This is a genomic window from Psychrobacter sp. APC 3279 (genome assembly GCF_030407795.1).
Lineage (GTDB): Bacteria > Pseudomonadota > Gammaproteobacteria > Pseudomonadales > Moraxellaceae > Psychrobacter.
Window position 1 is genome coordinate 57,672 of sequence record NZ_JASDCR010000012.1, and the last position, 57,671, is coordinate 115,342.

The window sequence follows — 57,671 nt, forward strand, 5'->3', positions numbered from 1 at the left end:
AGTTTAAAATCGGGCGGTTATCTGATTTATACCAACCAACCGTGGCACCCTGAACAGGAATTTATCAGTAAAACACTAAACAATCACCGTGGCAGTAGTTGGGTGATGCGTTGTCGCTCGCAAGCGGAAATGGATCAATTGGTTGAGCGTGCAGGCTTTAGGAAAATCACGATGCGTATCGATCGCTTTGGTATCTTTACTGTTTCGTTAGCGATTAAAACTGTATCAGCTGATGATGAGTAATAGATGAACAATCAGTTGGTTAAACCTTACGAGCGTGTTCAGCTGTTTTCAGGCGGCGGTTCACGTTTTGGTTATTATTTGGGTAGCTATGCAGCCTTAGCGTCTCATGACTTAGCGCCAGATATTATCGTTGGTACTTGCGGTGGGAGTTTGTCTGCTTACTTAGTACAATTTGCGCCTGACCCCAAGGATTTGCAAGCGTTGATATGTAGTCGTGAGTTATATCGCGTCATCACAGCCATCAGACATGTCGCGCCAGATGAAGCCAATAAACGTCTAAAGCTGCGTTATATGACCCATGCACTTAAGCGTTGGCGGTTATCAAAGCAAAAGGATAATGGACAAAGACAACGTCAAGCAGACAGCTACGAGCGACTGTTAAGTGAGTTGCAGCAGTTAGCGATGTTTCGTATCGATAACGAGCAGTACTGGCTAGATGAGCTGTCGCAGTTTGCTACTAGTAATAATGATATTAGCAATACTGATAAAGCAACGCCAGAGATAGCCATCATTGCCAGTCGATTGTATCAATCACCTACTGATGGTTTGTATAGTGAAAAACTCGCACTGCAAGAGTTGTTATTTGCGCCGCCGCGCTTAGCAAATTTGCCAAATTTTGTATCAGGTCTGGCCGACGGGCAAATGACATCGCCTGCGCACACATTTGCAAACGGGCGCATACACCCTTCTGTAAAGGTTCAAACACAATGGGATTTTGCCCCAGTGATCCGCGCTTCTATGGCTGACATGTACTATCTGCCGCCCACACATATCACAGAGCTTGGCTGGTGTTTAGGAGGTGTGATTAATCTGACACCAATTGAGCTAGCCTGTCAGTTGGGTAACAGCGTATTTGCAGAGACTAAGGCAGGTTATGACCCATGGCTGGCTGCTCCCGCGATTCAGCGTGTTTTTGGTTTTGATCCTAATAGGCGATTGGCAGCAGTACACGGTTATCAACCAATGAGAAAGCCATCTTATGCTACTAGCAATCACCATCAGCTACACTGGTTACCATTTGCAGATAACGAGCAGCAACTGAGAGGGCGAAATGTGCAAAAGCGTTTTAACCTAAAACAAATGATCGTCGAGCTAATACATAGCGACTATGACGGTTTTGTGCAGCAAATGCAGGCGCAATGGCAATATGGCTATCAGCGTACGGTCGACTATATACAGCAGCATAAATTATGAAAAACCTCGCAAAAGGTATCACTAAAAACCATGCGCCGCATATTATTATCGTTGGTGGTACGAGTGGCCTTGGCTTGGCATTAGCGCTGAATCATCAGATGCTTGGCTGGCAAGTCAGCGTTGTCGGAAGTAGCGCAGCAAAGATAGCCGATATCAACAGACAGCATCCTGCTATTGTGACTTATGTATGCGACTTAACTGACCCAAATCAAACGCAAACGTTATTAGACAATTTGTCAGGTATTTCATTTCAAAAACTGATATATAGTGCTGGTAGCTATACCAATGAGCGTATCCATCACTTAAATCAAGCAGATAGCGACCAAATGCTAGCGATTAATTTACAGGCGTTTGAGCAAGTTTTTAGATGGGCAAGCAGTCAGTTAAAGCAGCAGTTAAAACAGTCATGTCAGGCATTAGATATGACTAAAGGTGATAGACCTAGCCTCATCTGTATTGCCTCTATCGCAGGCACGATAGATTATCCTTATGCCAGTCTATATGCAAAAAGCAAGCGTGCAATGATTGCTACGGCTAGCGCTTATCGAGCAGCACTTATACCTTATAACATCCAAGTAAACTGTATTGCCTCAGGCTATATCAATACTCAAGCACTACGTGATTTAAACGATGGCGATGCTAGCCATAAGCCATTTATCATGAGCACGCAAGCAGCGGTTGATCATATTATGCAAGCGATTGACGATAATATAGAACTAGCGATATTTCCACGCTCAATGCGCTATATCACGAGTGCCTTAAATTATTTACCTAAGCCTGTGCTCAATTGGATATTGGGCAGTAAACTGGATAAAGCCAAATGACTCTGCTATCTGTGCTTTGATTGTATTTAACCAAATAACCAGTAGAGTAGAGTAAATGCTGGCACTCCAATCAGTAAACTGTCTATCCGATCTAACACCCCACCATGACCAGCGAGCATCGTTCCAGTGTCTTTTACCCCATGTTGACGCTTAAAGGCTGATTCTAATAAATCTCCAAAGATACCGCTCACAGCCAAACTATACGCAGCTAATAGACAGACCCACCAAGTAAAAGGAGTGAGCCAAAGACCTAATACTGTTGCCAACATTGCCGCAACTAAACTGCCAAAGATAGCACCTTCAATGCTTTTATTCGGGCTAATAGTCGGCGCTAGACCTCGTTTAAACAGCTTGCGTCCAAGCAGCCTTCCACATAGATATTGGGCAATATCGTTGAACTGACTGGCAAATAATACGAAGAGTAAGACGCCATGTTGTTCGCGTTGCCAGGTCAATTGCTGCAAGACAATAAGGCTAATGATGAGTGAGATGAATGCAACACTCAGTAGCAGATCTAAGGAGTTGAGCCGCGTATAGTGTTGAGTCAGATTGAGAGAGGTTTTCGGTAGCAGGAGCGTACTTGGCTGTAAGCCTTGCACTTGGAGTTTGTGAATGAGTACGGCTTTACTGCGTAAACACCATAGGCGTTTAATCTCGTAGCTGCCGCGTAGACCAATTAATATAAAAAATAAAATGAGCAGCCATTGATAGGGATATACTTGCAAATGAGAACCTTGCGTATCGTTCGTCATTTTTGCAATCACATAGCAAGTGCAGAGCGCGGCTAGCATTAACCACCACGAGCGGGATATCAGGTAGATTTTTGGCAATCGTTTGCGCAGACGAGGTACGGCAAGTACACTCCAAGCCAAGCTGACGATTATCATCAGGGCAATCACAAACACAATATCAGAAGCCATACCGTGGACACTCAAAGAAGAGGTAATATTTTAAGCCTGTCCATAATGATAGCTTAAATGCTTCTTTAACTATAGTGTTAGATATCACCCTTGATGGGTTTGGCTATTATCTGCCGTACGCTTAAATATGGTTAGTAACAGGTATCGAATAACGGTCGTCTTCTATAACGTGAGAAAATGAGTCAAGCGTAGCGTTTCTTGATGGCAAAATGATACTGGTCAAAGGCGTTTCAGCTAAGTTAGGATAATCCTCACGATAATGCCCACCGCGACTTTCAAAACGTTGATAAGCGGATTGGACAATTATCGTTGCTAACGCTAATTGCCTCGCTAATTGAAAAATTGCCAGCTCATCGAAAGTAGTGGGGAGGTTGTTATTTATATTGGATTTACCAAAATATATGAGTGACTCCTGCCACTGCTCAATTTTTTGCAATGCTTGCTCTAATTGTTCGGCACTACGTGTAATGCCCATATTGGCTGTCAAAAGAGCTTTCAATGCTATCGTTATCTCTGCAATATCTACGTCAGAATGAAATGCTTTATCAGCATTATAAGTTGGATACGATGATTGCTTAGAAGATGGCAAAACAACAAATTGTGTGTTTTGTAGTGTCGGATATTGCCAAATATCGGCAGCCAACTGATGCAGTTCATAATAGGCAGTCGTATGTGGCTGCGGCATTTTTTCTAAAGCTTCAGCCGTTTTCTCTAAAGCTTCTAAGTTTTTTAAGCGTTCCAATTTTGTTAAGTAAGAAGGCAGATTAGCGGCGATGTTGCGACCAACCACCACACACTCTAACAATGAATTGCTTGCTAAACGGTTGGCTCCATGTAGCCCTGTATAAGCAACTTCGCCTGCTGCATATAGTCCTGCGACGTCGGTCAAACCATTGGCGCAAGTCACCACGCCGCCACAACTATAGTGGGCAGTCGGAGCGACTGGAATAGGCTCTGTGGTCATATCGACGCCGAATGCTAGCAGCGTCTGATAAATCTGCGGGAAATGCGCTTGTATAAATGCAGCTGGCAAGTGACTGACATCAAGGTGTACGTAGCCAAGTCCGTTACTACTAATCTGATTGGCTATTGCCCGAGCGACGATATCGCGTGGCGCCAATTCAGCACGCTCATCAATATCTAACATAAAGCGCGTCCCAGTCTGTGGACAATAGAGTCGTCCACCTTCACCGCGTAACGCTTCAGATATCAAAAAACTGCTGTCATCTAATGCTAGACCCGTCGGGTGAAATTGAATAAATTCTAAATTTGCCAAACGACAGCCTGCCTGCCATGCCATCATGACGCCATCACCAACACAGACGTTAGGCGCGCTGGCACGCTTAAATAACTGACCTAAGCCACCACTAGCCAGTACAACAGCCGCACTATGAATGGTGAGTTGGCGCTCATTGACATGATCAAAGACCAGTGCCCCCTGGCAATGTCTAATATCGCTATCGTTCATGCTAAAAGAGTAGCTGCTAATCATAGGTGAAGTCAGTAATTCCAATGCTTCATGATAAGGCAAGATAGTGATATTGGTTGCAGCTTGTACTTTGACGGTTAATGCATCCATCACGTGTCGACCCGTTGCATCATCCGCATGAGCCACGCGTCTACAGCCATGACCACCTTCTTTGGTCAAGTGTAAGTCACTGGTTTTTAAGACTGCAAAATCAGGTGTATTATCATTCTCTTTAGTTAAGTTAGATTGAGTAAATGGCACACCTTGCTCGCATAGCCACTGCACCGCTTGCTGTCCAGCACCCAAGATACGAGCAGTATTGTCCGTCGCACACAACCCTGCACCAGCAATTAAGGTATCAGCGATATGATCAGTCACAGAGTCTGCCTTGTCTAAGCTGGCTGCGATACCACCTTGAGCGTAGTGACTTGAACACACCTCAAGCGCGGCTTTGCTTAAAACAGTGATATTCAGCGATTTTGGCAGAGATAGCGCGGTGCTCAAACCTGCCAGACCAGCCCCAATAATAAGAACATCAGTTTTTATAATATTACTCATATCACTGCTGCTCCTACTATTTTTATAGCGAGTGGTGTTGGAACAATCAACTGAATGCGACTGACTCATGCTAGGCTGCCCCAACGTTAGCGAACAGCGCACGGTCTTTTACAATGTCGCCACTGGCGGCTACGCGTTGCTTTTGTGCTTCAGCAAAATCGAGCATCCGTTGTAATGGTTTTTTTGCTGCAGTCGCTAACTCAGGTGTCATTAGTACTTCACCGCTTTGATTGGTTAAGCACTGCTCAATCCCTTTTAGACCGTTCATTGCCATCCAAGGACAAAACGCACAGCTCTTACAGCTTGCACTCTCACCAGCAGTTGGTGCGGCCAAAAAGCGCTTGTTTGGCGAGCGTTTTTGCATCTCGTGCAATATGCCCAAATCAGTAGCGACGATAAAGGTATCAGCATCCATCTCATACGTTGATTGCAAAAGCTTGCTAGTCGAGCCGACCACATCAGCGAGTGCTACCACGCTATCAGGTGACTCAGGATGCACCAAGACTTTGGCCTCTGGATGTTTCTCTTTTAATTGCATTAACTCAGTAGCTTTAAATTCGTTATGCACGAGGCAAGACCCTTGCCACAGCAGCATATCGGCGCCAGTCTCACGAGCGATGTATTTGCCCAAATGGCGATCAGGCCCCCAAATAATAGGCTCGCCTTGGGCATGTAAGTGACGAACGATGTCGATACCGACAGATGAGGTGACCACCCAATCAGCTCTCGCTTTTACCGCGGCGCTGGTATTGGCGTAGACGACGACAGTACGTTCAGGATGAGCATCACAAAATGCTGAAAACTCATCAGCAGGACAGCCCAAATCAAGCGAACATTCGGCTTCCAAATCTGGCATGAGGACAGTCTTTTCCATGCTTAATATTTTTGCTGATTCACCCATAAAGCGCACACCAGCGACAACCAATGTTTGGGCGCTATGAGCTTGTCCAAACCGAGCCATTTCAAGTGAGTCACCGACGCAGCCACCGGTTGCAAATGCCAAGTCTTGGATAAAAGGGTCGACATAGTAGTGTGCTACCAGTACGGCATTATTCTCTTTCAGTAGCTTCTTGATATTTTCTTCAATCACGATGCGTTCAGCGTGAGGCAAGTCTGCTGGCATTTTAGCCTTGGCATATTCAATGTTCATCTGAGTGGCGATGCGATTGTCCGTACTCATGATAGGTGCGTCGTAAGGATATTTTTTCATAATGGCAGCCTTTGTTGGTGCGATAACGATAAATGTGTGTGCTAAAAAATGGGTAATTGGACATAACAAATTTATAAGTTGTCTTAATTATGCTCATTTTGAGCATAATTACAAGTGGTTTTTTATACTCAATAAGTCAAAAGATTGGTTTTTAGTGCCCGAAATGACGTGCAGTTAAGCCGTACTAAGCTTAGAAATGATGCTAATTCATGCCTCTTATGACTATTTATCGCCATTGATTTTTCATACTTACAACCACAGACTATGATAGTTTTAGATTCGAGCTATACTAAGTCATACCATAGCTATTAACCCCAGTAGCCTTTCACATTTCAGAGAAAAAGGATAATTCCCAAAGCCATGACGTTGTCTTATTCACATGCGCACCAGCAAGGTAGCGGCACGACAGAAGTGGTCGCCGTATTGGTCGCTATCACCGATCATATCGCGCGCGTTCTAACCGTTGACCAAGGCAAGCTGTTGCCAAATGGGCCGCTTATGCCGCTACATCGCTCGTTGCAAGCGGGCGTACGTCAGTGGGTAGAGGAGCAAACACAACAACCGCTCGGATACTTGGAGCAGTTATATACCTTTGTCGATACTAACAGGCGTAACATCGACGGTCATGCGTTGGTGTATGTGAGTTATTTAGGTTTGGTACAAGAGACGCAAACGCAGGCACTCCAAAGCAAAGCACTCTGGCGAGATTGGTACGACTATTTCCCATGGGAAAATCATTTGGACGGTATGCCTAGTATTATTATGGACTTTATCGTGCCTGCGCTACTCGAATGGGCCAATACTGCCAACGACTCGATTGTCCAACAGCGCAGGCGTCAGCGTATTGGCTTATGTTGGGGACTAAACGAAGCGTTTTTAGCAAGTGGTAAACTCACTAACAGTCAATCCGTCAACGAACACGATAATGAAAGTAGAGAATGGATTGCAGAGCATGTACTACTACGTTATGAAATGCTTTATGAAGCAGGTTTAATCCCTGAAGCCCCTAATTATCCGCCTAACTATCAAGCTGTTACCTTGCCAGAGGACTGGTCACAACGCATAGGTGTACCCATGTATTATGATCACCGTCGCGTGATTGCTACTGCTATCTCAAGACTGCGCGCGAAAATTGAATATAGACCGCTTATTTTTGGGCTGATGCCAGACGTCTTTACCTTATCGCAGTTGCAGCAGAGTGTTGAGGCGTTATCAGGAGTGCGTTTGCACAAGCAAAACTTTCGTCGATTGCTTGATTCACAAAACTTGGTAATGGAGACAGGAGAGAGTAGTACTGCTCAGCGCGGTCGTCCTGCCAAGTTATATCGCTTCCGCCATGATATTGAATTACAGAGTTTATTGATGGACAGCAAACTTCCTAAGCGCAAATAGTCATTTCAAGCCAGTCCGTTGTATCTCTAAATCAGTTTGTATCACGAAAAATTTGTCACCTTTCCTTGCAGGGTCGCTAACTTTACGCTATATTTATGCTCATTTTGAGTTTAAATGACGAGCAGTTTCTATAAATATCATGCCTAGATAAGGGTCAAAGATGACAATTGAACAAGAGCCAGCATTGGATGACGTATTGCTTAAACCATTGGTTGAGAATGCACTAACTGAAGACTTGGGTAGGCGTGGTGATGTAACGTCACAAGCTACTATCCCAGCCGATATGCAAGCGCAGCTACAGATCAAGGCGCGGCAAGCAGGTGTGATATGCGGTATAGACTTAGCACGTTTGTCTTTTGCCTTAGTCGATGCACAAATTGAGTTTATTGCACAAGTACAGGATGGCGAAACAGTAGAGGCTGGTGCAGTGTTAGCGACCGTAAAAGGTAACGCGCGTCACTTATTGACAGCAGAACGCACGGCACTGAACTTTATGACCCATCTCAGTGGTATTGCGACAGCGACCCGTCAGATTGTCGATAGTGTGGCGCAATATCCTGCGCAAATTACTTGTACACGCAAGACCATTCCAGGCTTACGTATTGTACAAAAATACGCCGTACGCTGCGGCGGCGGACGCAATCATCGCTTGGGATTGGATGATGCGATTTTAATCAAAGACAATCATATCGCGATTGCGGGTGACATCAAAACGGCCATTCAGCAAGCCCAGAAATTTGCTGGGCATCTGATTCCTATTGAGGTCGAAGTCGATACACTAGAGCAATTAGAGCAAGCGCTCGATGCAGGTGTGAGTTTAGTGCTATTAGACAACATGTCGCCTGAAACATTATCGCAAGCGGTTACTATGTGTCAGGGTCGAGCAAAGACTGAAGCCTCAGGTGGTATTACGCCTGAAACGGTACAAGCGGCGGCAAGTACAGGGGTTGATTTTATCGCGATGGGCTATTTGACGCACAGTACGACAGCCTTGGATATTGGGCTAGATTTTAGTGCATAAGTGCAGGCGTAATAAAGGCTAACAGCGTTATATACGCTCGATTTTATGACAAGGGCTATCACCGAGTTAATAGAATGGCAATTTATACTGATAGCTTGTACTAATAATCTGTTAAATGCTTGTTTTTACACTGAAGCTTTACTAAGGTGACATGTAGGCGTAACGGCGCAAAGTTAATGATTTTATTAGCTTATCTGCCTATGTTAGAATATAAGCTACAATGCCGTTTTTAACTGCCTATTGGGTCATCGTTGCACTTGCACGATGGCCTTATCTTTTTGCACCAGTGGTATCAATAGACAAGTGAGCGCTCAGTGAATACTGAAATTATCAAGATAATCCTAGCCTTTATGGTATTGATCAATCCATTTAGCGCATTGACGTTATTTTTAGATTTGACTCGTGGCTATTCGATGAACAATCGACGTAAGGTCGCGCGCGTTGCTTGTCTGACCATTTTTATCACCATCAGCTTTTTTACGATTGCAGGTGAAACGCTACTAAAAACCCTTGGTATTTCTATCGGCTCGTTCCAGTTGGCAGGCGGTATATTGGTGTTTTTAATTGCCCTAAATATGATGAATGGAGAGGGTAACCCTGTTAAACCTGATCAAGAGAACTTCGATGTTGATCATGTGAAAGACGCGCCAGTCTCGATGGCAGCTGCCGTGGTTCCCCTCGCGATTCCAATGATGATTGGGCCTGGTGGTATCTCCACGGTTATCATTTACTCTTCACAAGTATCAGGTATTTTGCAGGTATCCGCTATCTTGATTGCTGGCTTATTCATCAGTCTGTTTTGCTATTTGGCATTGATGGCGGCAGGTCGTATCAGTCGCTTACTAGGCGATACTGGCTTGAACATCATGAGCCGGATCATGGGTATGCTATTGGCAGCCGTTTCTATCGAAATTATCGTTAATGGACTGCGTACGCTCTTTCCTAGCTTGATGTAAATGATCAATACAATATTGCTAACCATATATATTTATACAGTGGTTAGCGGATATCGGATATCGACGTAATTTAGTTTATCCAATACGTCGTTTACTTAATATTCAGTTTATTCAACACTCAGCTTATCTATCATTTCCTAGTTATACTTCTATCAGCTTTGATACAAATGCCAAGCTAGATAGAGCATCAGTAACCCTACCAAAGCATCCAGGATGTTCCATGCTTTAGGCTTCTCAAATAGAGGCCTGAGTAATCGCGCACCATACCCAAGCGCAAAGAAGAAAAAGAACGAAGCGCTAATTGCACCTGCGGCAAACGTCAATTTACTGCTTGCACCCGTAGAGACCATGCCGACGAGTACCAATGTGTCTAGATAGACGTGCGGGTTTAGCCAAGTAAAACCAAAGCATAGTAACAAGGCTTTTTTTAAGCTAGTCACGACTTGTCCTTCGACAGTCAAAGCATGTGACACACGTACGCTGGCATACAAACTCTGTAAACCATATCCTAATAAAAATATAACACCTGCTATTTTTGCGATATCTATAACGTGAGGATAGCGGGCCGTAACTGCACCAAAACCACCAATGCCTGCTGAAATTAAAAACGCATCGCTCACCGCACAAAACAAGCAAACAAAAAATATGTGCTCGCGTTTGAGACCTTGTTTGAGTACAAAGGCGTTTTGGGAACCAATAGCAATGATGAGAGATAACCCAAGTAGGAAACCAGAAATATAATCGGGAGCATTCATAATACGGTGCTTAACGGTTGGCGTGTAGGAATGGTGACATTTTGCTTACTGGCAGGCCAGCAAAAACCTGCTAAGATACGCTATTGAATGAATGTATGCAATATGCGCACAATGTGAGTGTAATAGACGAGGGGCAGAGCAAGTCATGGTAGTCAGTTTGACAAGAATGCTACAGTCATTTGGGCAAGCTCAAGATGACCTACCGACATTGGCAGCAAAGAATGCTCAGGAGATGAGCGTCAATCATGAACAAGATGCTACTGCCAATAGTGATAGCAATCACGCAGTACAAGAGCGTTCTACACTGACTCCGCCTGAACGTGTAAACCGCATATGTGATGCGTTGGCACAAGTGAGTGATAGCCAATCATCCACGCCTTTGACCGATCGCTATCTGAGTAATCGTGCTCAAATGCGCCCAACCAATAGACCGCCTTTTGACCCAGATACCTTGTGGTATCTCAAACATGGACGTTGTCCGATTATGACTGAGCTTGTTGATGTGGTTGATGAGGCCACCCTAAATGCCATGCCTATTGAAGCCGTTGCGATATTAGATCGTATCAATGGTAAGCTAAAGCGTTATCGTGAGTGGAGTAGTGAGCTGAACGAACAGCAACAGCAGCAACATAATGAGCGTCAGTTTGTTATCGATAAGCTGGTGTCCGAAAGTATCCCTGAAGCATTACATCATTATGAGCAGCTACAACGCTTTAGTCCGCATCGCACCAAAAACAATATGGTGCAGGGCAAGATGACAGCCGGTGATATGCTGACAGATTTGTTTTTAGAGATTGATTATGAGCTTGACGAATTATTGGATGAATTGCACCAAACAGTCTTAAACCGCCTTGCCTCAACCCATCGCTATGTTAAGAGCCGTACGCAAAGTTAAATGTTCTTTGATGATGTTTTTTTGAACACTGGCAAAGGTTAAGTATTATCAAAAAACACAATCGACGCAGTGCATAACAATATAGGGCTTTAATAGAGCCTTATTTTTTTGTTTAATAATAACAATCATAAGAAATCAGCCACGACATTCTGATAAGTAATAAGGACAATATAATGACCCAAATGACTGCGATGTTCGTAATGTTTGTTTTGTATGGGCTGTTGCCAGCGGCTGGGTTATATCTAGGTTATCGTGGCATTAAAAAAGTCACAGCACCCAAAATGCTCGAATATAAGGCGATGCCGCAACTGGGTTATATACCTGAAAAAAGCCTACCTGACGACGTTAAAACCGCTCTGGAGCAAATTAATACAAAGGGTGAAAAGCTGCGTGTCATGTATGGCGATACCAATAATGATGGCAAAATTGATGATAAAGATACTGTCAACGAAACTTATATTATGATTCAAAACCTAATGGATAGGCATGTGCCGCAAGCCGTCGCTGACTATCGCCGCTTGCATGATTTAGATGTGACGGATAGTGCGCTTGCTGACACTACCAAAATTAAACATTCTAATGTCACTGGCAAAGAAGCCTTGTTAGACGTGCTTAAGACAATTAACACACAGTTCGATGACCTGCTCAACGCGTCATATCATCAAGACGGTCAAAAGCTACTCGCAACCAATCGCTATCTCCAAAAACGTTTTGACAATCCTGCTAGCAATACAGAGTTTCGAAAGCCCGATATCAATGCCAGTAGTAATGCCAATAATAATGCTAGCAGTGATGTCAATATCCAAGCGATTGAAAGCCCAACTGGTGAAAATGTGAGTGCTAAAGACATTAAGCTATAAATACAAAGTTGAATGGTGAAAGGGTAAAGAGCAAGCGTATATGAGTATCTTAATAGGCATCGGCATTGTAACGACCGTCACTACCTTTTATCTAGGTAGAAAAGGCTGGCAGGCTTTTCATAAAGCCGTCGGTATCTCACCTGGCGTACTCACTTATCAAGATTATGATGCGCCCTTGTCATTAGCCACATTAAGCTTGCAGCAGTTAACGTTAAATAAACAGCACTTAAAAAACTTGTCTGAGCAGCAACTACGCCAGTTAAAACGTATTGATGAGAAAGTAAGCAGTTATCACGCTTATCAAGCAGCCCTACAAACTCAGAATAAGACACCAGCGATAACAGAAGCGCAGTTTGTATTGAATAAAATGCTGCAAACACGGTTACCGGAAATGCTAGCCACTCACTATCAGTTAACAAATATAAATGCCAATAATGGGAATAACGACAAGAGATTGGAAGCTAATGAGTTATTGCAGAGTGTTTTAGATAATATCGAGCAGCGTTTGGATAGATTACTGGCACAAATGGACGAGGAGCAGCTAAAAGAGCTGCGAGTCATGAAACACTATATTAATAGCCATGATAGCTGAGCCGTTATATCTATACTGAGCGACTGTGACGCCTGTAAACTTTGAAGCCTATAAAAAGAAACAAAAAAAGCGATCAATGACTATCCATCATTGACCGCTTTTTTATGTTTATCCCAAATCTATTTAAGACTTAGAATAATGTTAAACCAATTTAACTAGCGCTTATCATTGCGATCACGGGTATTACGTGTACCGCGACTGGCAGGGCTAGCGCTACTTTTAGGTTTTGCGCTGCTGTTGCGGTTATCGCTACGAGTGTCAGTGCGACGCGCTTTAAGCGGCTTGTTTCTGATACGTTCTTGCTTTTCTTTAGCTGCGCCATGTAGACCCGTGCCATAACGTGGGCGTAAGCTGACCAAATCCGTCAACGTGTTGATTTCTTTTTTATCAAGCTCTAAGAAACGGCCAGTACGTAGCTCTTTTGGTAGAACAATCGTGCCATAGCGTGTACGTAATAGACGACTAACTTTTAGACCTTGTGATTCAAATAAACGACGTACTTCGCGGTTTCGGCCTTCTTTTAGCTGGACGTGATACCACTTGTTGACGCCTTCGCCGCCGCCTTCTTTGATGTCTTCAAATTTGGCAAGGCCATCTTCTAGCATGACGCCAGCAGTCAATGCACGGGCGATATCAGGCGTTACTTCACCCAATACACGTACCGCATATTCACGCGTGACTTCACCAGATGGATGCATCAAGCGATGCGCCATTTCACCATCATTAGTAAATAACAATAGGCCAGTTGAGTTGATGTCCAAGCGTCCAACCATTACCCAGCGGTCATGCGTTAGCTTTGGCAAGCGTTCAAAAACAGTTGGGCGACCTTCTGGATCTTTAGCCGAACAAACTTCGCCTTCAGGCTTGTAGTAAGCGATAACACGGCGACGCTTCTCATTTTCAGAAGTGTATTTGATTTGACGGCCATCAACACGAATCTCATCACCTTGCGAGACGCGATCACCGATGGTCGCAGGACCGTTATTAACCGTTACGCGGCCAGATTTGATGACTTCTTCCATTTGGCGGCGTGAACCAAGTCCCATACGGGCGAGTGCTTTCTGTAATTTTTCGTCTTTCATCATAATATCCTTGAGTCGGTGGGTTTACATTTCTCAATGTAAAAAATCGGATTGACTATTCTACGCTATTTTAACAAATTTAGCACGTAAACCAATACCTTACTGGTTATTAATGCATAAACAAACATGATGCTAATCAATAAAAGTTTATTAGTCGTATACGAAATATAGACTCGGAGACTCTCAATGACTAACTATATAAGTTAATACATAGATACAAACACTTACACTACTTCGGCATTAAAAGGATAGTTCCAATCATAAATGCAATCGAAACAAGCCTTCATTAAGTTAGATTTCTTCAAATTAAAAATAAAAATTTTATTTATGATGAAGCTGTTTTCACTTGCATTTTTTTATCGCTAAATAATCTAAAAGTTGATATCAATTTTCGTAATTAGCCGCAAATAAAGGGCTTGATAAGCAATTGCAAAATAGTCACTTAATTATTTTATGACAGATTATATTTATTGCACTGAATATAGTTTAGGTGTATATTTATTAAATATATTCTTTTTTACGAATATAAATGCTGTGGTGAGGTTTCTTGGTTTGATTCACAAATATAAATATGAGTAACTGTTATGGTTAATAAATATTTCATTTTTGTACACAAACGCTTCTTGGTAATGAGCATATTTTGCTTATTTCTAATGGGGTTGTTTAGTGGCTGTACGATCAACTCAGGACTTCAGTCAGGAAATCTTCCTGAATCTGGCACCTTTACTGCAGAAAACGGTCTTCAATTTCATATTCAGCCTTTAAGTTTGGCAACTTTACCGCGTACAGCGCCGCCTACTGTGACTCAAGATCTCTCTCATTTGATCAAAACCTCTGGACGAGTCAATTACGGCATTGCGAAAGGGGATGTGCTGAATATCATCCTTACCAATTATCCAGATATTAATGCGTCAACTGCTAGCTTAACGGTAGATCAACAAGGGTATATACAGTTTCCATTAATAGGTAGAGTTCAAGCCAGTGGGCTGAGCGTGCCGCAGTTCACCGCTACGTTGCAAAGCAAGTTACAACGTTATCTCAAGTACTCAGATCCTCAAGTCAAAATCATCAATTACCGTGGCAGCAAGTTCTTCGTAGATGGTGCGGTGAAGCAGTCTGGTGAGTTTGCTATAGCTGATGTGCCAGTGTCGGTACATGGGGCTATCTCTATGGCAGGTGGTACCACTGAGACAGGCGACTCAAATAACATTGTGCTAAATCGTCAGGGAAATAGCTATCGCTTAGGAGTGCAGTCACTACATAAAATGGGACTGTCTGCAAATCAAATCTATCTGCGAGATGGTGACTCTATCCACGTCAATAGTCAAAGCCGCAATAAGGTCTACGTATTGGGTGAATTTGGCAAAATTGAGCCAGTTGCGATTCCAGAACAAGGGCTGAGCTTAGCGCATGTATTGGGCGAGTCAAATGGGCTAAATTCCAATACGGCTAATGCAGCCAAAGTATATATCGTGCGCGACAACCCTCAGTACCAGTACACCAATATTTATTACGTCGATATGCAGAGCATTACAAGCTTGGCATTAGCCAGTCGCTTTAACATGCAAGCCAATGACATTCTCTATGTAGATCCAACAGGCTTGGCCCGCTGGAATCGTGTGATTAGCGCGATACTACCATCAACCTCTGCCATCAATGTGATATCAGGGTTATAAATAATAGCTAGTGAAAATACTGAATATGCTTTGAATTTTAATACTGAAATTGAGAAATAAGAATAGGAAGTAGAGTAACAGGTTTTATAAGGTGCGATGAGGCAGGGGGCAATCTAACTGCAGTCAAGGGCAGTTAGGGTCTTGAAGCTAAGCGAAAGCTATTAAGCGATTAACATTGAATAATGGGTATATGGTTATGAATAATATAGATTCAAAAGACCTATCGACACCTAAGGGTGACAACGACAATGACAACATCGACTTAACGGCGCTGGTTTTGGTTTTGTTGCGTGGCTGGAAAGTTATAGCGCTCATGGCAGCAGTCGGACTCTTAATAGGATTTTTCTATACACGTTATATTAATCCAACCTTCAAGTCTGATGCGCTGATCCAAATTGAAGAAAACTCCCAAGGAGTCGATGCGCTTGGGGCAAATATCTCAGAGTTGGTCGGAGAAGAAGCGAGCAAAGCTGAGGCAGAAGCTGAGCTCATACGGTCTCGAATGATACTAGAGCCAGTCGTCGATATGCTACATCTAGACATCAAACTTACCGATCCTAATATTGGCTATCTCGATAAAATAACAAACGACCGCATTAATACTCAGTTGAACACGAATGATGGTGTGTCTTTGAGCACAAAAAACGGGATCGTACAAATCAATCATTTCGATGTGTCACCAGCGTATTTAAACCAGTCTTTTACGCTATCACAGTCTGACACAGGATTTGTCTTGAGTAATGGACTAGATGATTTCAAAGGACAATTGGGGCAGCCGCATCAGTTCAATGGGGTAAACGGTGAGATTAATATTACGGTGACTGAGCTACCTACAGATGGTTATCCTATTGGCATCACTAAGCAGACCTTAAAGACCACAACAGATGCGATTAACAGCGCATTGTCTGTGGAAGAAAAAGGCGATAAAACCAATATTATTCAGCTGTCGATGACAGGCACAAACCAACAGCAAATCACGACCACACTTGATCAGATAGTCCAGTCTTATATCGATCAAAACCAATCTCGGGGTACAGAAGAAACCACCAAAACATTGGCTTTCATGGAAACGCAGATTCCAGCATTAAAAGAAAAATTAGACACCTCTGAAGCTCAGTTCAATGAGTTTCGTAAAAAGCACGGCACCATCGATGTAGGTAAAGAAGCTGAGCTATTACTAAATGAAAAGTCTCGAATCGATGAGCAGCTCAATGATCTCAAATTAAAGAGAGCAGATTTAACGACTTACTATACCAATGAACACCCACTCGTCATCCAAATCAATGAGCAACTAAAAGTCCTCAACAGTCGAATAGGAGCGATAGGTAGTACCGTTGCAGGACTGCCTGAAATCCAGCGAGAGTTCTTAAAGTTATCAGAAGATACAGCCATTAATAGAGAGATTTACCTCACGCTGCTCAAAAATTATGAACAACTAAAAATCGTTAGAGCAGGTCAGGTTGGTTATGCGCGTATTTTAGATAGACCGACCAGTACCTTCGATGCCATTGCACCAAACAAATTCCAAATTATGTTGCTGGCGCTACTCGTAGGTACTGTACTTGGGGTAATGCTGGTTCTAATCAGAAACTTAATTAGAAATGTCGTAAAAGACCCAGAACATCTAGAGTCTAAAACGGGGATTCCTGTCATTGCAACGATTCCACGTTCGACCTCGATATCTAAGCTAGGTAGGAACAAAAAAAATACTGGTCGAATGCTTGCGCACGTTGATCACAATGGCTTGAGCTATGAAGCAATTAAAAATTTACGGACAAACCTTTTATTTGGTAAGACGACGAAAACAGCAGATAAAAAATCCGCTCAGACCATATTAATCACTGGAGAAAGCCCAGGTGTCGGTAAGTCTTTTATTACGGCCAATTTATCTGAGGTATTTGCACAGCTTGATAAGAAAGTACTGATTATCGATGGAGATATGCGTTTAGGTGAGCTGCACAAAATGTTTGGTATGAATCCAGACAGTGGTCTCACAGACTATTTACTGCAAGATAAAGATAGCTCTCTATCAGATAATGAGCCTCGATTAGATATTGACATGGCTAAGTTAAACCTTGAGAGCTTTATCCAGCCGACTGGTATGGAGCATATCGACCTTATATCGCGGGGACGACCGTCGCATAATCCGACTTCGTTATTGATAGGAGAGAGGTTTAATCATTTGATGGCAGCGCTCAAAACGAAGTACGACTATATCGTTATCGATGCGCCACCTATTTTGGCTGCATCAGATGCCATGGTGTTGGCACAGCACGCAGACAAAGTACTGATCGTCACCAAATTTGATCATTCAGTAGAAGGTCAGTTGGTCTATGCCATCAAACAGATGAGTAAAGCAAACGTACAAGTCGATGGCATCATCTTAAATGACATACAGCAAAGTATTTTGAATCGGTATAGCTATCACTACCATTATGCTTATGGACACAATTCATAGTCAGCTACTGTCCATAGCAAACGAGCGACATAACTTAAGTAGGTGGATCTTATGTTTATAAAAACAGAGTCTAACAATGCTTATCGAACGCCAAGTGATCTCAATCGATGGTCGAAGCGTATGACGCTGTTTTTATTAGCCTTACCACGCTTTGCGAAATGCTCTATCTTATTTGGCATCGATTTTTCAGTTGCTATCCTTTGCTTGATAGCGGCATTGGCACTGCGTCAGGGTTATGTCGATGATCAAATTGGCCTTACGGTATTAGCTTTTTATGCATTGATACCTGTCGTCAGCTTGTATCTGATTGGCTTTTATAGAGGCGCCTCTAGAGGGTTTTTCGATGCGGCGATGGGTCGAGTACTACAGTTGTTTTTATTACTTATTATCGTTTATCAGTTCATCATTTATGTAAATCCAGTATCAATGATGCCGCGCTCAGCGCCAATCATATTTTTGTTCTTATTTTTTATTTGGTTGTGGAACAGTCGGCTAATGATTCGCGGGTTGCTGAATCGACTGCAGAAACAAGACAATCAAGATCGCCTAGATAGTTGCTGCGATAACGTGATTATTTATGGTGCAGGATCGGCTGGTAGAGAGCTATTAGAGAGCTTGAGACATTCCCATAAATACAATGTAGTGGCATATATCGATGATGATCCGCAGCTGATAGGGGCTTATTTACATGGTAAAAAAATATATGCCGCTCATGCGTTACCTTGGTTAATAGAAAAATTAAATGTCGCGCAAGTGATTTTGGCAATGCCTTCTATGAGCCGTGGTCGTAAAAAACAGATTATGGATAACCTATCAGGCGTTTCTGTCAAGTTAAAGGATTTACCGAGCTTACGAGAGCTTGCTGATGAGATCGTAACAGTCAGCCATATACGTCCGGTTGATATACTAGATGTGCTTGAAAGAGAGACTGTAGAGCCAGTTGCTGAGCTCCTCCAAAAAAACATTACGGGTAAAAACGTACTCGTAACAGGGGCAGGGGGGTCTATTGGGAGTGAGCTGTGTAGACAAATCATGAAAAATAAACCTGCATGCTTGGTGTTATACGAGCAGTCTGAATATGCTTTGTACACAATCGATCAGGAACTTAGAAGCCTCGTCGCTAGTAATGTCATTAGTAATATTGAATATCAAAATATCGAGATTGTTAGCATCATTGGAAGCGTAGGTAACGAAAAAAAATTAATCAATATATTCGAAAAATACCATATAAAAACGATTTATCACGCTGCAGCATACAAACATGTACCGATTGTCGAATCCAATCCATTTGAAGGCACGATTAATAATACCAAAGGTACCTATCATTGTGCCTGTGCTGCGATAAAGGCTCACGTTGATACATTTGTATTGATCTCTACTGACAAAGCAGTGCGACCGACCAATGTCATGGGTGCATCTAAACGCTTGGCTGAGCTTGTCTGCCAAGGATTGAGCCAAAGCAACAGTCATACGTGTTTTAGTATGGTGCGTTTCGGCAACGTTTTGGGTTCATCGGGCTCTGTAGTACCACTATTCACCAAGCAAATTGAGCAGGGTGGTCCGATTACCATCACCCATCCAGACATCACACGCTACTTTATGACCATACCGGAAGCAGCCAGTTTGGTTATCCAAGCAGGGGCTATGGCGTTCGGTGGTGAAGTATTTGTACTTGATATGGGTGCACCCGTCAAAATTGTGGATCTTGCCAAACGTATGATTCGTCTGACAGGGTGCGAGCTAAAAGATGCGAGCAATCCTAATGGTGATATCGAAATCGTGTTTACTGGGTTGAGACCAGGTGAAAAGCTCTATGAAGAGTTAATCATTGGTGCCGACAACATAGAGACCACGTTTCATCCACTCATTATGCAAGCAATGGAGCATAGTTTTCCATTGGAAGATATCGAAGCTATCTTATTTGAGTTTATCGAAAGATCAAAGCGGCACGATACTGAATGGTTGAAAGCACAGTTTAGGACCTTCGTTGAAGGCTACCGAGAAGGCGATGATGTCAGGATCGAGGTCGAAAAACTGACATCATCGTTGATGGATGAGGTTGGTTAATACAGTAGGTAGATAATCACAAGATTACTGGTTCTTTATAAGTTATATGAAACATAAAATTGGATGATGAGTAATGGCCTCTGAAGTGTTTTTATCGATACAAAGCGTAATCAGTCGATTGAAAACCAGTCACTTTGTACGGGATGTGGCCATGGTTGGAGGCGGTATTGCTGCTGGTCAGGCAATCGCTATGGTCTTTATGCCGTTTCTCACCAGATTATATAGTCCTGAAGATTTTGGTATCGCTGCCGCATTTGCCGCAGTCATCAGTATTATTACTCCGATTGCGACCATGGGTTATGCCAATGCCATTGTGATGCCTAATAGTGACGAGGATGCCGCTGCCATTATCAGATTGTCTGTATTGCTCAGTTTGTTTATAGCAGCTATAGCGTTTATCGCTGTCTATTTCGGCAATGTTTATTTGGCACGATGGACGGGTATGGAAAGTGCACCATACATGTTGTATCTCATACCGTTGACGCTATTGGCCGGCGCGTTTCTATCTGTTGCTGATCAGTCTGCTATCAGAGTAGGTTTGTTTAAAGCCAAGGCTCGTGCTTATGTGGAGAGCAAGCTTGTGACAGATACCAGTAAGTTGATAGGTGGTGTATTGGCCCCCTCTGGTATGTTACTTATTTTGTTAACGATAGCAGGACAGCTTACGAATTTTATGATGCAGATGCTTCGGGTACCTAGGATTGGTGTATTAAATATCCGAGACTGGTTTGGCACGGTTGGTATTCGTAATGCTGCTATATCGCAGCGTGACTTTGCCATATACCGCATGCCGCAAAGTATGCTCAATGCTGCTTCAGTAGGGCTACCAACCATATTGTTAGCATCACTATTTAGTGCTTCTTCTGCTGGGCAGTATTCGTTGGCTGTTCTTGTGCTCGGTGCACCAGCGATGTTGTTAGGCCAAGCTGTTGGAGAGGTTTTTTATCCTAAGATTACGCGTGCGATCACAGCAAAGTCACCAGAGGCTTATCAGTTTTTATTAAAAGTGACGGTAATTCTATTGGTGGTTGGTATTGTACCATTCGGTACGGTGTTCGTTTTTGGCGATTATCTTTTTTCTTTAGTATTTGGCGCAGAGTGGGCATTAGCAGGTAGTTATTCGCAGTGGCTTTCTATTTGGCTTTTGACCAGCTTGGTATCAGGTGCGAGCACTGCGGCATTGCCAGCATTAAGTTTGCAGCGTTTTCTTTTGATTAGAGAGATTTTTGCAGTGATATTTCGTGCTGCAGCGCTGTATATGGGTTTTTACGTTTTTGAGTCAGATATGGTAGCCATTGCCCTGTTCTCATTCGTTGGGGTCTTGCTTAGTTTATCTATCATTTATGTCGCTTTTCGGCGTCTTGTTCATATTCATAAAGTGCCGCAGTAGGTAAATATGTTGACTGCGTTGGATGGCACAAAGGATATGCATTAGAAGTCTCAACTCAAGAGGCTCACTATGATTTCAGTTATTATCGCCGCATTTAATGCCGCTGCCACTATTGATCGTTGTATTAGTAGTATTGACGTTGCGAAAAAAAGCCATGAGATTGAATTGATCGTTATTGACGATGGTTCTGATGATGAAACTGCTAGGTTATTGCACAAGTGGGAAAGTGATAGGGCATGGATTACGGTGCAATATCAAAAAAATGGGGGCGTGGCAGATGCGCGTAATACTGGGCTTGATATCGCTATCGGCGACTACATCGTTTTTATAGATGCGGACGACACTATCGACGATTGGTATTTTGACTTTGTCATTGCACAAACGGTTGATCGAGATATTGAGCTGTTGGCGTTTGGTCATAAGCGCATCATGTTAGATGGCTCTGTTACCGAGCGCCGTAACATTACAGCAGAATATTCACGGCAAGACATTAAAATGCTACAGCTGAGAGTGACAGAGAATAGAAATATATATTGGTATGTAACTACCAAGGTTTATAGCAAAAGACTGATAGCGGATTTGCGGTTTAATTGTGACATAAAACTTGGTGAAGACAGTATTTTTAATATTGAGTGCTTGGGGAAAGCGAACCATTTATCTGTCGTACCCGACTGTCCATATAACTACTATGAAAATGCCACTTCGATGACGAGTTTGCAATATAAGCCAGGGCTACTAGAGTCTATTGAAGCAGACTACAACGCCAGAGTCAGGATACATGACTGGTCTATCAGTGCTACTGAGAGGCAAGTACTGCTATCAGATTTTGCCCGTAGTTATATCGAGCATATGCTGCCATATTTACTCAATAATTTGGCTCATATTCAGATGAGAAAACGCCATGCAGAGTTGATAAAAATACGCCAGTCTTTCGTTTATCAGAACTGTTTGCCACATTACCATCAACGGCATCCAGCACGCGGTATTCGTATCTTGATTTCATATTTTTCACGACGTTGGTATGTGATGACATTGGCTTTTTTGCAGCTGTCTTGGTCTAAAGCGAAGGTAAAAAGACATGTTTAATATTGATTTGTTTCCCCAGGCTTTAAAAAGTGACGAAAATGGACAGACTCGTTCTTGTTTGCTGAAACAAACAACCATGGGTGAAAGTGTCACTGAGCAAGAGTTGTGGTTTGCATATCCTATCAATCTACCAATGCCAGAAGACGATGATTGCGACTCTTACTTGTTAGCCACATTGTTGCCTGCGATGCAGCTAGGCGCGGCTATTCGGGTTCATGGCAGTGTGTCCCACGAGCTATTAGCCAATCTGACAGAGCTGCAGTATGTTTGGAATAAATGGTTACCAGAGCGTTATTTTGCGATTGATATACAAGTTGATCGTATTAGAGCGCGCGACGTACAAGTAGAGGGTGCGATTGCTGCATTTTCTGGTGGCGTTGATGCTCAATTTACCGCTTATCGTCATGCGACAGGCAGAGCAGGATATGCCACGCGAGATATTAAGGCAGGGGTTTTTGTGCATGGCTTTGATATACCTTTAGATGATACAGAAGGTTTTGATAGTGCTGTGGAGATAGCAACCAAAGTACTTTCTGATATTAACGTTGATCTACTGCCAGTTAAGACGAATGTTCGAGCATTGTGGTCTATCGATTGGGAAGAATATCACGCGGCTGCCATTGCTTCCGTTCTATGTGGATTGAAACGATATGCAGGAGTTGGACTCATCGGTAGTGGCGATTCTTATGATGTATTACTTACTCCATGGGGTTCACATCCCATAACAGATCCATTATTGAGCTGTGGTAACTTTAGAATTATTCATGATGGTGCAGGGTTTCGTCGATCTGAGAAGTTAGTCATTCTTTCAAATTGGTCTATAGGAATACAGCATTTACGTGTTTGCTGGGTTGGCAATAAGCATGATAGAAACTGCGGTCACTGTGAAAAATGTGTACGAACGAGACTGAATCTCTTACTTGCAGGTGTTGATAATGCTGCTTGTTTTGACACCCCGATAGATTCGTCACTTTTCAGGTTTATGGTTCTGAAAAGTGACGCTGTACGCATAGACTGGTCTCTAATTCGTCAAGAAATGATTGAAACGGGCAGAGGTCTTGAGTGGCTTCCGTATATTGAAAAAGTACTCAAACGTAAATCATCTCCAAAATTAAGTGGGTTATTTCCTTTTGGGTCAAAGCGTCGCATGTGGGTAAAAAAGATGTTAATGAGAAATAAATAAGGGAGTGTCAAAAATGAATACTACAGCCATAAAAAAGCTCATACCAATTAAACTGAAACAACACTTAGTTACTTATATGGGCGCGCGAGATTTGTCTTTACCTAGTAGTAATCGATGCTTCATTTTTCTGGCGGCTGACTACGGCAATATTGGTGATATCGCTATCTCTTACGCTCAAAAGCAATATTTGCAACATGTGATGACTGATTATGAAGTTGTCAGTGTTCCTATTAGTCAAACCAGATTGGTGCTTAATTCGATTAAACAACAAATACAACAGAGGGATATTGTCACTATTATTGGGGGAGGCAATATGGGTAGCTCGTATCCTGATATTGAAGAGCTGCGCCAATTAGTTATCAATACATTTCCTACGAATCGCGTTGTGTGTTTTCCCCAGACCTTGGATTGGAGTGATTCTGCTAAGTCTAAGCAAGCATTGCATCGTATCGTAAACGTCTACGCCAAGCATCCAGATATACACATTTTCGCTAGAGAGTCGATGACAGCGGCCAAACTCATCAAGCTTTTTACCGAGTATAGCAATGTCCATGTTGGTCTTGTGCCAGATATCGTTATGAGTGCAAACGCAGCAGTACTTGGGACGACAAATGACGTAGAGTCTTCAACTATTCTGCGATGCTTACGAGATGACAAAGAAGCTGCGCTATCAGGTGAGCAGTATGCAATGATAGACAAAGCCTTAGCAGATACTGGCTATCATATTGAAAAGACAGATACCCATGCTGGCGGTTCTCAATTGGGCGAAGTGCATTGCAAAAAATTACTGACCGACAAGCTTAGCCAGTTTCGTGCTGCAAAATTGGTCGTGACTGACCGCCTACATGGCATGATTTTATGTTTACTATCGGGTACACCTTGCTTGGTATTGCCGAACTCCAATCATAAGATAAGGCAAACGCAGTTAGACTGGTTACGTAATCATCCAAGACTTGTATTTTTAGAATTAGATGAGGTTTCTGAGATTTCGAAACATATCGACAAACTGCTATCCCTGTCTCATGGCACCATGACTGAGTCACCCGTTCATATCAATGAATACCATGATTTAGAAAAATCGGTGGTGATTACATGACTAGCCTAGCAGAGCCATTGGTGAGCATTATCGTGCCAGTATACAACGTCGCGTTATATATCGACGCGTGCTTAGAATCTATCAAGCAGCAAACGTATAAGAATATTGAAATTATTGTCGTTGAAGATTGCTCTACTGATAATTCAAAACAAGCGCTTGCCTTACATCTTACAGATAAGCGTATAAGAGTCATTCAACATAATGAAAACAGCGGTCTTTCTGCTGCTCGTAATACTGGTATTAAGTCTGCGATAGGCGACTATATGATGTTCGTTGATTCTGATGACATTGTAGATGCTCGCTTAGTAGCAGCTTGTGTAGATTGCGCTCTTACTACCAATGCAGAAGTAGTGACATATGGTTTTGCACCGTTCAAAGAAGGGGTAGCAGACACAGAGTTACCGTATCCAGCTGCCAGCTTAGCATTCGAGGCAACCAAGATAGACGATTCGTATTTTAGCCTACCGCATTTTGCATGGCTAAAATTTATTAAATCCAGTGTCGTGCAAGCAGCTGCTCTAAATTTTCCAGTGGGTTTGTATTACGAGGATTGGCCTTTCCATTGGCATCTTGGCTTATCTACTAAGGTTAGATATCAGTTGCCTATTAATTTTTACCTGTATAGACAGCGAGGTACGTCGATTACGGGTTCAACAGATAAAAAGCTATTAGATCTATTTATCATTCATTCAGAAGTCATGAGTCTAGTAGAAGACTATCAAGCGGATGACGTTAAAAAAATACTTGCCAATAAAATCAGACAAAGTCATTGGAGCATTCTCACCCGTATAGACAATGAGTATTTAGTAAGGGCACTGGTACAAGCTAAAAAAGCAGATAAAGCGCTACGATTAAATGGTTATCAGAATAAACGGACGTTAAGAAATATAGTAATCAGTAATATAGTACGTATGCCAAGCCAAATCGCGCTGCTTATAATACAGGTGCTTCGTCAAGCACTAGAGAAAGAAACAAGTTTAAAAGGAAGCAAATTGGAAATAGTTACGAGAAGCAAAGTTGGCTTTATGTTTCTTAAAAGGTAAATGATATGACTATCCGCAGAGTACTGCACATAGTGGGAAAAATGGATCGCGCTGGGGCAGAGACCATGCTTATGAATTTATATCGTCATATAGATCATAGCCAGATTCAGTTTGATTTTGTCACTTTTACCGACGAGATCGGCGACTATGACGCTGAGATAACAGCGTTGGGAGGTAGGGTTATACCGATTTTAGCTGGTCATTCATTCACGCGCATGCTCAAACTTAAAAAATTCCTTAAACAGCAGCCTGATTATCAAATCGTTCATGCTCATATGCTATTAAACAATGCTTTTCATCTGTTGGCTGCTAAAGGCGCTGGCGTGCCGCATCGCATTTCGCACTCTCATAGCACCAGTAATGGTAAAACCAATATTATTAAAAAAATATATGAACAATGGGCATTAATTACCAATCGTACCTTGGCTACTAAGACAATCAGTTGCGGTGACCATGCTGCAAATTACCTGTTTGGTACTACGAAAGATGTGTGGCTACTGCCTAATGCTGTTGATATACAGAAGATGATATCAGTCGCTAACCAATCACGGCATTATATCGATCAGGAGTTTGGTGCTAAAAAATTTGGAGATAAAGAGTTAAAAATCATCCAAGTCGGTCGTCTCAATGAGGTTAAAAACCATCAGTTTTCTTTAGAAGTCGCTGAGCAGTTAAAAAAACGTCATGTTGACTTTACCTTATATATTATTGGACAAGGTCCATTGGAAGATAAATTAAGACGACAAGTGAAAGAGCAAGCCTTAGGGGATAACATTAAGTTTTTGGGTATGCGTACTGATATTACTGAGTTAATGGCCAGCGCTGACTGTATGATTATGCCATCCCTGCATGAAGGTTTCCCAGTGGTCTTAGTAGAAAGCCAGACAGTAGGACTTATGGCATTGGTTTCTGATCAAGTATCACCTGAAGTAGATTTAGGACTTGGACTTGTATGTTTTTTACCTATACAGTCAGCCAATGTTTGGGTGGATAGTTTGCTGAGTTTTCAGTCCCCAATATCCAATGAAGCAGAGATAATAAAGGCGCTAAATCTACATGGCTTTAGCGCCGCGACCAATTCGCAGAAGTTAACGCAAATGTATTTGAATATGCGATAAGGCTTTTACTTAATATTCAGCTACTTTATAGAGGGTTAAATGCTTCCTTATCTGTTGGTTCTTAGCCTTGTTGTTTTCTGGATAGTACTGGAGAAAAAATCTCTCAATCGTACGTCTTTTTGGCTGCCTTTAATTACTCTAGCCTTGTTCGCAGGCAGTCGTAGCTATTGGGTCGGTACAGATACTGCAAACTATACTAGAAATTTTAATAATAAATTGAGTCCTGAGTCCTTTAGATTTAATGAAGATGTTGAGTACGGTTACCAGCTATTTGAGTATTCATTACTGCATGTGACAAATAACTATTTTTGGCTGCTGATTATCACCAGCTTAGTTGTTGTCTATTGCTATTTGAAAATCATTAAAAGATACAGTGTAAATTATTGGCTCTCTGTATTTCTATTTATTACGCTAGGCGTCTATACCTTTTCATTCAATGGATTGCGTCAAGGAATCGCGATGGCTTTGTTTACTTTAGCTATTCCTTATCTGCTAGAGAAACGGCTTTTTCCTTATCTATTAATATGTGCCATTGCATCATTTTTTCATATCACGGCTTTATTTATCATTCCATTTTATTTCATTGTAAATTTGAGAGTGAAGCCAGCTTATAAAATACTGGCGACATTTTTTGGGTCTTTATTCGTTAGTAGGTTACTCGTATCTTATATTTCATCTACTAATGATCGATATGAAGACTATGCAAAAGTCTCTGAAGAATCAGGCGGGTTTTTGACACTAGGGTTTTACACAGTGCTCATGCTTCTCATTATTATTGCGAGCTATGTATATAAAATCAGAGACAAGAGCTTTCAACAGTTGTTGATGTTTTATGCATCAGGCGTGGTTTTTGTTATACCACTAGCGCTGTTGGGTACTAGTGCCTCAGGCCCGCAAAGAATCATTTCGTATTTTACATGGACTTTGGTTTTGTTACTGCCTGTGGTTTTGAAAAAGATAAATAACATTTATGTCTATATCATTAGTGTGTTTATCTTCCTAATGTATTTCATATTGACGACATCAAAGTTTAGCGATCTGAGTCCTTATATTATCAATCCTATGTTTGAGGTGTTCTGATGAAAAGTCACGCTTATATCTCAATTGGCATTCCTATCTATAACGCTGAAGCTTATTTGGCAACAGCCATAAAGTCGATATGGGCGCAGACACATGAGCGGTGGGAGCTTATCTTGATAGATGATGGTTCTACAGACAACTCGCTAGCAATAGCCAAACAGTTTGAGAAGATTGATAGCAGAATAAGAGTGATCTCTGATGGTTCCAACAAGAAACTGCCTGCTCGTCTGAACCAGCTTATTGATGAATCAAAATATGATTACATTGCCCGTATGGATGCTGATGACCTTATTCACCCAGATAGATTGACTATTCAAATAAGCTTTCTGGAGAATAATCCCAGTTATGACTTGGTATCGACTGGCGTAGTATCTATTGATGCTCAAAACAAGGTGTATGGTTGTCGTCATGTAGACCGTTTATATGCAGGATTTGAGAGTGTGGAGACTGCATATCCCATTGTCCATGCGTCTATTTTGGCAAAAAAAAGTTGGTATGAGCGTAATAGATACAATGAGAATTATCCAAGGTCTGAAGATTATGACCTGTGGTGTAGAGCCATATCCAAACAGGATTTGCGCTTAGCCGTGCTCCCAGACTTGCTCTATTACTATAGAGAAGAGGGCAATCTGTCATTAGCAAAAATCGTTCGATCTTACAAAGATAGTCTTACGACATATAGTGAATATAAAAAAACCAATATCGTCGACAGTGCTAAGTTAGAAGTAAAAGTAGGCGCGGTAAGGTTATTAGACTCGCTAGGGCTCTTGCAAAAGATAGCCAATAAGAGAAACAAAATAACGATGTCCGAGCAGCTACAAGAAAACCATCAAGCGGTTGTTAATGGTTTGGTTGCTGAATAAATTTATCAATGAAGTAATAATGAGGTGCTTAAATGAAACCAAAAATATGCTTTATTATGACGGACGCCGTTTCTTTTAATGTGTTGTATCGCAATCAGCTTGAATATATTAGAGACTCTTCAAACTTTGAGATTACATTAATCTGTGGCGGTAGTAGGGAACAGTTAGATATTTTACGAGCTCGTAATCTAGGAGAAGTGGTTGATTTAAATTTTCAGCGCAAGCCTTCTGTACTACAAGATACCAAGTCGTTAGTGCTATTGACTCGTTACCTGTTCATTAGGCGATTTGATATTGTGGTTTATTTAACACCAAAGGCTTTATTGTTAGGAAGCATAGCCAGCACACTCACTATGCAAAAGAGAAGAGTTGCCTTTAGTGTGGGACGAGCCTATGAGAACTTTTCAGGCCTAAAGAAACGCGCTTTTCAGGGTCTTGATCAACTTAGCTTTGGTCTTTCTCATGAGGTTCTATTCGTTTCTGATTCCTTAGTAAATGTGTGCTTATCAGAAAATCTTCTTAAAGAAAATAAGGCGCGTGTCATCGATAATGGTTCATTTAACGGTATTGATATTGATGTACTCAGACCGGTAGAGCAAATGGCAAAACAAAAATTAAGACGACAGTATAGAGTGCCTGTAGACGCTTTTGTAATTTGTGTTGTCGGTAGAATTTGTGAAGATAAAGGCCTAAAAGATATTGGTGAGATATCTGAAAGCTTTAAATCAGAGAATATTCACTTTATGTTCATCGGAGACTTCGAAGATGACATCGGAAAGGCGGTCGTTGATAGAATAGTAAAAGAAGGTAAGGGCGTATATATACCAGCTAACCCAAAAGTAGAAGAAGTAATTCAATGTGCTGATTTGCATCTATTTTTAAGCTACCGAGAGGGTTTTGGGAATGTTGCTATCGAAGCGGCTAGTTGCGGTGTGCCAACGTTTGCCTATGATGTGGTTGGTGTAAAAGATAGTGTAAAACAAGATATCAGCGGTCAAAAGTTCCAGTTAAAAGACACTGTGTCCGTGACAAAAGCCATCAAACAAGCAATCACTGATATCAATTTTAAAGATAAGTATCCTAAAGCAAGAGCTTGGGCGATTCAGAACTTCGAACAAAAAGAACTATGGCAGAGTTATTTGGATTTTTATCTACACCATACAAATAAGGCCTAACGGATGATAAAACGACTATTTGATATTGTAGGTGCAACGACAGCGTTAGTAGTGCTATCTCCTGTCTATGCTGCAACTGCCTACAAGGTGAGTAAAAATCTTGGCGCGCCTGTTCTATTTCGTCAGATTCGTCCAGGTCTGTATGGCAAGCCATTTGAGATGATAAAGTTTCGTTCCATGAAGGATGATATAGATGCAGATGGCAATCCTTTAGAAGATGGCGCGCGATTGACATCGTTTGGTAAAGCGCTGCGTAACACTAGCCTTGATGAGTTGCCAGAGCTTTGGAATGTCATAAAAGGCGATATGAGTCTAGTGGGCCCGCGACCATTATTAATGGAATATCTGCCCTTATATAATGATGAACAAGCGCGCCGACACAATGTCCGCCCAGGTATTACAGGATATGCTCAAGTCAATGGTCGCAACGCTATTGGGTGGGATGAGAGGTTTGCATTGGATACATGGTATGTGGACAATCAGTCGCTGTGGTTGGATATTAAGATTTTATTTAAAACAGTGAAAAAGGTCATTATCAAAGATGGCATTAGTGCTGAGGGCGAAGCAACTATGAGTAAATTCATGGGCAATAGTATTAATGAAGAAATGCTTTAAAAATACTCTTTGCTGACAACAATACAGTTAATCAAAAGACATTAGGCATCAAAAAAGTCATGATAGATAGTAAGATTAATAACAGAGTGAGCAGTTTATCGTAGAGCGTGACACAACATTAGACATAAGTACCATAGAGGAACATATGCTAAATACCCCTTTTTCACCTTGGCCAAAATTTACGCAACATGAGGCTGATGCTGTCAGTCGAGTGCTACTATCTAACAAAGTCAATTATTGGACAGGCGAAGAATGTCGTCAGTTTGAGCGAGAGTTTGCTGACTGGACAGGTAGTAAATATGCAATAGCGTTGGGTAATGGCACCTTAGCATTGGATGTCGCGTTACAAGCACTCGATATAGGTGCAGGTGATGAGGTCATCGTCACACCGCGTACCTTTATTGCTAGTATCTCATCAATCGTTAATGCAGGTGCGACGCCTATTTTTGCAGATGTCGATGAAGCAACTGGTAATATCACTGTCGAAACCATCACCGCTGTACTGAGTGATAAAACCAAAGGTATCGTGTGCGTCCATTTAGCTGGCTGGCCATGCGACATGGACAGCATTATGGCACTGGTAGATGAGCATGACCTATATGTCATTGAAGATTGCGCACAAGCTCATGGCGCACGATATAAAGGGCGAAGCGTGGGTAGTATTGGTCATGTTGGGGCATGGAGTTTTTGCCAAGATAAGATTATGACCACAGGAGGTGAGGGTGGTATGGTCACCACTGATAGCGAACTGCTATGGCGAAAAATGTGGGCGTATAAGGATCATGGTAAGAGCTATGCTGCAGTCTATGAAACGGAGCAATCACCTGGCTACAACTGGCTCCATGAGAGCTTTGGCACCAATTGGCGTATGACTGAGATGCAAGGCGTTCTAGGACGTATTCAACTGAATAAAATGAGTGAGTGGACAGCCAAACGGACTACTAATGCGGAAGCCATACTAGAGGCCTGTAGCAAGTGGGAGTCCAAAGGCTACCTTTGTGTGCCGAGACTAGAGCATTTAGCGCAGTTCTCCAATACGAACCATGCTTACTATAAATTATATGTCTATATGCAGTCTGATAATCTACCTACTGGTTGGACACGTGACCGTATTATTGAAGCAATTAACAATCAAGGTGTGCCTTGCTTCTCTGGATCTGCGTCAGAAGTCTATTTGGAGAAGGCTTTTGATAATACAGGGTTGCGTCCAAGTGTTAGATTGCCAATGGCAAAGCAGCTAGGAGAGAGTAGTCTCATGTTTTTGGTGCATCCTACGCTTACGGCGGCTGAAATTGAACTGACAATACAGGCGATCGATAGTGTGTTTGGTTCGATGGACGAATAAGACGATAATTAATGATTATTTTTAAAAATGCATCCCTCAGTCGACGCTATTTTTATTGAAAGCATAAGGTACATTTGCCTATATATAAGCAATACTGTTTAATTGACTTATTATGAAAATTTATCAGTGCGCAGGCTTTATCTTACGCTAGGATTTTGTAGCGTACACAGGTACAATATTACTCTTAGTCAAAGATTGACGAACCAAAGGACAGGCATGCAAAGTATTTGCGCGCGCTGTCTTTATTTTTTTATATCGTACCCTCTATTGGAGTTACTATGTCTACTGCCCAAGAATCCGCCACCGTTTTGGACGGCAAAGCACTTGCCAAACAAATAGAACAGGATCTGCGCACGCGCGTAGATACGATTAAGGAAAAGACTGGCCGCACCCCAAGCTTAGCGACGATATTGGTTGGTGACGATCCAGCCTCTGCCACTTATGTTCGTATGAAAGGCAACGCCTGTAAGCGTGTTGGCATGGACTCTATACGCGTTGAGATGCCGAGTGCCACGACCACTGAGCAGCTCATGGCAAAAATAGATGAGTTAAATAGCAATCCAGATGTACACGGCATTTTGCTACAGCATCCTGTTCCTGAGCATATTGATGAGCGTGCTTGTTTTGAGCAGATTGACTTAGCAAAAGACGTCGATGGTGTGACTTGTCTTGGTTTTGGTCGTATGGCGATGCAGCAGTCAGCTTATGGCTCATGTACACCGCAGGGCATCATGCATTTGTTAGAGCATCATAATATCGAGCTATCAGGTAAAGAAGCAGTAGTCGTAGGGCGTAGCGCTATCCTAGGTAAGCCAATGGCGATGATGCTATTGAATGCCAACTGTACAGTGACGATCTGTCATTCAAGAACTCAAGATTTGGCAGCACATATTAAGCGTGCAGATATCGTGGTTGGTGCCGTAGGTGTACCTGAGCTGATTAAAGCGGAATGGATCAAAGCAGGAGCGGTTGTCGTTGATGCAGGTTTCCATCCAACGGATGATGGCGGTGTTGGTGATATCGAAATGACAGGCATGGAAAATATTGCCAACGCTTATACGCCAGTACCAGGCGGCGTTGGCCCAATGACTATTAACACGCTTATTCGCCAAACGGTCGATGCTGCTGAAAAATCAGCGGGTTTGAATAACGGCTAAAAAGATAGTCATACGAATACTGATTGCCGATATATAAGGGGCCTGAGGCAACATAAACTCAGGCTAAATCAACCACATTTCAGTTGATAGGACCTAAACATGGCTAAAAAAAACGTAGGTGTCCATGAGCGACTACAAAGTATTGGTAGAGAGTTTGTTGATGTTTGTCATTACGTTATTTTATTTCTAATCAGTGTAGTGGTAGTCTGGACCGCAGGTAAAGAGTTTATTTATATCGTCCAAAAGGGTTCAGCGGATCTAAAAGACATATTAATGTTATTTATTTACCTTGAGCTACTGGCTATGATAGGTATCTACTTTAAAACCCACCGACTGCCAGTACAGTTTTTGATATTTATTGCCATAACGGCCTTGTCACGACATTTGGTGGTTGATGTGCAGGCTGTTTCAGACTATTTCCATTTATGGCTGCTAGCGACAATTTCCGTGGCCATCATGCTATTAAGCGGCTCTATTGTAATCCTGACTTGGACAGCAAAAACGTTTGGTCGCCCAGAAGACAATCTTGATAAGCAGCATGCAAACCTAACGGTTAAAGCACTATTGCCTGATAATGCTCAAGCGCCTGATAGCCATACTAAGCATCGCCGTGAATAATTAGATAGCAATACAAAAAGATAGCAACATAAAAAAAGAGCGACCAGTGGTTGCTCTTTTTTATGCCTAACGTTTGGCATTACAACCATTTCAATCTTTTAAAGTTATAGTACAGATAGCTACATAAGGCGATAATAATGGCCATAATGATAAGGTAAGAGTACTTCCAATGCAGCTCAGGCATAAAGTCAAAGTTCATGCCATAGATACCAGCGATAGCTGTCGGTACTGCTAAAATACCTGCCCATGCAGCGAGCTTACGCACCACTTCATTCTGACCCATATTGACCATCGCCATATAGGTATTCATCACCACGCTTAGCATTTCATTGAGACCATTAATAGCATCTAGTGAGTGCAACAGGTGATCGTTAACATCGCGAAAGTAAGGCTTAGCGGCTTGAGAAAACCCAGAGACAATCTCACTTTTTTTATGATTGATAAAAAAGCTACAGATGTCTTGCACAGGTAAGATAATGGCACGCATATGTACCAGTTGCGATTTAAGCTCGTAGAGGTTTTTTAGCGTACCTTTATCAAACTCAGAAGTAAATACGTAGCGTTCTTGCTCGCGCAAGTAACGGCCCAATCGATCGGTAATCGGCATATAGTTATCAACGATAAAATCGAGGATAGCATGCAGTACAAAGATAGGGCCCATGCGTAACTTTTCAGGGCGACGATGGCAGTGCTCACGGACAGGTGCATAAGAGTTTGACGGGCCATTGCGAATTGTAATGAGGTAGTTTTTACCCATAAATATCGCAGTAGTACCATAACGAATGACATTGTCTTCTAGCTTAGCCGTACGTAGCACCACAAAGACCATGTCATTATCGTAGTTTTCGACCTTGGCACGTTGATGATCAGCAAAGGCATCTTCAATTGCTAGCTCATGCAGGTCAAAGGCTTCTTTTACTTTAACCATGGTTTCTAAGCTTGGATCATATAGCCCAAGCCAAATAAATTGACCGTTGTTCCCTAGAGTACGACTTACATCATTGAGCGCCACTCTATTAAGGTTCTCACCTGTTTTACGTGAGTAAGCGTAGCAATTGACCACTTCACCTGCACTTGATGAATCAATATCTTCATAGCGTTCAGAGTCAGGATCGTAGACCGTCATGGTCTCAATAGTATCTTCAGTAGTGGCGTCCACATCACCATAAATATAGCTATCATCATCGTCCAAATAGAGATGCTTGTCATTCATATTGGCATAGATATGATTCATATTGGAATCAGGGGCAATATGAGCCGTTTTTTTAATCAATTGATTATTATCATTTTCCATATACTTTCCTGTCATATAATAAAAAACTTCAATAATCCAAATATACTGTGAACGCTGCTAAGGTTTTATCGTGTGCCAATACTATCTATAGGGCATAGCTTTTTAGCGTATCGATATCTACCAATGCCAATAGGCTCTCGTGACACGCTTCTAACTTGATTTGCGGTGCAATATCGAAGTCCAATGCTTCAACCCAACGTAGCGCGCAGATGCACCAGTAGTCACCAGGTTTGAGACCAGGAAAGTTGTATTCAGGTAGTGGGGTAATTAGGTCGTTACCGCGACTGGCAGAGAAGTTTAAAAATTCGCTGGTCATCTTGGCGCAGACGGTATGTTGACCGACATCATGGTTGCCAGTATGACAAAAACCATTGCGATAATAGCCAGTAATGGGATCGAAACAACAGCTGGCAAGTGCGGTGCCTAAGACATTGGTTTGGTTGATGGCAGGGTTTGGGTGGTAATCAGATGACATAAGGCTTCCGAGATAAAAATATGTGTTAGTGTATCATGAGTCTGTGCCGAAGACGCTGCCGTAATCACGCTCATTATCTTATGGTTAACAAAAAATAAACCTCTTGGCTATTCGCCCAATATTGAGCCAAATATATCAATGATGACTGTTACATCTGCTAAGCTCATAAGCGGCAATTGAACTGTAATTAGATAGTGATTGTGGCTAATTGTCACTAGGCGAACCTTGAGTGCTATGCTAAACTAAAGCATAAAGTGCCTTGATTATTTGTCGCAATTTTTTAGCGCATAAAGATACTCGTCTTATCATTCTAAATTATACTTATTATTCACCCTTTTGCGGTTACCTGGTTTGTTTATAAATAATTGGGTCAATGATGTTGCGCGTTAAAAATAAACACACACAGCGTCAATACCCGGCAAATCACCCTTTAAGTACCGCATCAGTACCGCGTTTTTGGTAAGCGATACGCCAAACAAGGATTTATTGTGTCTGTTAGTTCTGATTCTGCAAAACCTGACCAGCCAAACTCTACCAATGAAACAGTGTCTCAGCCTGCCGAAAACAGTGCTGCACCCAATCGTATGCCATATTTGAGTAACTTTGGCAGTGATGTTGCCAATAGTTGGCTATTGCCTGATGGGGTGGTTGATGTCCTGTTTGAAGATGCGCATAAGCAAGAAGTGCTTAGACATCAGTTAATCGAGCAGCTTATTACTCATGGTTATCAGCTGGTTTGTCCACCGATGATCGAGTTTACTGAGTCTTTGCTAAGTGATGCATCAGAAGATCTAAAACGTCAAACTTTTAAGATTATCGATCAGTTGACTGGTCGCCTAATGGGCGTACGCGCTGACATTACCCCGCAGATTTTGCGTATAGATGCGCATCATGGCGGTACAGGTATTGCGCGTTATTGCTATGTGGGTGATGTGATCCATACCTTGCCATCAGGTCTGTTTGGCTCACGTACACCGTTACAGTTAGGTGCTGAGATATTTGGCTGTGCGTCATTAGCGGCAGATATCGAGCTGATAGACGTGCTATTTACGATGGTGAATAAACTCAATATGAGTGCAGCGCTTCATATCGATTTGGGTCATGTAGCGATATTCAAACGTTTGGCTGAGTTGGCTGAGTTATCAGACAATGATACTGAGCAATTGATGTACTTATATGCCAATAAAAACCTACCAGAGCTCAAGCGTGTTTGTCGCGCTTTGCCAATGGGTGATGATTTTTATGTGTTGGCACGCTTTGGTCATGATATTGCAAACCTATTAGCCAAATTATCAGATGCAGCGCAGCAAGACAGCCAAATCGCAACGGCAATTGATGAGCTACAGCGTTTGAAAAACTATCTACAAGACCAATGGCAGTGCCCAGTCAGTATTGATGTGACTGAGCTATCAGGTTATCACTATCATACTGGCATCGTCTTTAATGGTTATATCAATAGCGAAACGCAGCCACTCGTACGTGGTGGCCGTTTTGATGGTATGCAAAGCCAGACGCAAGCGTTACGTGCGGCCACAGGCTTTAGTATGGATGTTAGCCGCTTGCTGGCTCATACACAGTTAGATGCGCCAACCGTTGTCTTGGTTGATTTTGCCGCTTTGTCTAATGCCAATACAGATGAGATACAGACGCTACTGCAACAAGTAGAGAGTCTACGTCAGCAAGGCTATCGCGTCACTATGCCATTAGATGCACAGGACAGTCCAAGTGATATTACGCATCGTTTGAGCATGTCCGACGACAGTCAGTGGCAGCTACAGACTATTTAACTGTCTGATAGTAGGCTATTGAATGGCGCACGCAGCCAAAATTATTCAGTACAGATTACGAGAACGTAAAATTATTTGTTAGATATCTCAGTGTTTCTATTTCATAAATCACTGAGATAAAAAGATATAGCTAAGAAAATCATTTTAATTTTCAGCTTTTATTGCACACACCTCAATACATAAAGGTAAGGATTGATCATGGGTAAGAATGTTGTAGTTTTGGGTAGCCAATGGGGCGACGAAGGTAAGGGTAAAATCGTTGATTTACTTACCGAAAAAGCCTCAGCAGTAGCCCGCTTCCAAGGCGGTCATAATGCTGGTCACACGTTGGTTGTCGATGGCAAAACCACTGTCTTGCATTTGATTCCATCAGGTATCTTGCGTGAAGGCGTCACTTGCTTTATCGGTAATGGCGTGGTGTTAGCACCTGACGCATTACTAAAGGAAATGAAAGAGCTAGAAGACAACAACGTACCAGTACGTGAGCGTTTACGTATCTCTCCTAATTGCCCACTTATCATGCCTTATCATGTGGCACTTGACCAAGCTCGTGAAGCCAAGCGTGGATCTGGTAAAATCGGTACAACAGGTCGCGGTATCGGCCCTGCATACGAAGATAAAGTAGCGCGCCGTGCGATTAAACTTGCTGATTTGTTCCGTGAAGATCTAGAAGAAAAACTACGTAACCTAATCGAATATCACAACTTCCAACTGACTGAGTACTATAAAGTTGAAGCGATTGATTTTGATGAGACACTTAAGCTTTGTAAAGAGTGGAAAGAAGAGATTAAAGGTATGGTTACTGATGTAACTGAAGACCTAAATCAATTACGTCTAGCTGGCAAAAACCTAATGTTTGAAGGTGCTCAAGGTACGCTACTTGATATCGACCATGGTACTTATCCGTTTGTAACTAGCTCAAGTGTAACTGCTGGCGGTGTATCAACGGGTACAGGTATCGGTCCATTGTATTTAGACTATGTACTTGGTATCACCAAAGCATACACTACGCGCGTTGGTAGTGGTCCATTCCCAACTGAATTGTTCGATGATGTTGGTGCTCACTTAGCCAAAGTCGGTCATGAATTTGGTGCGACGACTGGCCGTGCACGTCGTTGTGGTTGGTTCGATGCTGAAGCATTACGCCGTGCAGTAGTACTTAACTCTATGTCAGGTATTTGCTTGACCAAGCTTGACGTACTAGATGGTCTTGAAGAATTGCTAATCGGTGTAGGTTACAACCTACCTGAGACTGAGTGTGCAGGCGCACATGATGCTGAATTCTATGAGTCAGTTACGCCTAAATATGAAACGATGCAAGGCTGGAGTGAGTCTACCGTTGGTATCACTAACTATGATGAGCTTCCAGAAAACGCTAAAAAATACATCAAGCGTATTGAAGCATTGATCGGTTGCCCAGTTGATATTATCTCGACTGGTCCTGATCGTGAAGAAACCATCGTGTTGCGTGATCCGTACGATGCGTAGATAGTGTTTTTATAAAAATAATATGCTACATTAAGGACGGTTTCTACCGTCCTTTCTATATTGTGCAAGGCAAAAGGTATCTCGATGGAAAAGATAGTCATAAAGGATTTTTTGATATTTAAAGACATAGAAATGCCAATCAATAAGTTTAATATTTTGATTGGACCACAAGCTAGTGGTAAAAGTTTACTAGCTAAGTTGGTTTATTTTTTTAAGAATATATCTAATGTAATGAAGAGTGGATTCGAGAACGAAAGAAGTTTCGAAGGTTTTCTTGATAAAATAGAATATGAGTTTTTAGACTTCTTTCCATCTCAGTACTGGAGCAAAGAAACGAAATTCAGTATTAAATACAGTTTTCAAAACGTCGAAGTGGTAGTGAAATCTGACTTTAGAAGAAAACAAAGTATTACTATAACTTTTTCAGAAAATATTACTGCTTTCTATTATGATTGTTTAAAAAGCATCGTCAAACATAAGGAAGACTTATTATTAGAACAAGGTTTGAATGATGAAGTCGAACATCTTTCTAGCCATAAGTTAGTAATCAATCATTCAATCAATAAAAAGATTTTAGATAGTGATTTTTCAGATTTTTTTGAAAAGTCGATATTTATACCTTCTAGTAGGAGTTTTTTTTCTGCATTAAATAAAAATATATGGACTCTGACAGATCAAGATATTATTGATGTAGACCCTTTCGTGAGTAGATTTGGACGTGCATACGAACAGGCCAAAATGTTTTATAACATATTGCAAGATAAAGATGGAAGAATACATAAAGATTTTTTCCAAGAAGATGATAGTAGTTTGAGTTATTTTAAAAAAATAATAAAAGGTGACTATTTAAAAATTGATGATAAAGACTGGATTCATGGCAAGGATTATAAAGTAAATCTTTCTAGAGCATCTTCAGGTCAGCAAGAGGCTTTACCAATGTTGATGGTTTTAATGATAAATACTAATCATAGACTTGGGAACATGAAGTCGTTTTTTATAGAAGAACCGGAAGCTCATTTATTTCCAGATGCACAGAATGAGGTAATGTCTTTATTACTTAATTTATATGATAAACAGCAAGTAGGGTTTTTTATTACCACGCACAGTCCATATTTAATTACTGCCTTGAATAATAGTATATATGCTAATGAACTAATTAAAAAAGGAAAACTAGTAGCAGAGGATTTTGTAAAACTCAGTGAAGGTTCAAACCCTATAAATCTAGATCATATCTCTGCTTTCGCAGTAGAGGATGGAAGTATCACTAATATTATAGATTATGATTACATGATGCTAGGTGGCTATACATTAGACAATGTTTCTAATAGTTTTGAAAAAGTTATGGATCGACTTATGGAGCTTGATAATTAAAATGGATTATGCCTCTCATACTACGATACACAGGAGTGATCTACCTGTTGATGAAAATGGAAGATGTTGTCATTTTGATAACCCTCATAAGCTTAAATTGCATAAGGTAAGAGTTGATAACGGGCTTATTTCATCTTCAAAGTTTGAGAAATGTGATTATATAACTCATTGGATTGATAGTAAAAATAAGGAACACGTTATATATATTGAGTTAAAAGGTTGTGATATTAAGAAAGCATTTTCACAGGTCGAAACAACTATTTTGAAGACAGAAGGTAGATTTGGCAATTCTGAAATCAGAAAATGTATAATTGTATGTAGCCGTGTACGCAAACCTAAAATTGATTCAACAGTTACAAAGTTAAAAAAGAAAATGAAGGAGCTTACTGGAACTGTTCCAGTAGTTTGTTCTCAGCAACACCATTATATTGTTAGTAAGTAATATAGTTTGATTCTCAACTGGTAGTTCAGTATCAATAAAAAAACCCCGATGCTGAGCGTTGGGGTTTTTGCTTTTGTTAGAACTTATAGCATTATCAACGACTAATGCACAATAAATTTACTTTTATGCAAGGTATGGTCATAAATTAACCCTATCATTTATGGTCTTAATCATTATAATAGGCAGCAATCCGATGTTGGCGCTTATGGTTATACACTGATATACCATGAGTTGTGTAAAACAGTCCAAGTCAACATTGTGGCTAAAGCTAAAACAACGCATTAATTTTTCATATTTTATTGAATTTATCATTTATTAGGAGCTTCTCATGGCTAACGAACGTACTTTATCTATCATCAAACCTGACGCAGTTGCTGGCAACCACATCGGCGCTATCTATAGCCGTTTCGAACAAGCTGGTCTAAAAATTGTTGCAGCTAAAATGCTACAACTTGATGATGAAAAAGCAGGCGGTTTTTATGCTGAGCACGCTGAGCGTCCATTTTACAACGACCTAAAATCTTTCATGATGTCAGGTCCAGTATTGGTATCAGTACTAGAAGGCGAAAACGCTATCGCTCAGCATCGTGAAATCATGGGTGCAACTAACCCAAAAGAAGCTGCTGAAGGCACTATCCGTGCTGACTTCGCTAGCAGCATCGACGAAAACGCAGTACATGGTTCAGATTCAGCTGAATCAGCAGCACGTGAAATCAGCTACTTCTTCAGCGATGATGAAGTTTGTGCACGTACACGCTAATATAGTAAATAAACTATAAGCTTTTACGGCGTTCGATTTGTTTGAGGTAACTGCTATAATAAGACAGCTACGATTTAGACTGATCTTACCTGTATGAGTTTTATACTTGATTGACTATAGACGAATTATTTACAACATTGATTGTTTATAGTTGGTTTGCGAGACGGCTTATATCTTATGGGTATAGGCCGTTTTAGCTATTATAATAATCCTATAATCAAGGAATTACTAAACTGCTAGGGCATTACCCTCCTTAGATGTACTACTTGTACAATCTGCAGTTGGCTGCCTTGTATCCGCTTTAGAGTTCTGTGATTATATTATTCATTGAAATTCTTAATGACTTGCCTCATTATTAATTTTACTTAGCGTTATCAATCCCTTATCAGTATGTTTTTGTCAATTCGAAAAACTGCGCTCATAGCGGATTGCTCATGCACCCATGTATGTATGGCAAAGCCCATATAAATAATTGCACCGCTTATCTAAGCTTCTGCAAAAAGGTTACCTATTATGTCAACTGTTCAAACACCTACTCAGCACGTACCTGCTAAGATTACTGATAGCATTAAGCTGGTAGATGAGGCACATGCCAAAACCAATCTATTGGGTATGACGCAAGCGCAACTGGCTGATTACTTTAAGAGTATTGGCGAAAAGCCGTTCCGCTCAACTCAGGTGATTAAGTGGATTTATCAGCATGGCGTGACCGATTTTGAGCAAATGACCAATTTGAGTAAGTCATTACGAGATAAATTGTCGCTTAATGCTTGTGTGGTACCGCCCAAAGTGATTCATCGCCAATACAGTGATGATGGTACGCGTAAGTGGGTGTTTGAAGTCACCGGCGGCTCGTTGGTTGAGACGGTGCTTATCCCTGCAGATGATAGCAAGTTAAATGGCCGCAAGACATTATGCGTGTCTTCTCAAGTAGGCTGTGCATTGGACTGTAGCTTCTGTAGTACAGGCAAGCAAGGGTTTGAGCGTGACTTAAGTGCGGCTGAAATTATCGGTCAGTTATGGGTCGCTAATGCGTCATATATGACAGATGAAAATGAAAGCTTAGAAAACGTTGATCATAGCCTATGGGAAAATAACGTCACCAACGTGGTGATGATGGGCATGGGTGAGCCGCTATTGAACTACAAGCCTGTAGTAGGCTCAATGGAGTTGATGCTAAGCGATCATGCTTATGGACTGTCAAAGCGTCGCGTCACGTTATCGACTTCTGGTGTCGTCCCGAAAATGTATCAGTTAGCGCAAGACATCGACGTGGCATTGGCCATTTCCCTGCATGCGCCAAATGATGAGCTGCGTAATGAGTTAGTACCAATTAACAAGAAATATCCATTAGAAGAGCTGATTGCAGCGGCAAAAAACTATGTTTATGATGTCAATCCACGTCATAAGAAACACGTTACAATCGAGTATGTGATGCTTGATGGCGTCAATGATAGCAATGAGCATGCCCATCAGCTGGTTGCGCTATTAGAAGGGTTACCAAGTAAGATTAACCTTATTCCGTTCAACCCATTCCCACATGCACCGTATGATAAATCAAGCAACAACCGTATTCATGCGTTTAGTAATATATTGAGCGAAGCAGGTTTTGTTTGTACGATTCGTCAAACACGTGGTGATGACATCGATGCTGCTTGTGGCCAATTGGTTGGACAAGTGGCCGATCGTACTAGACGCTCAGCCGCATGGCAGCAAAGTATCAAAGATCGTGAAAGTGTTTAGTAGTCTTTGAGAGAATAAGCGTTATATATGACTGGTATAGCGTTTTAGCTGTCTTTTGTCTGTCGCAATGGTAAGAAAATGTAGCAATGACTGTCAAGATTGCAGAACGCGGCAATTAATAACAACTAAATTGTACTTATCGGGGTTAAATCTATTAAACTGAGGCCTCGAAGATCGAACGCATTGAATCCCAGTTTTATGATGGCGGCTATGATGACTTCTAAAAATTCTTGTCAGTTCAAATATCAAAAATCATTTTCTAAATTTTATAAGCAGTCGATTATTAGTGCTGCTCAAACCACTTTGCCAAAGCGTGCAGTGCTGTCGGCAGTATTTGGCGTTCTTGTATTAAGTGGCTGTCAGACCACCCCGACTAATGATTTGCTAGGCAACTCTCCTTATCAAACATCTACGCGCGCTAGCAACGATCGAAATTTAGATCAGCAGGAAATCGCCCGTGTACGTACCTCACTTGCCGCGCAATACATCCGAAAAAATGAGCTTGATACCGCGCAGCAGCAGCTTGAAAAAGCCTTTGCTGCCGATAGCCGTTATGCGCCAGCCTATGATATGATGGGCGTTTTGTTGCAGCAAGAAGGCAGCCGTATCAATCTAGCCAAAGCTGATGAATACTTCAAAAAAGCAATCGCGCTAGATAAAGACTTTGTACAAGCACACAATAATTATGGCGTGTATTTGTCACAGACAAAGCGCTACCGTGAAGCAGCAGAACAGTTTGAGATTGCAGGGGCGACGCTAGGCTATGAAGGCCGTATTGGCGCGCTAGAAAACCTAGGTCGTACTTATCTACAGTTAGGTGATAATAGTGCTGCTTCAAAAGCATTTTTACGGGCACTTGATGGCAATCGTAATAGCATCATTGCTCATATCGAACTGGTAGATTTGCTGCTCGACCAACAGCGTGTACCGCAGGCACAGAGACTGTATGATGAGACGCTGATATTGGTGCAGGGGCAGGGTATTAGCCCGCGCTTGCTCTTACAAGGTATCAAGCTTGCAGCAGCACAAAATAATATAACAACGCGCCAGCAATTGGCACAGCAGCTTTTATCCGCTTATCCGCTAAGTGATGAAGCAAAACAACTTAAGACTTGGCTTAACAATCCAGAGGCACCATGGAAATGATCACCCCATCATCTAACACTCAATCTAACGCTCAGGGATCATTTGGTGCCGTGTTGCAGCAAGCCCGTAAAAATAAGCAAGTAACTTTAGACGCAGCGGCGGCTGAGCTGTTCATTCTAAAGCGTCATCTAGAGGCGCTAGAAAGCGAAAACTTCGCTGAGCTACCACAGGCTGCGTTTGCTCGTGGTTTTGCGATTAACTATGCCAAATATCTGGGCTTAGATTCAGCAAAAATCGCTAGTAGCTTCGATGCTGCCTATCCTAATGAGCTAAAGGCCAAATCAGCCAGCAATATCGATACGCCGCTGCGCCCAATGGGGACTTTGCAGCGTGATACTCATAACCGTATCCGCTTTAATCCTCTATTGATCATAGGCGTTATCGGATTGATTATCTTGGCGGTGTTCCTATTCCGCATGGTGAGTAACGCTAGCAAAGAAAACACCCAAGAGCCTGTATCAGCTGTGGAGGACATGTCAGCGATAGAGCAAGCCCAAGGTGCCGCCATCAATAGTGACGCGAGTGGCGTTGGTGCTTCTGGCTCTGCATTGAATCTAGGTGATGCTGCAACGACTGCTACCCTAAACCTTGTATTAACAAGCGACGCTGTGGTTAGTATCACGGATGCTTCTGGAAACAGCCTGATAAATGGTTCTCAGTCTGCAGGTAACTATGACTTGTCAGGTATGCCACCGTTTAATGTGCAAATTGATAATATCGACAATGTTAGCTTGATGCTCGATCAACAACCAGTCGCGTTAGAGACGTATGCAACAGATAAGCAAGCCACTTTTGAATTGGCACCATAGCCAGTTGCATAAGTGCCAAATTTGAATGAAGCACTCATATGTTTGGATGAAGCAGCCATGTGTTTGAATAAAGCGAATATGTGTTTGAATAAAGCGAATATGTGTTTGTCGATTTAGCTGGTTTATATTATATGTACAAAGGCCTAGGGCTTTTCTATTTTTGATTCAAGGATTTATGTATGTCAATGCCATCGCCTATTAATCGTCGTCTGACCAAAAAAATCTATGTCGGTGATGTCGCGGTTGGTGGTGATGCACCAATTAGCGTACAGAGCATGACCAACACTGACACCTGTGATGTAGCAGCAACGGTCGCTCAAATCGAGCGCTGTGTCGAAGCAGGTGCTGATTTGATGCGCGTATCAACGCCAACGATGGATACGGTTAAAGCCTTTGGCGAAATTCGTAAACTGGTAAGCGTGCCTTTGATCGCTGATGTGCATTTTGATCATAAAATCGCTTTGGCAGTCGCTGAAGCGGGCGCTGACTGTTTACGTATCAATCCTGGTAACATTGGTAGCGATGCTAAGGTACGTGAAGTGGTCGCTTGCGCCAAATATCATAATATCCCGATTCGTATTGGCGTCAACGCTGGCTCTTTAGAAAAAGACATACAGCGTAAGTATACTGAGCCAACTGGCGAGGCAATGCTAGAGTCGGCAATGCGCCATATTGATATTTTAGAGCGTCTTAATTTTGACCAATATAAAGTATCTGTCAAAGCCAGCAACGTGTTTTTGACATTGGATGCTTATCGTTTAATATCAGCGCAAATTGATAATCCATTACATTTGGGCGTGACGGAAGCGGGTGTCTACCGTACGGGCGCTGTTAAATCTGCTATTGCGCTAGGTGGATTATTGCTAGATGGTATTGGCGATACTATTCGTATCTCGTTAGCCGCTGAGCCTGAAGAAGAGATTAAGATTGGTTTTGATATTCTAAAATCGCTTAATATTCGCTCGAACGGCGTAAACTTTATCGCTTGCCCAAGTTGCTCGCGTCAAGAGTTTGATGTAATTAAAGTAATGACAGCGTTAGAGTCGCGCTTAGAAGATATTCGTGAACCGATGAATCTATCTGTGATCGGCTGTAAGGTGAATGGTCCAGGGGAAGCAAAAGAGGCCGATATCGGTATCGTTGGTGCTGCCCCTCGATCACTGGTCTATCGTATGGGTGAAAAAAGCCACCTTATCGATACAGGTAATCTGGTTGATGAAATAGAAGGTATGGTTCGCGCCCATGCAGAAGACTTGGCGAAAAAACGTGAAAATGAAATCATTCGCGTAAAATAAGCCATAGAATAGATTAATACTTTAGGCCATACCGTCGCAGTGTCAATTAGATACGACGCTTATTTGAATATATAGACAACAATAATAGAATACCTGTTAAACATTTAAGGATACGACCGTACCATGATCAAAGCTATCAAAGGTTTTAATGATATTTTGCCTGACCAATCAGCAAAGTGGCTGCATTTAGAAGCGATATTGGCTGATGTACTTGGTAGGTACGGTTACGAGCATATTCGCTTGCCTATCGTTGAACAAACGGATCTTTTTGCTCGTGCTATTGGCGGCGCGACTGACATCGTCGAAAAAGAGATGTACAGCTTTACTGATAAATCTGAGCCACCAACACCGTTAGCGTTACGTCCTGAAGGAACGGCTGGAGCAGTACGCGCAGTTATCGAGCACAACTTGCTACGTGGGGACACGCCTAAGCTTTGGTATATCGGTCCGATGTTCCGCTACGAGCGTCCGCAAAAAGGCCGCTATCGCCAGTTTCATCAGTTAGGTGTCGAGAGCTTTGGTAGTGCATTACCAGATGCTGATGCTGAGCTGATTGCCATGACTCATCTGATGTGGAAAGAGCTAGGCCTCAACAATGAGATGCGTTTGCAACTAAACAGTTTGGGTGAGCTGGATGAGCGCTATGCTTATCGCGAAGCATTGGTTACCTATTTAACTGATAAAAAAGACCAGCTAGACGAAGACAGCAAACGTCGTCTAACGACTAATCCTTTACGTATCTTGGATAGTAAAGAGGCGAGCACGCAAGCAGTATTGGCAGATGCGCCAAAGCTTGCTGACTTCTTGGGTGAAGAGAGTGTGGCACATTTTGAGCAGGTCAAAGCCTATCTGACTGCGCTTAATATCGATTTTGAAATCAATCCGCACTTAGTACGTGGCCTTGATTATTACAATAAAACGGTATTTGAGTGGGTAACGGATAAGCTTGGAAGCCAGGCTACCGTTTGTGCGGGTGGTCGTTATGACGGGTTAGTAGGACAATTAAAATCAATCGGTACAGATGGTAGTAAACCAGTAAAATCTGAGCCTGGTGTTGGTTTTGCAATGGGGCTTGAGCGTTTATTGCTACTGATAGAAGCGGTTGCGCCGATTGCTGATATACCTGCTTGTGATGTATTCGTTGTGGCCCATCCTGAGGTGTATAGTGCTGGTATAAGCTATGCACAAAACTTGCGTCACAGTCGTCCAGATGTACGAGTAAAGATGGCCAGTGCCACGAGTCTAAAAGCGCAAATGAAGAAGGCGGACAAGTCAGGCGCGGCATTGACAGTCATCATCGCTCAGCAAGAGCTGGATGATAATACGATTAGTATTAAAGACATGCAGACAGGTGAGCAAAAGACGGTCGCCCAAGATTGGTTATCAAATAAAGATAACTTTTCTCGTCGCTAATCGACTTTGACTAATCAGCTTTGTTTACGCATCAGCAACTTAATGTAAATTTTATCAGGTAAATATATATGGCTCTGACACCTAATTCGCCGAATGCAGATAACTCCATGCAAGCGTTAAAGCAATATGGTAGTTATATCGTCACTGCGATTTTGTTAGCACTGGCCGCCTATTTCGGTTGGACGTACTGGCAAAACAACCATGCGCGAGTAGATACCGTCGCCGCCGATCAATATGCGGATATTCAGCAGCTAAACGAAGAGGTTAAATTGGCCTCGCAAAACCCAGATTTAGAAGCAGAGGCTCAAGAAGCACTTACCCAAAGTCGTGGCCAACTAGACAAAGATATTGATACTTTAGTCAGTACGCACGGTGAGTCAGTTTATGCATGGCAAGCGCTAATGATAAAAGCACGTCAACAAGTAGACAGTGATGACTTTGCAGCAGCGACTGAGACATTCAAAAAAGCATTGGCCATTGATTTGGGTGATGCTGGTCTAGAAGCGATTACTCGTTTACGCTATGCAAAAACATTATTGGCCGCAGGTGATACAGATGCTGCACTATCAGAAGCAAACAATGATATGCCAAGCTCGTTTGAAGCAAGTCAGCAGGAGCTACTAGGGGATATTTACTTAGCGCAAGACAATAAAGACTCAGCGATTAAATCTTATAGCAATGCGTGGGAGCTATTACGTAGCCGTCAAGAAACGCGTGCAGTATTGGCGTTAAAGATGGAAAGTTTAGGTATCACGGCTGAGCCGATTGCTGAGCAAACCAGTCTTATTCAAGAGCCATCTGCTCCTGAGCCATCGCTAGTGATGGATACCTCGAATGAAGTCGCTGTCGAAGCAGGGCAGTAATTCAGTAGGCTAGATATTAAGTCAGTAGTATAGTATTGAGAGTTGGTAATCAGCCAAAGCTCTTTTTTAATATAACCTAATGATTACTAATTTGCCGTTGGCCAATTTACCAATTAATAATAATTTATCTGTAGTGAGAACATACAATGACTCAATCTATTCGCTCTAGCAAAATGTTAAACACCAAGACTATCAAAAAGACAGTCATGCATGTGGCCGTACTGGCAGTAATGAGCACGGCAGTGATTGGATGTAATCGCGGTATTAAGCCGGTCGTTAATGATCCGGTAAAATTGGTACAAATCGCTCAGCCGATTAGCGTACTACAACCCGTATTTAGTACCGATGTTGGCAACAAAAAAGCCAGCAAAAAAGATCCGCTAGATTTGCAAGTTGGCTATGCTAATGGTCAAATCGTTACTGCATCACGCGGTGGTGAGCTGTCAGGGTTTAATAGTGCAGGCGAGCGTGTATGGTCCATCAATGTTGACGATCAAATCACCGGCGGTGTTGCATTGGATGCATTGAGCCAGACAGCTATTGTTAGTACTCGTGGTGGCAAGGTCATGGCGTTTGATAGCACGACTGGTGCAAAACGTTGGCAGCAGCAGTTGTCAGGTTCGGTGTTGACACCAGCACTGATTACTAATAATCGTGTGGTATTATCAGCGAATGATGGTTTCTTACATGGTCTGTCGCTGCAAACTGGACAGTCAGTATGGCAGTTCGCAACTCAAGTACCTGCTATCAGCGTTCGCGGTAGCGCTGCGCCAACTTTATTAGACAATGAGACGGCACTTTTGGCGACAGCTGATGGTCGTTTGCATGCAATTACTGTTGATAACGGTCTTCCGCTATGGTCAAGACGTGTTGGCGTAGGTGCTGGTAGTAGTGAAGTTGAACGCATGAGCGATGTCGATGGCAAACCTATCGTAGATAAAAATCAGTTGTTTGCGATCAGCTATAGTGGTCAGCTATTAGGTATTGATTTGGCCTCGCGTCAGGTGATGTTCGTCAATGAAATTGCGAGTCTCAAATCACTGGCAGTAAATACTCAGCAAGTCATCGCTACCAGTCTAGATGGCAAAGTAGTTGCTTATGATCGCAACAGTGGCGAGACACTATGGGAAAGCGACGAATTGGCTTATCGTGATCTCACCAATCCTGTGATGATCGGCAACTATATTGCCATTGGTGACTTTGATGGCGTAGTGCATTTGTTTGATCCTGCTACGGGTAGCATCGTTAGTCGTGTAGAGACAAAAGGTGCGTTGACCAACTTGCAAGTCCAAGGTAGCCGATTAATGACTCAAAGTACGTCAGGACAAGTTGCTATCTGGCAACTAGTTCGCTAATAACTATATAGATAGGTGCTTATAGATAATTAACGAAGTGTAATATTTCACTATAGCCCTTAAGCCTATTCTTGATTATCATTTATAAAACACAAACGCTGCTTAGTCAGCGTTTAGTGCCTTGTGTAAATTGCTTGTTTAAACACAGGCTTTCGCGTACTCTATGCGACCGATGTGCTATCCATATATACTACTTATTTATGTATAATAGGTATAATGAATCCATCCTATATACTATTTTTAATCGTAAAATAGCCATCTATTATTTTTGCTATTGTTCTATCATTCATTTTAATTCACGGTCAATTGCAGCATATCTATTACTATTGTTATGTCACTGGTTATAAGAATAACTGTACTGCCCGTCATTGTGCCTTTCACTGAGAGTAACCCATGAGTATCAAGCCTGTGGTCGCCTTAATTGGTCGTCCAAACGTCGGTAAATCCACCTTATTTAATCAGTTCACAAAAAGTCGGCAGGCATTGGTCGCTGACCTTTCAGGATTGACTCGTGACCGTCAGTACGGTGATGCAACTTATGAAGACAAATCCTTTATCGTTGTAGATACGGGTGGTATCGGTGAAGCTGATGACGGTAGCGGTAATATCGATGACTATATGTCTGAGCAGTCGCATACAGCAATCCATGAAGCAGACATCATCGTATTTGTCGTTGACGCTCGTGCCGGTATGATTGGCGCTGATGCTGAAATTGGTAAGTTTTTGCATACGTTAGGCAAGCCTGTCTATGTTGTTGCCAATAAAGTCGATGGCGTACATGATGCAGCACCTGCCGAGTTTTATGCACTAGGCTTGGGTGAGCCATATCCGATGGCAGCCAGTCATGGTCGCGGTGTAGGCAATTTGCTTGAAGTGCTAACGGCTGATATGCCTGAGCAAGAAAACATAGTAGAGCCAAGAGGCTTAAAGCTTGCCATTATTGGTCGTCCAAACGTGGGTAAATCGACGCTCGTAAACCGCCTGCTTGGCGAAGACCGAGTCGTAGTATTCGATATGCCAGGCACGACGCGTGATAGTATTTATATTCCTTATCAGCGTGAAGGTCGCGACTATGTTTTGATCGACACTGCTGGTGTACGTCGCCGCGGTAAAATCGATGAAAAGGTAGAAAAATTCTCTGTCATCAAGACTTTGCAGGCGATTGAAGATTCTAACGTAACCGTGATTGTTATTGATGCTCACGAAGGTATCGTGGATCAAGATTTGCATATGATTGGTTATGCGCTTGACGCTGGACGTGCGTTAGTCGTTGCGATCAACAAGTGGGATGGTCTAACGCAAGATCAAAGAGACTATATCAAGCTTGAAATGGATCGCCGTTTTAGCTTTATTCCTTATGTAAAAATACATTTGATTTCAGCACTGCATGGTACAGGCGTTGGCAATTTATATCCGTCTATCTTGCGTGCCTATAAATCTTCGATGTTTGAAGTATCGACCAACCGTTTGACTCAGATTCTGCAAGATGCGGTAACGGCCAATCCGCCACCAACCGTTGCTGGTCGTCGTATCAAGTTACGTTATGCGCATATTGGTGGCCACAATCCACCCGTTATTGTTATTCATGGTAACCAAACCAGTGCGCTTCCTAAGAGCTATCAGCGTTATCTAGAAAATCAATTCCGTCAAGTGTTTAAGCTAGAAGGCACACCGCTTAACGTTATCTTGAAGCAAAACGATAACCCATATGCGAACAAGAGTGACACACCGACTAAGGCAAAAGCTCAGCAATTGCGTCAACGTGAGCGTAATAGATCACAGAAATTTACTACCAAAGATAAAAAGCCTCGTTAATTCTCGTATTTTATGCTTTATGCTTTATGCTTTATAGCTTTAGCTTTATGATTAATGTCATCGCGTTCGATAGCGCGATGACATTTTTCTATTAATACGCTATAGTTTGGGCTTATAAATAGTTATCTGAATGCTTTAAAAATACTCAAATGTTTTACTTATCACATCTTTAAAATACCTGTACTATAAATGAAAGCTGCACGCGACTCAGTAGAGTGATATGAACAACCGTTCGTCTCAAACCATTCCCGTACTTATCTGGCGTTCTGTCATACAAGCCGCTGTTTTGGCAGTATTGGCAGGTTTTTTATTGCCTTTTATTTATGGTTTAGTGCATCACTATCAAGAAAAAGAACAGCATATTCAACAATTGGCATCGCTATTAACGACTAGTGCATCGACTGCAGATGGCGCAGATATCGTGGCTGAACAAGTGAATATCTTGTTAGAAAATGAGCCGACTATCCAGAGTATTGTTTTCTATTCAACCTCTGAGCCAATTGAGGATATAGACCAGTCGCTTGCTGATTGGAAAAATGCTTTATTTGCGCACACGGTCAGTTTCAACTATCCAGTGATTAGTAAAGACCTTAATGCCAATAGTGCCACGTCCAATGAGTCTGATTCCAATCAACAGTTAGCACTGACTTTATCAAACATTATGAGCGAATCGTCAGTGCCAGATGAGACGACTGATACAGCTACCGAAAATAGCACATTGATTGGTTATATCAATATTACGATGGACGTAGAGTTGCTACGTTTACATTGGTTCCAAAATATCCTGTGGTTATGGCTAACAACAGTAGTAATGATTGTTATATTTGCCTTATACATTTTTAGAAAGCTGAATTGGCCAGTTAAAGATATTGAAGTGTTAACTGATGTTTGTGACATTGTCATAGACAACGCAAATCTAGAGCAACTGCCAGTCATTCCGCAACAATTTAACTTCCAAGAACTGACTCATATCAAGAAAGCATTAATTGTGCTATTTAATCGTTTACAAGAAGCGAGGCAAGGTTATGAAACCCTTGCGGCCTTTGAACAGCAGTTACACAATAAAGATGTGTCACTTGATGTGCAATTGCATAATTTTCAAAGCATGATTTCTCATGAGTTAAAAACGTCATTGAATGCAATTGTAGGTGGTTTACAACTATTGGATCATGAGGCGCTCAACAGAGAGCAAAAAGACGCGGTAGAGATTATCAGTAGTGGTAGTGATAAATTGGTATTGTCGTTAGATCATATTATACAGTTGAACCAGATCCAAAAAGGCCAGATAAGAATTCATAAAAATGAGTTTAACCCATTACAGTTAATCGCTGACCTGTTAGTTAAGTTTGAAAATACAGCTACGCAAAAAGGGCTAGAGCTGATTAGTAATATTCATCATATAGACTATAGCCTATACGGTGATTCAGAAAAAATACATCAGATACTATCGATACTACTCAATAATGCGATTAAGTTCACGCCTGTTGGAAAAGTTACGATTACGTCGCAACTGACACATTTTAATAAGAGTAATCGCTGGCAGATTAGCGTGAAAGATACCGGTATTGGTATCGATAATGAGCACCTAGACGATATATTTAACCCGTTCTTTCAGGTGGATTCGTCGCAAACTCGCCAGTATGAAGGCTCAGGGGTTGGCTTACCTATCGTTAGACAAATGGCACAGCTTATGGGTGCTACTATAGATGTTGATAGTGTGCTTGGTGTAGGTACGCAGTTTACGCTGACCATAGCGATGCCCAATCAACAGCAATCAAAACAGCAGCGCTTATTGTCTGGCCTAACGATTATTTATTATTACTATCATGAGACAGGCTCCTTGTTAGAGGAACTGGAATACCTAGGCGCTACGATTATTTGTCGCCAAGGTAACCAACTCGTCATAGAGGAGATGCGTAAGCAGAAAGTTGACATGGTGATGTTTGCTGAAGATGTCTTCCCAGAAACAGCTGAGATACTAGCCAAACGCATTCGTCAGTATGAAAGCGATGAGGGTAGTAAGAGCGAGCATCGTGCGTTATTGGTATATTGGTATCCGCAGCATCGGGCGCGCTATGTAGACAGTTTTGAGTATGGTTTAAAAGCAGCTGGCGTTGACTATTGTCATATTGCTACTTATAAAGACAAAGCGTTAAGCGACTTATTAAAACAATGGTTGGTTTAGACGTAGTACGGTTCTATTAAATCCGTATTCCTAGTTAGATTTATTTTACTAGGTAGCGTTTTTATATTTTCGACTTTTCAATGTCGAAGCACTTTTAAATTAAAGTAGGTATAAATACAAAAAAGACGCCCATTTTAAGGCGTCTTTTTTAAATAGTTTTTAGCTAGAATTGCTTTTTAAAAGTTTCTCTTAGAAAAGATTTTTTACCCAGCGTACGATATGTTCCCACGTACGGCTCATAAAGCCTGACTGTTCGATATCATTGGTTGCGATAATTGGAACTGAGGCTACCGCTTTACCATCGATTACAGCCATCATTTTACCAACTTCCTGACCTTTCTTGATCGGTGCTTCTAAGCTCTCAGGAATATCGACCACTGTAGTAATTTTGTTTTTCTGTGTTTTGCTGGTTAGAATTTGCAAGTTGTCGCCAGTTGCCAGTTCTACCTCGTCAGCTTCTCCAAACCATACTGGAAGCTTACTAACGAACTGTCCAGTGGGTGCTTTGGTAACGGTTGTAAAGTGACCGAAACCCCAGTTAAGTAGTTCACGTGACTGATCAGCGCGAGCCTGTTGGCTCTTGGTACCCATAATGACAGAGATTAGACGCATGCCTTCACGATTGCTTGATGCAACCAAGCAGTAGCCTGCCGCATCAGTGTGGCCTGTTTTTAAGCCATCAACAGTTGGGTCAGTAATCAGCAGAGCATTACGGTTACCTTGGGTAATACCATTATAAGTGAACTCTTTTTCTGCGTAGATACTATAGTAGTCGCCGCTGTTTTTGATAATAGCGCGAGCAAGTTTAGATAAATCCAAAGCAGATGCTAAATGACCTTCATCAGGCATACCGGTAGCATTGACAAAGTTAGAGTTCTCCATGCCAATCTTTTGCGCTTGTTCGTTCATCAAGATTGCAAACGAGGCTTCACTGCCAGCAATATGTTCAGCCATGGCTTTTGATGCATCATTACCTGATTGAATAATGATCCCACGTAGCATATCGATGACGCTGGCGGTTTTGTTCACAGGCACATACATACAAGATTGGCTGCTGCTACCACGGCACCATGCGTTTGGACTCATCAATACCTGTTCATCTTCTTTCAAATCGCCTGATGCTAAGCGTTGCTCAATGATATAACTGGTCATCATCTTAGTCAGAGATGCTGGCGGCAGTGCCTCATTGGCGTTCTTTTGAGCCAAGATTTCGCCAGTGTTATAGTCCATCAACACATAGGCAGTATTGTCCATTTCAGGTGGTTGAATGGCTGCGTTTGCCACTACTGCAATCATTGAGATACTTACACCAACTACCAGCTGTATCAGCTGATTTTTTACACGCTTTACTGTCATATATCATTACACCGCATCATGGAACCAAATGTATCTATCGCTTATGTTTTGTACCTATTTCCATACATTATTTTAAGCAGCATGTCTTAAATGCAGTGTTTAAAATAATGTATCGACGAAAATAGTAACGCCTACACAATAGACATAAAATTAACGCCTTATCTTAGCAAAATGACTACCGATGGGGAATCGATAAATGCAAAAATAAGGCAAGTTTGAAAAGAAAAATGAAGGCCTATCATATATTTGTTCTAACTATCATCTGACCAGTCTCTGTAATAAAAATTTAACGCTCACAAAAAAGCCTGCTGCCCTGCTTGTGAATAACAAGTAAAGTGACAGCAAGCTTTGATGCTACAGATATCTAAACAATCAGTTGATAATATTTGCTTAACCGATGTTATAAATAGTACATAGCTTTTATTTTATTATCATTGATACCAATATTATTAATAAGTTAAGCAGAGGACGCTAGTCGTTAAATCAAACTAGCTAGTTGTCTAATAATCCGCGTTTGCCAAATCTTCACATAGTGCTTTGTTTTCTTGCTTTGAGAATCCCATTGTCCAACTACGAATACCTTGTAGTATCTGGCGATAGTCTTGCTGTGTAGATAGGTATTGAATAGCCGCTTTTGGATCTTCTAGAGAAGGCATTAGCTCATGTAGCTGTACGGTATACGACTTATAGAACCGCTGTTTTTGCTTACCATTTAGCATTGGTGGGCATATCTCTGATAGTACCTGCATCACCGCAATTTCATGCTTAGTAATGTTAATGCCAGACAGGTCTAGCGGAATGGTAGTGCCAGAGTTATTCGCAGCATTAGAAGCTTGAGACAGCATAGCAACAGACGTTATCAGTCCTGCAATCCCAACTTTTGAGGCAGTATTTGCTATCACAGAAGCTATAGATAATATCGATTGTTTATTCATTCAGTATTACACTCGCTCGTCTTTATTTAATGGTCATATGTTAATCGGTAAAAAAACAAAAGTCACATAAAATATTGATTTATGTGTAGATATCTTGTGAGCCAAAACCATTTTTTAGCAACATATCAGTAGCATACCCTAATGACGTTACTTCAGTATCAGTACATCGGTTTGTATTGTTGTGGGGTGTTGCGTATTGTAACTCGATACTTAATTTACTAATTGTCATCCGCTCTACACAAGTATTTGTCACGTTACTTTTCTCATATAATTATTGGCATAAGAAGAGCATGATACTTTGCTAAAGACAGGGTTCGTGTCGTTATATTATTCAGTTATAATCGCCCATGCTATCAAAACGATTCTTTTTCTCTAGACTGAGACGTAATGTCACTGGAAAATTAGAGTATCATGATTTTATTTTAAACATGAGCATCGTTCGTTGATGGCTATTTTGATCAGATATGACACGATAGCAGAATTATCAAGTAGAGATGTAGAAAGACAGCTAATAAAATATTAACCACATACTGAGCAGAAATGAGATTTTTAATTAGTAATGATGATGGTGTTTATGCACCAGGATTATTGGCGTTATCTCAGGCATTATCGACTATCGGCGAAGTCGTCGTCGTTGCTCCCAACGATGAACAAAGCGGCTATGCCAGTGCGTTAAGTGTTTCAAGACCACTGCATACATATCAGCTGCCTTCTGGATTTATAGCGGTAAATGGTTCACCAGCTGATTGTGTTTATCTAGCAATCCATGATTTGTATCGTGATAGTGACTTTGACTGCGTGATTACAGGTATCAACTCAGGGGCTAACTTGGGACAGGATGTGATGTTCTCTGGTACGTTTGGTGCAGCATTGACTGCGCAACTATCTGGTATTCCTGCTATAGCAACGTCTTTGGTAGGCGGGGGTGTCAAAAACGGCGGGCAAGAATCAGCCAGTGATTATCAAGTGGCCGCACATGAAATCGTCAAACTGCTTACTGAGACTTCGGTTTTAGAGATGCTTAAAAGTTTGCCCTATCATGTATTAAACGTTAATATTCCTGATGTGCAGCATACCGATGATATCAAGGGTAGAAAAATAACCTCGCTAGGCCATAAGCAAGCTGCTCAGCCAGTACGTCATATGATAGACCCACGCGGCCGAGATGCATATTGGTTGTCTCTACGAAAAGGTAAAAA

The 57,671-nt window shown here is 41.8% G+C and carries 49 protein-coding genes (2 of these 49 cut by a window edge); 40 read left to right on the plus strand and 9 right to left on the minus strand.

Going from position 1 to position 57,671, the window contains the following annotated elements; genetic code table 11:
* The 3 genes in view from QL898_RS08050 to QL898_RS08060 are tightly spaced (at most 3 nt apart) and all read left to right on the plus strand, a layout consistent with a single transcriptional unit that may run on beyond the window.
* On the plus strand, window positions 1–243 hold the final stretch of the coding sequence (locus QL898_RS08050; protein ID WP_290176429.1) for an alpha/beta fold hydrolase. It extends 2,451 nt beyond the left edge of the window; 243 of the gene's 2,694 nt are visible here — the last part of the coding sequence; its start codon lies beyond the left edge, outside the window; the stop codon is at window positions 241–243.
* A gap of 3 nt (window positions 244–246) precedes the next feature.
* A complete protein-coding gene (locus QL898_RS08055; RefSeq protein WP_290176430.1) occupies window positions 247–1,437 on the plus strand; it encodes a patatin-like phospholipase family protein in 1,191 nt (396 codons plus the stop codon).
* The gene (locus QL898_RS08060; RefSeq protein ID WP_290176431.1) at window positions 1,434–2,261 is read left to right on the plus strand and encodes an SDR family NAD(P)-dependent oxidoreductase; all 828 of its coding nucleotides are present in this window, start codon (window positions 1,434–1,436) and stop codon (window positions 2,259–2,261) included. Before QL898_RS08055 ends, QL898_RS08060 begins: the two co-directional genes overlap by 4 nt.
* 26 nt (window positions 2,262–2,287) lie before the next feature.
* On the opposite strand, the gene QL898_RS08065 is transcribed toward QL898_RS08060, so the two are convergent.
* The 3 genes from QL898_RS08065 to nadA all read right to left on the minus strand — a co-directional run bounded on the left by QL898_RS08065 (window position 2,288) and on the right by nadA (window position 6,387).
* Complete coding sequence (locus QL898_RS08065) at window positions 2,288–3,181, minus strand: phosphatidate cytidylyltransferase (protein WP_290176432.1); 894 nt, start codon at window positions 3,179–3,181, stop codon at window positions 2,288–2,290.
* 121 nt (window positions 3,182–3,302) lie between these two features.
* On the minus strand, window positions 3,303–5,207 hold the full coding sequence (gene nadB / locus QL898_RS08070) for an L-aspartate oxidase (protein ID WP_290176433.1): 1,905 nt from the start codon (window positions 5,205–5,207) through the stop codon (window positions 3,303–3,305).
* A gap of 70 nt (window positions 5,208–5,277) precedes the next feature.
* Window positions 5,278–6,387 carry a quinolinate synthase NadA gene (gene nadA, locus QL898_RS08075; protein ID WP_320158126.1) on the minus strand — a complete coding sequence of 370 codons (1,110 nt, stop codon included), beginning with the start codon at window positions 6,385–6,387 and terminating at the stop codon, window positions 5,278–5,280.
* A gap of 390 nt (window positions 6,388–6,777) precedes the next feature.
* Between nadA and QL898_RS08080 the strand changes: the two genes are divergently transcribed.
* The 3 genes from QL898_RS08080 to QL898_RS08090 all read left to right on the plus strand — a co-directional run bounded on the left by QL898_RS08080 (window position 6,778) and on the right by QL898_RS08090 (window position 9,786).
* Window positions 6,778–7,809, plus strand: a complete 1,032-nt coding sequence (locus tag QL898_RS08080; RefSeq protein WP_201555928.1) for a hypothetical protein — start codon at window positions 6,778–6,780, stop codon at window positions 7,807–7,809.
* 160 nt (window positions 7,810–7,969) lie between these two features.
* Window positions 7,970–8,830, plus strand: coding sequence for a carboxylating nicotinate-nucleotide diphosphorylase (gene nadC / locus QL898_RS08085; protein WP_201555927.1), 861 nt, complete (start codon window positions 7,970–7,972; stop codon window positions 8,828–8,830).
* 314 nt (window positions 8,831–9,144) lie between these two features.
* On the plus strand, window positions 9,145–9,786 hold the full coding sequence (locus tag QL898_RS08090) for a MarC family protein (RefSeq protein WP_082624565.1): 642 nt from the start codon (window positions 9,145–9,147) through the stop codon (window positions 9,784–9,786).
* Window positions 9,787–9,938: 152 nt separating this feature from the next.
* Here QL898_RS08090 and QL898_RS08095 read toward each other — a convergent pair whose 3' ends face one another.
* A complete protein-coding gene (locus QL898_RS08095; RefSeq protein WP_201547640.1) occupies window positions 9,939–10,541 on the minus strand; it encodes a LysE/ArgO family amino acid transporter in 603 nt (200 codons plus the stop codon).
* A 166-nt stretch (window positions 10,542–10,707) separates the two neighbouring features.
* Here QL898_RS08095 and QL898_RS08100 point away from each other — a divergent pair, with 166 nt between their 5' ends.
* From QL898_RS08100 to QL898_RS08110, 3 genes are all read left to right on the plus strand, one after another.
* Window positions 10,708–11,436, plus strand: coding sequence for a hypothetical protein (locus tag QL898_RS08100; protein ID WP_201547711.1), 729 nt, complete (start codon window positions 10,708–10,710; stop codon window positions 11,434–11,436).
* 173 nt (window positions 11,437–11,609) lie between these two features.
* Entirely contained in the window at window positions 11,610–12,296 is a 687-nt protein-coding gene (locus QL898_RS08105; protein WP_290176434.1) for a hypothetical protein, read from the plus strand.
* Between the two features lie 40 nt (window positions 12,297–12,336).
* Entirely contained in the window at window positions 12,337–12,888 is a 552-nt protein-coding gene (locus QL898_RS08110) for a hypothetical protein (RefSeq protein ID WP_201547642.1), read from the plus strand.
* Window positions 12,889–13,043: 155 nt separating this feature from the next.
* Here the strand turns inward: QL898_RS08110 and rluB are convergent, their stop codons facing one another.
* Window positions 13,044–13,970 carry a 23S rRNA pseudouridine(2605) synthase RluB gene (gene rluB / locus QL898_RS08115; RefSeq protein ID WP_101206234.1) on the minus strand — a complete coding sequence of 309 codons (927 nt, stop codon included), beginning with the start codon at window positions 13,968–13,970 and terminating at the stop codon, window positions 13,044–13,046.
* 629 nt (window positions 13,971–14,599) lie between these two features.
* On the opposite strand from rluB, the gene QL898_RS08120 reads away from it, so the two are divergent.
* From QL898_RS08120 to QL898_RS08195, 16 genes are all read left to right on the plus strand, one after another.
* A complete protein-coding gene (locus QL898_RS08120) occupies window positions 14,600–15,646 on the plus strand; it encodes a polysaccharide biosynthesis/export family protein (RefSeq protein ID WP_290176435.1) in 1,047 nt (348 codons plus the stop codon).
* A gap of 196 nt (window positions 15,647–15,842) precedes the next feature.
* A complete protein-coding gene (locus QL898_RS08125) occupies window positions 15,843–18,104 on the plus strand; it encodes a polysaccharide biosynthesis tyrosine autokinase (RefSeq protein ID WP_290176436.1) in 2,262 nt (753 codons plus the stop codon).
* Between the two features lie 51 nt (window positions 18,105–18,155).
* Window positions 18,156–20,171, plus strand: coding sequence for a nucleoside-diphosphate sugar epimerase/dehydratase (locus tag QL898_RS08130; protein WP_290176437.1), 2,016 nt, complete (start codon window positions 18,156–18,158; stop codon window positions 20,169–20,171).
* A 73-nt stretch (window positions 20,172–20,244) separates the two neighbouring features.
* Window positions 20,245–21,561, plus strand: coding sequence for an oligosaccharide flippase family protein (locus tag QL898_RS08135; protein ID WP_201547646.1), 1,317 nt, complete (start codon window positions 20,245–20,247; stop codon window positions 21,559–21,561).
* 69 nt (window positions 21,562–21,630) lie between these two features.
* On the plus strand, window positions 21,631–22,647 hold the full coding sequence (locus tag QL898_RS08140; RefSeq protein WP_201547647.1) for a glycosyltransferase family A protein: 1,017 nt from the start codon (window positions 21,631–21,633) through the stop codon (window positions 22,645–22,647).
* 76 nt (window positions 22,648–22,723) lie between these two features.
* Window positions 22,724–23,830, plus strand: coding sequence for a hypothetical protein (locus tag QL898_RS08145; RefSeq protein WP_290176438.1), 1,107 nt, complete (start codon window positions 22,724–22,726; stop codon window positions 23,828–23,830).
* Window positions 23,831–23,843: 13 nt separating this feature from the next.
* Window positions 23,844–24,926: a polysaccharide pyruvyl transferase family protein gene (locus QL898_RS08150; RefSeq protein WP_290176439.1), complete on the plus strand. Its 1,083-nt coding sequence runs from the start codon at window positions 23,844–23,846 to the stop codon at window positions 24,924–24,926.
* Window positions 24,923–25,969: a glycosyltransferase family 2 protein gene (locus QL898_RS08155; protein WP_290176440.1), complete on the plus strand. Its 1,047-nt coding sequence runs from the start codon at window positions 24,923–24,925 to the stop codon at window positions 25,967–25,969. The genes QL898_RS08150 and QL898_RS08155 overlap by 4 nt, the downstream gene beginning before the upstream one ends.
* 5 nt (window positions 25,970–25,974) lie before the next feature.
* Entirely contained in the window at window positions 25,975–27,087 is a 1,113-nt protein-coding gene (locus QL898_RS08160; protein ID WP_290176441.1) for a glycosyltransferase, read from the plus strand.
* Window positions 27,088–27,126: 39 nt separating this feature from the next.
* A complete protein-coding gene (locus QL898_RS08165; protein WP_290176442.1) occupies window positions 27,127–28,167 on the plus strand; it encodes an EpsG family protein in 1,041 nt (346 codons plus the stop codon).
* Complete coding sequence (locus QL898_RS08170) at window positions 28,167–29,030, plus strand: glycosyltransferase family 2 protein (protein ID WP_290176443.1); 864 nt, start codon at window positions 28,167–28,169, stop codon at window positions 29,028–29,030. The genes QL898_RS08165 and QL898_RS08170 overlap by 1 nt, the downstream gene beginning before the upstream one ends.
* A 32-nt stretch (window positions 29,031–29,062) precedes the next feature.
* Window positions 29,063–30,205: a glycosyltransferase gene (locus tag QL898_RS08175; RefSeq protein ID WP_290176444.1), complete on the plus strand. Its 1,143-nt coding sequence runs from the start codon at window positions 29,063–29,065 to the stop codon at window positions 30,203–30,205.
* Between the two features lie 3 nt (window positions 30,206–30,208).
* On the plus strand, window positions 30,209–30,820 hold the full coding sequence (locus QL898_RS08180; protein ID WP_201547654.1) for a sugar transferase: 612 nt from the start codon (window positions 30,209–30,211) through the stop codon (window positions 30,818–30,820).
* Between the two features lie 145 nt (window positions 30,821–30,965).
* Window positions 30,966–32,165: a DegT/DnrJ/EryC1/StrS aminotransferase family protein gene (locus tag QL898_RS08185; protein ID WP_201547655.1), complete on the plus strand. Its 1,200-nt coding sequence runs from the start codon at window positions 30,966–30,968 to the stop codon at window positions 32,163–32,165.
* A 278-nt stretch (window positions 32,166–32,443) separates the two neighbouring features.
* Window positions 32,444–33,322: a bifunctional methylenetetrahydrofolate dehydrogenase/methenyltetrahydrofolate cyclohydrolase FolD gene (folD, locus tag QL898_RS08190; protein ID WP_201547656.1), complete on the plus strand. Its 879-nt coding sequence runs from the start codon at window positions 32,444–32,446 to the stop codon at window positions 33,320–33,322.
* A gap of 99 nt (window positions 33,323–33,421) precedes the next feature.
* Window positions 33,422–33,940, plus strand: coding sequence for a phosphate-starvation-inducible PsiE family protein (locus QL898_RS08195; RefSeq protein ID WP_057759021.1), 519 nt, complete (start codon window positions 33,422–33,424; stop codon window positions 33,938–33,940).
* A 79-nt stretch (window positions 33,941–34,019) separates the two neighbouring features.
* Here QL898_RS08195 and corA read toward each other — a convergent pair whose 3' ends face one another.
* Window positions 34,020–35,234 carry a magnesium/cobalt transporter CorA gene (corA, locus tag QL898_RS08200; protein ID WP_057759023.1) on the minus strand — a complete coding sequence of 405 codons (1,215 nt, stop codon included), beginning with the start codon at window positions 35,232–35,234 and terminating at the stop codon, window positions 34,020–34,022.
* Between the two features lie 85 nt (window positions 35,235–35,319).
* Window positions 35,320–35,709 carry a DUF2237 domain-containing protein gene (locus tag QL898_RS08205; RefSeq protein ID WP_057759025.1) on the minus strand — a complete coding sequence of 130 codons (390 nt, stop codon included), beginning with the start codon at window positions 35,707–35,709 and terminating at the stop codon, window positions 35,320–35,322.
* 488 nt (window positions 35,710–36,197) lie between these two features.
* Between QL898_RS08205 and QL898_RS08210 the strand changes: the two genes are divergently transcribed.
* The 14 genes from QL898_RS08210 to QL898_RS08275 all read left to right on the plus strand — a co-directional run bounded on the left by QL898_RS08210 (window position 36,198) and on the right by QL898_RS08275 (window position 54,181).
* Complete coding sequence (locus tag QL898_RS08210) at window positions 36,198–37,496, plus strand: ATP phosphoribosyltransferase regulatory subunit (protein ID WP_290176445.1); 1,299 nt, start codon at window positions 36,198–36,200, stop codon at window positions 37,494–37,496.
* A 198-nt stretch (window positions 37,497–37,694) separates the two neighbouring features.
* Window positions 37,695–38,984 (plus strand): adenylosuccinate synthase, encoded by a 1,290-nt coding sequence (locus tag QL898_RS08215; RefSeq protein WP_057759029.1) that lies wholly within the window; start codon window positions 37,695–37,697, stop codon window positions 38,982–38,984.
* An 84-nt stretch (window positions 38,985–39,068) separates the two neighbouring features.
* A complete protein-coding gene (locus tag QL898_RS08220) occupies window positions 39,069–40,355 on the plus strand; it encodes an AAA family ATPase (RefSeq protein WP_290176446.1) in 1,287 nt (428 codons plus the stop codon).
* A 1-nt stretch (window position 40,356) separates the two neighbouring features.
* Window positions 40,357–40,797, plus strand: a complete 441-nt coding sequence (locus tag QL898_RS08225; RefSeq protein WP_290176447.1) for a hypothetical protein — start codon at window positions 40,357–40,359, stop codon at window positions 40,795–40,797.
* Between the two features lie 328 nt (window positions 40,798–41,125).
* Window positions 41,126–41,557 (plus strand): nucleoside-diphosphate kinase, encoded by a 432-nt coding sequence (gene ndk / locus QL898_RS08230; protein WP_057759031.1) that lies wholly within the window; start codon window positions 41,126–41,128, stop codon window positions 41,555–41,557.
* 513 nt (window positions 41,558–42,070) lie between these two features.
* Window positions 42,071–43,300, plus strand: a complete 1,230-nt coding sequence (rlmN, locus tag QL898_RS08235; protein WP_290176448.1) for a 23S rRNA (adenine(2503)-C(2))-methyltransferase RlmN — start codon at window positions 42,071–42,073, stop codon at window positions 43,298–43,300.
* A 210-nt stretch (window positions 43,301–43,510) separates the two neighbouring features.
* Window positions 43,511–44,446: a type IV pilus biogenesis/stability protein PilW gene (pilW, locus tag QL898_RS08240; protein ID WP_290176449.1), complete on the plus strand. Its 936-nt coding sequence runs from the start codon at window positions 43,511–43,513 to the stop codon at window positions 44,444–44,446.
* Window positions 44,443–45,255 carry a helix-turn-helix domain-containing protein gene (locus QL898_RS08245; RefSeq protein ID WP_290176459.1) on the plus strand — a complete coding sequence of 271 codons (813 nt, stop codon included), beginning with the start codon at window positions 44,443–44,445 and terminating at the stop codon, window positions 45,253–45,255. The genes pilW and QL898_RS08245 overlap by 4 nt, the downstream gene beginning before the upstream one ends.
* Window positions 45,256–45,434: 179 nt before the next feature.
* Complete coding sequence (gene ispG / locus QL898_RS08250; protein WP_057759039.1) at window positions 45,435–46,550, plus strand: flavodoxin-dependent (E)-4-hydroxy-3-methylbut-2-enyl-diphosphate synthase; 1,116 nt, start codon at window positions 45,435–45,437, stop codon at window positions 46,548–46,550.
* A 123-nt stretch (window positions 46,551–46,673) separates the two neighbouring features.
* Window positions 46,674–47,963, plus strand: a complete 1,290-nt coding sequence (gene hisS, locus QL898_RS08255) for a histidine--tRNA ligase (protein ID WP_160021592.1) — start codon at window positions 46,674–46,676, stop codon at window positions 47,961–47,963.
* A 68-nt stretch (window positions 47,964–48,031) separates the two neighbouring features.
* On the plus strand, window positions 48,032–48,826 hold the full coding sequence (locus QL898_RS08260; RefSeq protein ID WP_290176450.1) for a tetratricopeptide repeat protein: 795 nt from the start codon (window positions 48,032–48,034) through the stop codon (window positions 48,824–48,826).
* A 146-nt stretch (window positions 48,827–48,972) separates the two neighbouring features.
* Window positions 48,973–50,181, plus strand: coding sequence for an outer membrane protein assembly factor BamB (gene bamB / locus QL898_RS08265; protein ID WP_201547661.1), 1,209 nt, complete (start codon window positions 48,973–48,975; stop codon window positions 50,179–50,181).
* A 393-nt stretch (window positions 50,182–50,574) separates the two neighbouring features.
* Entirely contained in the window at window positions 50,575–51,996 is a 1,422-nt protein-coding gene (der, locus tag QL898_RS08270; RefSeq protein WP_057759046.1) for a ribosome biogenesis GTPase Der, read from the plus strand.
* A 220-nt stretch (window positions 51,997–52,216) separates the two neighbouring features.
* Window positions 52,217–54,181, plus strand: a complete 1,965-nt coding sequence (locus tag QL898_RS08275) for a HAMP domain-containing sensor histidine kinase (RefSeq protein WP_201547662.1) — start codon at window positions 52,217–52,219, stop codon at window positions 54,179–54,181.
* Between the two features lie 189 nt (window positions 54,182–54,370).
* Here the strand turns inward: QL898_RS08275 and QL898_RS08280 are convergent, their stop codons facing one another.
* A complete protein-coding gene (locus QL898_RS08280; RefSeq protein WP_201547663.1) occupies window positions 54,371–55,537 on the minus strand; it encodes a D-alanyl-D-alanine carboxypeptidase family protein in 1,167 nt (388 codons plus the stop codon).
* 500 nt (window positions 55,538–56,037) lie between these two features.
* Window positions 56,038–56,472 carry a hypothetical protein gene (locus tag QL898_RS08285; RefSeq protein WP_201547664.1) on the minus strand — a complete coding sequence of 145 codons (435 nt, stop codon included), beginning with the start codon at window positions 56,470–56,472 and terminating at the stop codon, window positions 56,038–56,040.
* Window positions 56,473–57,012: 540 nt separating this feature from the next.
* On the opposite strand from QL898_RS08285, the gene surE reads away from it, so the two are divergent.
* Window positions 57,013–57,671, plus strand: the 5' portion of a protein-coding gene (gene surE / locus QL898_RS08290) for a 5'/3'-nucleotidase SurE (RefSeq protein ID WP_201547665.1). Its footprint extends 160 nt past the window's final position; only the first 659 of its 819 coding nucleotides appear in the window; its start codon is at window positions 57,013–57,015; the stop codon falls past the right edge of the window.

Excerpts from the sequence above, each read along its gene's own strand:
- QL898_RS08170 (WP_290176443.1), top strand. The coding sequence starts at position 28,167 with ATGAAAAGTCACGCTTATATCTCAATTGGCATTCCTATCTATAACGCT.
- QL898_RS08080 (WP_201555928.1), top strand. The coding sequence starts at position 6,778 with ATGACGTTGTCTTATTCACATGCGCACCAGCAAGGTAGCGGCACGACA.
- QL898_RS08225 (WP_290176447.1), top strand. The coding sequence starts at position 40,357 with ATGGATTATGCCTCTCATACTACGATACACAGGAGTGATCTACCTGTT.
- QL898_RS08140 (WP_201547647.1), top strand. The coding sequence starts at position 21,631 with ATGATTTCAGTTATTATCGCCGCATTTAATGCCGCTGCCACTATTGAT.
- hisS (WP_160021592.1), top strand. The coding sequence starts at position 46,674 with ATGATCAAAGCTATCAAAGGTTTTAATGATATTTTGCCTGACCAATCA.
- QL898_RS08280 (WP_201547663.1), bottom strand. The coding sequence starts at position 55,537 with ATGACAGTAAAGCGTGTAAAAAATCAGCTGATACAGCTGGTAGTTGGT.
- QL898_RS08105 (WP_290176434.1), top strand. The coding sequence starts at position 11,610 with ATGACCCAAATGACTGCGATGTTCGTAATGTTTGTTTTGTATGGGCTG.
- bamB (WP_201547661.1), top strand. The coding sequence starts at position 48,973 with ATGACTCAATCTATTCGCTCTAGCAAAATGTTAAACACCAAGACTATC.
- QL898_RS08125 (WP_290176436.1), top strand. The coding sequence starts at position 15,843 with ATGAATAATATAGATTCAAAAGACCTATCGACACCTAAGGGTGACAAC.
- ndk (WP_057759031.1), top strand. The coding sequence starts at position 41,126 with ATGGCTAACGAACGTACTTTATCTATCATCAAACCTGACGCAGTTGCT.
- corA (WP_057759023.1), bottom strand. The coding sequence starts at position 35,234 with ATGGAAAATGATAATAATCAATTGATTAAAAAAACGGCTCATATTGCC.
- folD (WP_201547656.1), top strand. The coding sequence starts at position 32,444 with ATGTCTACTGCCCAAGAATCCGCCACCGTTTTGGACGGCAAAGCACTT.
- QL898_RS08110 (WP_201547642.1), top strand. The coding sequence starts at position 12,337 with ATGAGTATCTTAATAGGCATCGGCATTGTAACGACCGTCACTACCTTT.
- QL898_RS08175 (WP_290176444.1), top strand. The coding sequence starts at position 29,063 with ATGAAACCAAAAATATGCTTTATTATGACGGACGCCGTTTCTTTTAAT.
- nadC (WP_201555927.1), top strand. The coding sequence starts at position 7,970 with ATGACAATTGAACAAGAGCCAGCATTGGATGACGTATTGCTTAAACCA.
- QL898_RS08165 (WP_290176442.1), top strand. The coding sequence starts at position 27,127 with ATGCTTCCTTATCTGTTGGTTCTTAGCCTTGTTGTTTTCTGGATAGTA.
- QL898_RS08195 (WP_057759021.1), top strand. The coding sequence starts at position 33,422 with ATGGCTAAAAAAAACGTAGGTGTCCATGAGCGACTACAAAGTATTGGT.
- QL898_RS08205 (WP_057759025.1), bottom strand. The coding sequence starts at position 35,709 with ATGTCATCTGATTACCACCCAAACCCTGCCATCAACCAAACCAATGTC.
- QL898_RS08160 (WP_290176441.1), top strand. The coding sequence starts at position 25,975 with ATGACTATCCGCAGAGTACTGCACATAGTGGGAAAAATGGATCGCGCT.
- QL898_RS08145 (WP_290176438.1), top strand. The coding sequence starts at position 22,724 with ATGGGTGAAAGTGTCACTGAGCAAGAGTTGTGGTTTGCATATCCTATC.
- QL898_RS08135 (WP_201547646.1), top strand. The coding sequence starts at position 20,245 with ATGGCCTCTGAAGTGTTTTTATCGATACAAAGCGTAATCAGTCGATTG.
- QL898_RS08100 (WP_201547711.1), top strand. The coding sequence starts at position 10,708 with ATGCTACAGTCATTTGGGCAAGCTCAAGATGACCTACCGACATTGGCA.
- QL898_RS08245 (WP_290176459.1), top strand. The coding sequence starts at position 44,443 with ATGATCACCCCATCATCTAACACTCAATCTAACGCTCAGGGATCATTT.
- QL898_RS08150 (WP_290176439.1), top strand. The coding sequence starts at position 23,844 with ATGAATACTACAGCCATAAAAAAGCTCATACCAATTAAACTGAAACAA.
- QL898_RS08185 (WP_201547655.1), top strand. The coding sequence starts at position 30,966 with ATGCTAAATACCCCTTTTTCACCTTGGCCAAAATTTACGCAACATGAG.
- der (WP_057759046.1), top strand. The coding sequence starts at position 50,575 with ATGAGTATCAAGCCTGTGGTCGCCTTAATTGGTCGTCCAAACGTCGGT.
- QL898_RS08180 (WP_201547654.1), top strand. The coding sequence starts at position 30,209 with ATGATAAAACGACTATTTGATATTGTAGGTGCAACGACAGCGTTAGTA.
- QL898_RS08215 (WP_057759029.1), top strand. The coding sequence starts at position 37,695 with ATGGGTAAGAATGTTGTAGTTTTGGGTAGCCAATGGGGCGACGAAGGT.
- rlmN (WP_290176448.1), top strand. The coding sequence starts at position 42,071 with ATGTCAACTGTTCAAACACCTACTCAGCACGTACCTGCTAAGATTACT.
- nadB (WP_290176433.1), bottom strand. The coding sequence starts at position 5,207 with ATGAGTAATATTATAAAAACTGATGTTCTTATTATTGGGGCTGGTCTG.
- QL898_RS08220 (WP_290176446.1), top strand. The coding sequence starts at position 39,069 with ATGGAAAAGATAGTCATAAAGGATTTTTTGATATTTAAAGACATAGAA.
- QL898_RS08130 (WP_290176437.1), top strand. The coding sequence starts at position 18,156 with ATGTTTATAAAAACAGAGTCTAACAATGCTTATCGAACGCCAAGTGAT.
- QL898_RS08060 (WP_290176431.1), top strand. The coding sequence starts at position 1,434 with ATGAAAAACCTCGCAAAAGGTATCACTAAAAACCATGCGCCGCATATT.
- QL898_RS08155 (WP_290176440.1), top strand. The coding sequence starts at position 24,923 with ATGACTAGCCTAGCAGAGCCATTGGTGAGCATTATCGTGCCAGTATAC.
- QL898_RS08120 (WP_290176435.1), top strand. The coding sequence starts at position 14,600 with ATGAGCATATTTTGCTTATTTCTAATGGGGTTGTTTAGTGGCTGTACG.
- pilW (WP_290176449.1), top strand. The coding sequence starts at position 43,511 with ATGATGACTTCTAAAAATTCTTGTCAGTTCAAATATCAAAAATCATTT.
- rluB (WP_101206234.1), bottom strand. The coding sequence starts at position 13,970 with ATGAAAGACGAAAAATTACAGAAAGCACTCGCCCGTATGGGACTTGGT.
- QL898_RS08095 (WP_201547640.1), bottom strand. The coding sequence starts at position 10,541 with ATGAATGCTCCCGATTATATTTCTGGTTTCCTACTTGGGTTATCTCTC.
- ispG (WP_057759039.1), top strand. The coding sequence starts at position 45,435 with ATGTCAATGCCATCGCCTATTAATCGTCGTCTGACCAAAAAAATCTAT.
- nadA (WP_320158126.1), bottom strand. The coding sequence starts at position 6,387 with ATGAGTACGGACAATCGCATCGCCACTCAGATGAACATTGAATATGCC.
- QL898_RS08260 (WP_290176450.1), top strand. The coding sequence starts at position 48,032 with ATGGCTCTGACACCTAATTCGCCGAATGCAGATAACTCCATGCAAGCG.
- QL898_RS08065 (WP_290176432.1), bottom strand. The coding sequence starts at position 3,181 with ATGGCTTCTGATATTGTGTTTGTGATTGCCCTGATGATAATCGTCAGC.
- QL898_RS08055 (WP_290176430.1), top strand. The coding sequence starts at position 247 with ATGAACAATCAGTTGGTTAAACCTTACGAGCGTGTTCAGCTGTTTTCA.
- QL898_RS08275 (WP_201547662.1), top strand. The coding sequence starts at position 52,217 with ATGAACAACCGTTCGTCTCAAACCATTCCCGTACTTATCTGGCGTTCT.
- QL898_RS08285 (WP_201547664.1), bottom strand. The coding sequence starts at position 56,472 with ATGAATAAACAATCGATATTATCTATAGCTTCTGTGATAGCAAATACT.